The sequence below is a fragment of the Brevinema andersonii genome (genome assembly GCF_900112165.1).
GTDB lineage: Bacteria > Spirochaetota > Brevinematia > Brevinematales > Brevinemataceae > Brevinema > Brevinema andersonii.
This window is the reverse complement of record NZ_FOKY01000005.1, coordinates 1-57671: the sequence shown is the minus strand read 5'-3', so window position 1 is coordinate 57671 and position 57671 is coordinate 1. Positions and strand designations below refer to the sequence as shown.

Here is a 57671-nt window from a genome sequence, read left to right as displayed (position 1 = left end):
TCCTTTGGGTCAAGTAGCTTTGGCGGTATTTACAAATCCTATGGGCCTTGAAAAACAAGGAACTTCTCTTTATGCCGAGTCCAACAATTCCGGAATGGCATCGATTGGAGAAGCGGGTACTATGGGTCGCGGTAAATTGATAGTTGGTGCGCTTGAGATGTCAAATGTTGATCTTTCCGAAACTTTTACTGATATGATTGTAACTGAAAGAGGATTCCAGTCGAATTCACGTGTGATCACTACCAGCGACAATATGCTGCAGGAAGTCCTCAACCTTAAACGTTAATAGGAGTGTCTCATGATAGAGGTTACCAGACTCAACGATACTAAAATCTTTCTCAATCCAGCACTGATCGAAACCATCGAACAAACTCCGGATACCGTTGTTATTTTCAATTCCGGAAAAAAATTTTTGGTTAAAGAAAGTCCCCAAGATTTGGAAAGAAAATTTTCCAATTTTTTAGCCGGTAGCATTTATAAAGCTTTAGTACATGCTGGAGCTAATGTTTCTCTGAATCCTAGGAAGAAGGAGAGTTGACATGGAAAGAGGTTCAATTATTGGATTGGTTGTTTGTGCGATTCTGATGTTCGGTGGAATGTTTTTATCGGCTGGTACTTTAGCTCCGTATTGGGATTTAAACTCTATTCTTATTACTGTGGGCGGTTCTGCGGGCGCTACAATTTTAGCAAATCCTTGGGAGCGTACTAAGAAAATCGGCAAGCTTTTTTCGATTGCAATGAAACAACCTAATACAGAACTAGCCCCTTTGATTGATACGTTGCTGACTTTTGGCGAAAAGGCTCGTAAAGAAGGTGTGCTTTCTTTGGAAGATGATGTTGCCGAAATCCCCGATCCTTTTCTTCAAAAAGCAATTCGATTGGTTGTCGATGGTACCGATCCTGAAGTTGTAAAACGTATTATGTATAATGAATTAGACAAACTCGATGCACGTCATCAAGCTTATGCTCAAATTTTTGCCGATTGGGGAGCTTATGGACCTGCTTTTGGGATGATAGGGACATTAGTCGGACTAATTGCTCTGTTAGGAAATCTTGCCGATACGTCTGCCTTGGGGAAAGGAATGGCTGTGGCTTTGATTACCACTCTTTACGGCTCGATTTTAGCAAACTGGATTTGTATTCCGATTGCCGCAAAACTTAATAATTTCAATGCTGAAGAAGTCATGATGAAAGAAATTATCCTTGAAGGCGTGTTGTCAATTCAAGCGGGTGATAACCCAGCTATCTTACGTGAACGTTTGAACTCATTCTTGTCAGCCAGCGATCGGCGTGCCGAATCAGAAGATTAGGAGACCCATATGGCTGAAGGTGAAAAAAAATGCCCAAAATGTGTTCCCGGTTCTCCGGCTTGGATGAATACTTATGGTGATATGGTTACGTTGCTGCTTACATTTTTTGTTGCTCTCATGGGTATTCAAGCTCCTCCTGGTCAGCAGATTCAATTGATTTTATCGGCGTTTGATGGTTCGTTAAACAAGCTTGAAGGCGGTAGTACCTTAACGCCTGGTGTTTTAGTGGAAATGGGTTCTACAGTTGAAAGTTTGCCATCTAATACGTACGGTAAAGGTCTTGCGAAAGAAATACAAAAAATTTCTGATCTCTTGAAACCAGAAATTAAATCGACAAAAGTCAGAATCGATGAAACCACTAAAGGTTATAAAATTACGCTGGCGAGTGATTTTTTCTTTCGGCCTGCTTCAGCTCAAATCGATTATGAAGAAGGTGTCGAAATTTTGCGGAAGGTTGCATTTGCGCTTCTCGACAGCCCAATAAACAGTCGATTAGAAGTGATCGGACATACCGATAGAGGTGCGATTATTCCAGGTTCGGCACTGGCTCAGAGGTTCCCGAGCAATTGGGAACTTTCTACCGGAAGAGCTTCGACAATCGTCCGTTATTTGATCGATTTTGGCTTGGATCCCAAACGTTTTTATGCTGAAGGTCGTGCCGAATTCGAGCCAATCGAGTCAAACGATACTCCTGAAGGTCGTGCATATAACCGTCGTGTAGAAATTTATGTTTCTGTGGATAGGGATCGTTAATACCGCTTGATTTTATAGCTTGGCATCTATTATAATATAATTTGTATTTTGGAGTATTTTATGGAAAATATAGTAGATTTAGCCGTTATCGGTGCTGGGCCTGCAGGAATGACTGCTGCCATATATTCTGCGAGAGCTGGTTATCGTGTGTGTCTTTTCGAGCAACTTGCAGCAGGTGGACAAGCAGCACTGACTCATATGATTGATAATTATCCTGGATTTCCAGAGGGAATTAATGGTATGGAATTGGCTGATCTTATGCGTAAACAAGTCGAGCGTTTTAATGCTGAATTTGTCTACGATAATGTAGTATGGCTTTCAAAATATGATAATTTATTTGAAATCACAACTGGCACCAACGCTTCGTATCAGGTAAAAAGTATTCTGATTGCGACAGGTACAGCTTCTAAAAGGTTAGGAGTCAAGGGTGAAGATCATTTTTTTGGGCGTGGTGTTGGGACTTGTGCGGTCTGTGATGGTGCTTTCTATAAGGACAAAGTTGTTGCTGTCATTGGGGGTGGTAATTCAGCGTTGGAAGAGTCGATTTTTCTCAGTAAAATTGCTGCTAAGGTTTTTATCATTCATCGGCGTGATGAATTCCGAGCTGAAAAATTTATTCAAAAAGCAGTTCTTGACAATCCGAAAATAGAAATTTTATTTGATACAGTCGTCGAAGAAATTAAAGGCTCCTTAACAGTGGAAACACTTCTTTTGAAAAATGTTAAAAATAATTCGCTTTTTGAAAAAAAAGTAGATGGTGTTTTTCTTTATGTTGGTCTTGATCCTAATACCTCTTGGCTTGATGAATCATATAAAGAAAAAGATGGTTTTATTTCTGTAGATTCTGCCGGACGTATTCCTCATGTTGCCGGCGCTTTTGCTGCGGGAGACTGTTGCCGCAATGCTATCAAACAGGTTGCTGTTGCTGTGGGAGACGGTGCAAAAGTTTCCTATGCAATCACCCACTACCTTGAAACCTTTAACGCTTAAAATTTGCCGAATTGAGTCTTTTTGTAGTAATATCATTTAAAACAAATGAGAGGTTTTCCTTGAAATTTGCAAGGCAATCTAAGAAATTCACGTTTTTTTATATAGTTTTAGTATTGTCTTATGTTGGAGTTGTATTAAGTGCATCAGATGTTTTTCCCGAAGCGGAAGAAAATTTGACTGTTGAATCGGAAATTTGTCTTTTGAATCAGGAAAATCCTGGTATGATAGAAGAATTTTTTGATATTATTCAACTTTATCAAAAACTTCCTTCGAGTCCTGAAGAGCGGATCAATCTTTACCGCCGTTTGCTGTCGCGTTTGAATCGGATGCAGCCTGATACGCCGTTTTTAGAGGGCCAGCAAAAAATTTATCAGGCTGTTATGCGTTATAATCTAGGTATACGGCCTGTTTCTTATTCTAATCTGGAAAATGTTATTCGCGAATCATCATGCAAGGCTATCCGTGATGATGCTATGCGTGTTTTGTTGGACCAAGGTTTTCGTAGTGGCAATCCAGCAGTGGTACGTAAGGTTTTTCAAGAGCATTCTGAAAATTTTTCTCCAAAACTACGTGAATTTGTTTCAGTTGTGTTAAAAAATCCTGAAGAGATATCTCAAGATGAAGCATCTTTTGCTATGCATTATTTGATGGAGAATGGTTTTGTTCAGCTTCGTGATGCATCTACGAGTTTGCGGATTCTTACGATACTGGATAATAAAGTAGAACTCTCAGATATCGACCGTCTTATTGAGCATCTTTTGAATTATAATCAACTTTCTAAGGTGATATCATTCATGAAAATAAGAATTCAGCGGGAAGTTCCTAATTTTGATCTTCTCATGGAATGGAGCCAGCGTTTGAAAGATCAGGAGCATTATTTGGTTCATCTTCTAAAAAATGTTTCTGATAATAATGATGTAGTTGAATATCTTGATTTTTACAGTGCGCGTCATCATTCTCGTACGAGAGGCCGCATGTTTAATAAATCTTTGTATGCTTACCGAGGCTCACAAAAAGCTCCCTACAATGCTGAACATGTTGATCGTTTGTTTGCAGAATACCTTCAAGGAGAGCTTGAAGATAAATATTTGGTGGCGAACTCTGAACGTGCTGTCAGGAATTTTTTAGCCTTTAAGCGTTATGATAAGATTGTTGAACATCTTGAGCCTGCCCGTGCTAAAATGTGGGATGGTTTTTTTTCTTCATATATCAATTTTTGGCTAGCATATGCTCATTTAGAGCAGGGCAATACTAATGCTGGTGTGACTCTGCTTGGCGAAGTCATTGCTCGCGAACCGGAAACATATTTTGGGATTTTATCCTATGAACTGATTAATACAGTTTTTGAAAAATCACCTCCTTCCCGAACAAAATATCTTGTCCGTATGAAAGAAAATATTTATAAAGATAAAAAAAACCGTATTCGTTATGCAACTTTAATGCATCATATTGGTACCTATCTCGAACGGGGGCAGGCAGAAAAAATTCTTATTGCTGAGGGCGTGATTTCCGCATCTTCCAAAAAAGAGCCTAGCAAAACCGTCAAACTTCTCAGTGATGCTTATTTGACATTAGGCTTAGAAGACGGTGCTCGCAGTGTGTTGTTTCATGATGGGATCAATAATCCTTTTGAGCAAGACAGGGTTTTGAGCAGTTTTTATTTGGATAGGCAGCAGCATCCAGGATTTCGAAATCTTTATGCCCAGCGCAGCGATCTTGTGCGTGGCAAATTTAGTGCCAGTATTGGTAGAGATGCTCTTCAGGCTTATTATCCGAAGCCTTATCAGGATGATATTTCCATTGCATTATCGTCGCTGGGGCATAATGTCGATGAAGGGCTTGTTTATGCGATTATCCGTACAGAAAGTTTTTATAAACCTGAAGCACGATCTAAAGTGGGAGCCCGCGGGCTCATGCAGTTGATGCCCACGACAGCTCAATTTGTAGCTAAAAAAGTTCTACCAGATACTAAAAATTATAATATTTATGATCCTAAGATTAATGTAATGTTAGGCACTAGCTATTTGTACGATAATATCCAGAATTTGGGATTGCTGCCGGCGCTTGCTGCATATAATGGAGGACCGACAACAGTCAGCCAGCTGAAAAAATCCTATATGCCTAAAAATCATTGGGAGCTTGTGGAAATTCATCCATTCCGTGAGACTCGGAATTATGTAAAAAAAGTCATTGAAAGTTACCATCGTTATTCGCTTATCTATGAAGGGCGTTCCTTAAATATGTTGCCTACGTTTGGTGTACTGTTTTATTAAAATAATTTTTTTTATTAACCTTGCTATTTTTGAAAAGATTCTTTATAATCTAAATTAGTGTGAGAAGTTTATTAAAGAGGTGCCTGTGTCTGAATTTTCACAAGATGAAAAAAACATTCTTCAGAATTTGAAAGCAGGTCATTGGAGTGAAGCTGAACAAATTGCTTTTGCTATAGACGATAACGCCAAACTTACGTTAATTCTAGACGATGTTCTTAAAACTACGCGGTTTTGGCAGAAGCGGAGTGATTATTTTACTTATACGGATACCAAATCAGGAGCAAAACTTTTTGCAGAATGGGAAGATTTTGTTGAATTTTGTTTGGAATATAAAGTTTATAATCAAAAAGTGTTTTTTGCTGCTAAAAGTTATGTATTTAACAAAATTATTGATTTTCTTAGCCGTGCCAGTCGTGATAGTGAAAATTCTAATAAAGAAGTACTAGTTTTATTGGCTTATGCATTTTATGAGTCTGGTATGATCAGTCGTGCAGTGGAGACATTAGAGTTTATTTTAGGGCGCTTTCCGGATGAAGACGATTTTCGTGTTTATACTTTGTTAGGTGATATTTATTCTGAATCTGTTAATGATCCTCAGAAAATTGAGTTGGCAGAAATCATTTTTAATGAACTGTTTCTTAATTGTATAAATACTTTGGATTTGGATAGTATAGAATCACCTATTATTCTTAAAATTATTGATCTTGTAAAAGGTGATATGTTTCCGGACAGCAAAGTAAAATATTGGGTCCCAGTATATGGATATTTATATGGAGGCCTTACAATAAGGCGAAATCTGCGCTATGACGAATATAAAAAACTTCATGATAAAATATCTTACTTAGAAAATGAGTTAAGGGGTGTAGAATCTACGGAAATTATTATTCCACAATTACTTAACGTGTACTTTTGGGTTTTTGACTATTATATTTACCAGATGAAAACCTCAGGAGGAGCCCAACAAATTTATCGGCGTGTATTAGAACTTTTTGCTATGCTTTACCAGATTCATTCTTATGAAGAGTCTGCAAAAGCACTAGGACTTCAATCTGAAAAAGTTCTAGATAATCTCTTGCAAACAATATAATAAAATCTAAGCTTGCTTTAGGAGGCAATGCTCTATGGCAGAACAATCGATCAAAAAAGAACCATTATTAAATGATCTCCAAGAAAAATTGAATACCGAAAAATGGACAAAAACAGGCTTGGATACTTATAGTGTAAGAAATTTTGTAGAATTAGACGCTTTGATGGAAAGTGCTCGTAATAATGATTGTTTGGATGATGTACGCCAAATATCCCGCGAGCACCTCAAAGATAGTCCGCAAAGCGTAATAGCGTTGTATATTGTAGGTTCTATTTCCCTACAAGAATCAGCAATGGACGATTCTTATCTGCCTCAGCTGATTAAGATGTTTTTAGAACATAATAAAATAAAAGTAGTAGAGTTTTTATGTGAAAAAATTCTTTCATATCGTGAACATAAATATGCTCTTCGTACACTAGAACAGATCTATGTTAATCAGGATGATAAAGAAGCGTTGTTTAATATTAGAAAACGTTTAGTTTTAGTGGATAGTTCTGATGCAGCAAATGCAAAACTATTAGGAGAATTTTACGAAACAGAAGACAAGGATTTAGCGATGTTTTACTATCGTTTAGCGATAGAGCGTTTTATCCGGATGCGAAATCTAAAAATGATCGAAGAGTTATGGAATCGTATTATTATTTTATATCCGGAAGATACCAAACTAGTTATTGCTATTGCTAAAAAAATTCGCGAAGCTGCTAGTGATGAATATGTTGCTGCATTAGCATTTAATACTGTTGCAAAGAATATGATGAGGGAAGGTAAGTTCAAACAAGTATTGCCTTTAGTAAAATTTTGTGTAGCGCTTCACCCTTCTGAGAAACAGTACCGAAAAGCTATTGAAGACTGCTATCGTGAAATTTACAAAGATCATCATCAATTGGAATATTACTTAAAAGCATCTAATGTAGGTCAAAGTTGGAAACCTTATCGTGAAGCGATTCGATTTTTCGAAAGCCATATTGCTTTTGATACAGGTTCGTTTGTCCATCATAAGAATTGGGGCATTGGCGAAGTAAAATTAATAGAAAAAGATAAAGTTATTATTAGTTTTGTTGGTAAAGAAGAGCATGAGATGAGTCTTATGATTGCATTGCGGTCGCTTACTGTTCTCGATGAAGATCATATTCTTCTTTGGAAAAACCAAAAGCCTGAGAAGTTGCGACAATTGTTAGATCAGGATCCATTAAAAGTAATAGAACTAATCATGCGTAGTAATGATGTTGAAGCGATCAATTCAAAAGATCTAAAAGAAATTATTGTGCCTGATTTATTAAGTGATAAAGAATGGGCTCGTTGGTGGCTTAGAGCTAAAAAAATGATGGAATTTTCCAATACTATTGTTCCTAGTTTAGCAAAAAGAAATGTCATTGAATTAAGAGATACGGAACGCTCGGTTGTTGAGGAATTAATCAGTCGATTTAAAAAAACAACCAGTTTTGAAAATAAAGTTGCCGTTTGTTTGAATTTTATTGAAAGAGGCGGTGATATTAATGAAAAATCTGCATCTGCATTAAAAAATTATTTCTTAGAGGTTCTTAATGCTCATAGTGAAAGTTCGGAACGAAAAGTTATCTCTTTATCTCTGTTGAAATTAGCTAAAATTGAAGCCTTAGATGAGAATTTAATTGATATTGGCATATTAAATGGTATTAAAAATTTCTCTGATTTTTATAGTTCTTTAGATGCTGAGCTGCAAAAAATCATTTTACGGCTTCTGCAGAAAAAAGATGACTGGGCTTATCGCTATAAAGATCTGATTTTAGGGACACAGTTAACGAAAAATCATAGTTTTATGTTGCAAGAATTAGTTTCCTATGATAAATGGGAAGATATTAATCATATTTTTTCTTTTGCATTAACGCATTTTCAAGAAAAGCCAGAACTTTTCGTGTGGATTTCACGTCATGCATTAGATGATATGAAGGAAGAATTTGCTCATAATGTTAAAGAAGATGAATTGGTGTTACGTATGGTAACACTGATTGATATTTTAAATTCAGAGATTGGGGTGAAAACAGCGGTTGGACGTAATAAAAAATTGTTGACACAAATTGAAGATTCTCTTTTTAAGAAACAATTGTTAAATAAGGTCATAAATGATGCTGATGAGAGTACTGCACAGTCATTATTTGCATTGATTTCTTCTACAATCACGTTTGATAAGGAACAAAAAGATGTGTTTCTTAAGGCTCTGAATAACAGATATCCTAAATTGGAAGCAGCAAAACCTTCTGCTGCCATGATTACAGCGCGTTATCCTTTCTTAGTAACAAAGCAATCTTATGAAAATAAACGTAAAGATTTAGAACACCTAATTAACGTTGAGATTCCTCAGAATTCCTTAGCGATCGGTGAAGCTATGGAAAAAGGTGATTTAAGAGAAAACTCTGAATATAAGGCTGCGCTCGAAAAACAAGATCAATTAAAAGCCAATCTTGCAAAATTGGAAAATGATTTAGCTCAAGCACGTGTATTAGATCGGAATAAAGTAGATACTTCTTTTGTCGATGTAGGGACGAAAGTAACATTAGAAGAAAAAAATGATGGTATTGTTAGCTTTCAAATTCTTGATCAGTGGGCTGTAAATTTTGATAAAGGTATTATTTCGTATCATTCTCCTTTAGGACATGCTTTGTTAGATAAAAAAGTAGGAGATGTTGTTGTATTTGAATTTAATGGCGAAGTCAAGAATTTTAAGATTCTTGCTATTGAACTTGCAGATTTTGAATAAAATAGATTTAACAAATATTTTTATATTATTAGATAAATAAAAAACTGTCTGTCTAGTGTTTTCTTAGATAGACAGTTTTTTGTTTATATTTAAATGCTATTCTAGTGTTTTTATTAAAGTGGTAAATTCTTGTATTTCTTTTTCTTGAGCTTTAATAATATGTTCAGCAATTTCTTTTATTCGGGAATCTTGTGTATATTTTAGAATTTGTTTTGATGCTGCAACGGCACCTTGATGATGATATATCATACCGGAAAGAAAATCTTTATCAGGGTTTTGTGATAATTTTAATCCCATCATGTTTTTCATCATTAAATTCATATCTTTTTTTGCATCTTTCACAAATTTTTTCAAATTGACATTTATGTTGGGAGCATTTTCTTTTTGTAAAATTTTTATTAAGGCATTAAATGCTTTAATTTCCTGTTCTTGTTCTTTGATGATGCGTTTAGCAGCATTTTTAACAGTGCTATTTGATGAATGTTTGAGAAGTTCTTTAGAGGAATCGATAGCACCTTGATGATGAGGCATCATGTTCGATAAAAAATCGATATCGATATTTCCAGTGTCTGCATAAGGTTGGACCATCATGGGTTTGTGCATGAGATCAAGAATGACTTGACTAGGTGATGATGTTTGTGTTGCATTGTACTGGTGCATGTTATGCTGCGCAAAAGCTGTACCGTGCAGCACCAATAATCCTAAAATATATTTAAAAATAGACATTGTTTCCTCCTAAAATTAAAACAATATGATTTCTCTATTTTATAAGTAATTCTATATTTATAAGGTATAAGGATTCGTTTTTATGAAAAAAGAGTTGTTATTGTTATATTTTTCTAAAATCATGCAGATTTAAATTTTTGTGATATTTTTCAAGTAACGAATTATCAGAGTTTTTGAGTCTCTAGTCTGATGAAATAGCTCAACTAATTTTTAATTAAAGGATATTTTATAATAGTTTATTCCTCATAATTATAATAGAGAGTTAAAAATCAAATGTCAAATCTTACTCCAAAATATCTTGAATATATGACAAAATTTAAACATATAATAATTACTGAATTTTGTAGTTTATTTATATTTTCTCGAAAGATAATTGTTGATTTTTTATTTCAAACATCCTATAATTATTATATTGATTAAATTATGGAGAATTCTTGTGAAAAAACAACAAGTATTGTTCAATATATTGTATCCCAATGCTTATCAGCCCTATGTTTTGCAAAAAATTGATTATGTTTTTGCAGGTGTATTATTTTTTGTGTCACTTTTTATTTATTTCCTTACTTTGACACCATCAGTCACAGCAGGCGATAGCGGCGAGCTTATTACTACTGTATATAACATGGGTGCAAGCCATCCGCCAGGATTTCCACTTTATGGTATTGTCGGCAAATTATTTACTTTTCTTCGTTTTCCCGATATAGGATACAAATTAAATATTTTTTCTGCTGTTTCTGCTGCTTGTGCTGTGCTTTTTTGTTATCTGACATTAGTGAAATTATTAGGATTCAATAGATCAGTAGTTGGTTTTTCACCTGTGGTACATATTCCGGTTGTTGCTGCATCACTTTTGTTTGCATTTTCCAAAGCACACTGGTCTCAAGCCGTAATTGCCGAAGTTTATGCTTTTAATGCTGGTCTTACATCAGCAATGTTTTTCGTGATGACACTCTGGTATGAAGAAATAATTACATACCGTGATGAAGAAAATCTTTGGCTGGCTCCTCGTATAACATTATTGCTTGCATTTGTTATGGGACTTTCTATTACAAATCACCAATTACCTGTTTGGTATATTATTGCTTGGGCTTTTATGCTTGTGCCGATAATTTATCTTATTATTTCTTTTAAAGGTGCTGTCTTTATTAAACAGTTTCAAGAACGTAAATTTCCTCTTATTATGATACTGATAGTAGTGATTATGGTTATTTTTTTATTGGTTATTTCCGCTATTAAGCCTGATATATTATTTCCCGAGTTTGGACCTCCTGGTTATCGTTTGGTTTTTCCTCAGCATGTGCCTTATATTTTGACTGCCATCTTAGGGGGGCCAGTTTGGTTGAGCTTCTATGTTGCTCAAAATTCTTTATATACAGCTTCAATAAGCCGTTCTCGACAGGATGCTCTACATGCTATTTTTTGGATTGTTTTAGCAGCAGTTATAGCAGGAATGGTATTTTTTCTAGGTGGAGCACATGGGATTATTACCAGTATGCCACTTATTATTATGGCAGTTTATCAGCTCATTCAAAAAAATGATCTTGCTAAAGAAACATCGAAAAATTGGGTTGATAATTTTTTGTTTTTACTGACTTGGGCATTATGGTTGTTTGTGTTTGCTTTATCAGTCTATTTGTATTTTTACTTTCGGGCAAAAGCAATCTCCCCTCTTACAGAACCTAAACCTCTCACTTGGGGTGATACCCAAACTCTAGATATTCTTTTCAATCATATGCTTAGAAAACAATATCCTGTAGGTACTGATGATTATTCCAATATTTTAGGGCAAATTTGGGCAGTGATTGAATATCATTTTAGTCAATTCGGCATGATTAATGTATTAATAGGAATTGTTGGTATTTATTATTTTTTCAAAAATGAACCTATTCAATGGACTTATTATATAATAGCATCGTTGGTTTTTTTCTGGAGTATTATCGATTTTATCAACTTTGAAGTTAATCCGCGATCGTTGGAAACTCAAGAAGTATTTTTTATCCAACAGTTTTTAATTTATGCATTTTTTATTGCTTTTGGGTATCAAGCTATTTTAGTTTTATTACAGTCACTCAACAAAGTAAAAGAGGAGTAAATGAAATTTTTTGATTTCTTATTCTCTACCGCTGTTATGGGAGTTTTTGGTGTATGCTTTGGATTTCTTTATGTGAGGATATTTGATAATAAACTTTTTGGTGGCGTGAAAGCAGGGATTATGGTTGGGATGTTGGGCTGTATCCTAGGCGGATTTATTTTTAATATCCTTTTTGAAACTCCACTTCTTCAATGGATGAATAAAATTCCTGTTTTTAGTCATTTGTTGGTCAATATACTAGATATTAATTTTATTGCAGCGGCACTTGGGACATGGATGTTTTTGTTTGTATATAAATCTATTTCGCAGCATACCTAGTTTAAGGAGATTTTATGGCGCGATACTTAGTAACTTCTGCACTACCTTATGCAAATGGGCCTTTACATTTAGGACATTTAGCAGGGGCATATATCCCTGCAGATATTTTTGTGCGATCCCGCAAGTTAAACGGCGATGATGTAATCTATATTTGCGGCACTGACGAGCATGGAGTTCCTATAACAATTCGTGCAGATATCGAAGGTGTTACTCCTCAAGAGGTTGTTGACCGTTATCATCATGAGATTGCTCAGGCATTTAAAGCATTTCGGATCGATTTTGATAATTTTTCTGGAACGGCTCGGCCTTTACACACTGCATTATCTCAGGAATTTTTTCTTAATTTGCTTAATAATAATCATATTCTTATCAAAGAAGAGGAACAGTTTTATGATTATCAAGCAGAACGTTTTCTGCCGGATCGCTATGTTGAAGGAGAATGTCCAAAGTGTCATTATGATAAAGCACGTGGAGATCAGTGCGATAAGTGTGGTGTGCTTTTGACGCCTTTTGAGTTAATTAATCCCCGAAGTACTTTATCAGGTTCAAGGCCTGTAGTGAAAAAAGCTAGGCATTGGTATCTGAAGCTTCAAGATTTTGAGGATAAAATTGTTTCTTGGCTTCAATCTAAAAACGACTGGAAAGATAATGTTACCCACTTTATTTTAGGCTGGATCCGTACAGAAGGGCTTCATGAGCGTGCAATTACACGCAGTTTATCATGGGGTGTACCCGTGCCGTTAGATGATCCTGAAGCTCAAGATAAAGTATTGTATGTTTGGTTTGAAGCTCCAATTGGCTATATTTCATCTACTATTGAATGGGCAGAAAAACTTGGTCAACCTGATTTGTGGAAAAATTATTGGCATAATCCTGAAACGAGAATGATTCATTTTATTGGGAAGGATAATATCCCTTTTCATGCAGTTATTTGGTCTGCTCTCTTAATGGGACAGCATGATGATCGTTGGATTTTGCCATATGATATTCCAGCAAACGAATATTTAAATTTGGAAGGTGAAAAAATTTCAACTTCTCAAAATTGGGCAGTATGGGCCCAAGAAGCTGTCAATGATTTTCCGGCAGACACGTTACGATATGCATTAGCTGCTAATGCCCCTGAATCGAAAGATACTGATTTTTCTTGGAAGTTCTTTCAAAGCCGTAATAATGATGAATTAGCAAATATCTACGGAAATTTGGTTAATCGTACACTGACATTTGTTGACAGAGAAGGCGGTTTGGTACCTGAAGCTTCCTATAATCAGCGTGATAAGGATCATTTTTTGATTTTGGAGGGGTTGTTGACTAAGCTATTTGATGCTTTTGGACATTATCGTGTAAGAGAAGCCTGTAAGTTAATGATGGATATTGCGCGTGAAGGGAATCGTTATTTTGATGAGATGAAACCTTGGGAGCTTCGTGTTTCGAATCCTGAACGTTTGAAAACAGTACTTAATGTATGTTTAAACACGTTGAGAATTTTGGCGTTTGCTTCTTGGAGTATTATTCCTGACAGTGCGGAAAAATTATGGAATATGCTAGGTCAGGCCACAGATTTAGCAAAAGAACGGTTAGATCGTATTGCAACAAATTTTTTGGAGTCTGGACAAAAGTTGAATCCTAGTGAAATTTTGTTTCGTAAGATAGATGATAAAGAAATTGATGCACAAATTAGAAAATTAAATATACAAGCTGGACGAACAATAAAACAAATACCAAAAATTGAAGCAAAACCTGAAATTACTATAGATGATTTTATGAAGTTAGATCTGAGAGTGGCTGAAATAATTCATGCTGAAGTACCTGAAAAATCTAAAAAATTATTAAGATTAAAGGTTAGAGTAGGTATTGAAGAACGTCAAATTATGGCGGGAATTAAAGAATTCTATGCTGTTGAAGAATTAATTGGAAAAAAAATAATTATTGTTTTTAATCTCAAGCCTGCTAAATTAGCCGGTGAAGAGTCTCAAGGAATGCTGTTAGCAGCTTCTAATGATGATAAATCGATTTTATATTTGGTTGATCCGGGAGATGTACCTTCAGGATCCAGAGTATCGTAGTAAATAACTTAAGGAGTATAATATGAAAATTCTAGTTCTTAATGCTGGTAGTTCATCGCTTAAATATCAGTTGCTTGATACGGCTAGTCAATCGATAATGGCTAAAGGAGTTGTGGAAAAAATTGGGCTTAACGATACTTTTTTGGGTTTTACAAATGGTTCCCATCCGAAAGTAGAAAAAAATATTCATGCAGCTAATCATGATGAAGCATTAAAAGAGGTATTTGCTTCTTTAGTGGAAGGTCCAACTGCAGTGATCAAAGATTTGAACGAAATTCATGCAATAGGCCATCGTGTAGTTCATGGTGGAGAAGTTTACAGTCAGCCTACTCTTGTTACTGAAGCAGTTTTAACAGAACTTGATAAATTATCTGATATTGCCCCTCTTCACAATCCTCCGAATATCATGGGTATACGTGCATGTCAAAAAATTGTTCCACAGACACCTCAAGTGGCTGTTTTTGATACGGCATTTCATCAAACAATGGAACCGGTTGCTTATATGTACGGTCTTCCTTATGAATATTATGAGAAGTACGGTATCCGAAGATATGGATTTCATGGTACATCTTATGCTTACGTAACTCAGGAAGCAGCAAAATTTTTGAACAAGTCTCAAGATCAAGTTAATTTGATAGTGTGTCATATTGGCAATGGGGCTAGTATGGCAGCTATAAAAAATGGTAAATCTATTGACACATCGATGGGTTTTACCCCTCTTGAAGGGCTGATGATGGGTACTCGATCAGGTTCTTTGGATCCTGCGGCTGTGCTTTATATTATGGAAAAAGAAAAATTAACACCAGCTCAAGCTTCGGATTTGCTCAACAAACAGAGTGGTTTGAAAGGTGTTTCTGGTGTTTCTAGCGATATGCGTGATGTCGAAGCTGCTGCTGACCAAGGTAATAAGCAAGCAAAACTTGCTAAAGATATGATGGCACATTATATCCGTCGGATGTTGGGAGCTTATTTGGTAGAATTAGATGCACAAGTTGATGCTATTGTATTTACAGCTGGGATGGGAGAATTTGATGTACAACTTCGGGCTCAAGTGACAGCTGGTTTGTCTTCGTTAGGGATTGAGATCGATCAAGCGGTTAATAAAGAGTCAAAATCGAAGTTAAGAGATATTTCGACACCTTCAGCAAAAATTCGGACTCTTGTAGTGCCCACTAATGAAGAATTAATGATAGCTTTAGAAACTCAGGAAGTGGTAAAATAGGATTTAAAATGGGGCATAAATGATTATTTATGGACGTAACTCCATCGAAGAAGCATTACTTGAAAATTTAGATATCTCTGAAATATGGATTGATAAAGCTAAATCGGAAAAATATCCTGGATTAAGAAAAACTTTGAAACAGAAAAATATTCCTGTTCAATTTATTGCATCGAAAGAACTTGATAAAAAAGCAGACACATTAAAGCATCAAGGGATTGCCGGAAAAATAGTTTTACCGAGGAATATTATTACGGAAAATATGACTTTTCATATTGATTATAGCATGTTCAATAGAATTCTTATTTTAGATGGGGTTACTGATACAGGAAATTTAGGAGCTATTATTCGTTCGGCAGTGCTTTTGGGAGCTGATTGGATATTATTGCCTAAGGATAATAGTGCACGTATTACGGCTCAGACGATTAAATCATCTGCTGGTAGTATTTATAAAATAAATTTGGCTTACGTGAATAACATTAAAACAGAGATCGATGCCATGAAAAAAGAGGGATTTTCTGTTGTTGCACTGATAGGTGAAGCACAGCAAGTATTAAGCGGTTTGAAAGTGCAAAAAAGTTGTATTGTTTTGGGATCCGAAAGAGATGGCATTAGAAAAGGTATTAAAGCTTTGTGCACTCATAAAGCTCATCTACCATCAACGAAGCGTATGGATTCGTTTAATGTTTCGGTTGCGGCTGCGTTAGCGATGTATAGTCTTTGGTTGGATATACTTTAAATTTGAATTAGGTGGTCAATTATGGATGCTATTTTTGCTCCTCAATTATTAATGAATATTTTTGGAATTATTGTTGCTGTTTTTGTATTGGGAATTTTGATTGCAGTTCACGAATTAGGACATTTGCTGATGGCTAAGATGTGTAATATTCGTGTTGATACGTTTTCGATTGGGATGGGCAAGCCTATTATGGGATTTCAGTGGGGTGAAACTTATTATCAGTTGGGCTGGCTGCCGTTTGGCGGATTTTGTGCGTTTGGTGATGAAAATTCCAAAAAAAAAGATACTGACCCTAGAGCATTAGTTAATAGTCCGCTTTGGGGAAAAATTCTTACCGTTATTGGCGGTAGTCTTTTTAATATTATTTTTGCATTGCTTGTATTAATTATTTTGTTCAGTGTAGGTTTTCAAGAAAAAAATCTTTCCAATAAAGTTTATGTTACTCCTAATATTACGATGAATGGAAATGTTGTAGAATCGCCGGCTTGGGTTGCAGGGCTTCGTAGTGGTGATGTTATTATTAATATTTCCGGTCAGACGATTTCTCATTTTATGGATATTCCTACAGCGTTAGCCTATTCAAAACAAACAAATCAAACAATTACTTATATTCGGGGGATGATTACGAATACGGTTTTGTTTGTTCCTATCAATAATAAAGATACAGGTCTTGAAATTATTGGTGTACGTCCGGTTCAAGAAGCGGTTGTTGGTGATATTTTAAGCGACGGTCCTGCTGTTAAGGCTGGATTACGTCTGGGTGATAGAATCAAAATGGTCAATCAACAGCCTATTGTTTATTTTTATGAATTAGAAGAAATTCTTGCTACTAATCAAAGTAAGCCTTTGCGTTTAGAGGTGGAAAGGGCGGCGGATATTTTGTATCTTAATGTTTTGCCGTCACAAGAGGAAAATGTATGGCAGATAGGAGTTCTTGCAGAAAAGCCACAAGAGATTTTGGTTTTCCAAAAAGCAAAAAATTTTCCTGAAGCAGTTAGTATGAGTATGAGAGAATTGAAAACTACTATTGACCAGATTTTAGTTTCATTAAGCAAATTGTTTAGCGGCAAAATTGATATTCAAAAAAATCTTTCTGGACCAGTTCGTATTGTAAGCATTACAGGAAGTATTGCGCAAACTCAGAATATCGTGCTTTTGATACGGTTTATGGTGATGCTTAGTATAGCATTGGCTGTATTCAATATGCTGCCGATTCCTGGTTTAGATGGTGGTGCTTTAGTTTTGAATGTTTTAAGAGCTATGTTTGGACGTTTTCCTCTGGCGGAAGAAATTATTTCGAAAATAGAAGTTTTTGGTATAATATTATTATTAGTGCTTGCTGCATTAGTTTTTGTTAATGATATCCGTAATATTATTGAAACTAAGAAAAATCAGACAGAAATGAGAAATGAGTAATTATGCCTTAAGAAATTGATAAATATTATAGAAAAAATGTTCATCAATAGAACGAGCAATCAATAATTGCCAAGTTTGATTGCCTCTGCTGATAAACATTTTTTTTTCATTGAAATAAATATCAAAAGGATTTAAAATTTCACCTATTTTTTTACCGTAGATATTTTCTGGAAATAATTCAGAAGCGGCTTTGTTATTATATAATAATGTTTTAAATCGATTTACTATAAAAAGAGGGTGTTCATAATTTTGAAAAATATCTAACAAAGAAAGTCGCGTAATGAAATCTTCGGGAAAAAATTCTGATACGAATTCTTGATAAAAAATAGTACCTAATACTTCTCCAGAGTGAGAAAAATAGGGTATTTTCGTACGCGATTTAGGGATATCCGTAAAAAGAAATTCTTCTAATTTAGAAGTAGGAATAAAGACAATTTTATCAATAATGAAATTGTCTTTTTCATTAAGCAATAATTCTATATCTTTTTTGAAAAGTACGCCAATAAAAGTCCCCTCATCAAATACTAATCCACCGTTAACTTGAGGGCATTCCAAAAAAATACGATAAATATCTTGAATATTAGGCATTTATTTTTGCCGTATCTTAAAATCATTGCTGTCAATATTGAAAACAGTATCGGCAATGTCAATAGGAATAGCTGCTAAGATATTTAATGTCGGGATATAAACTGCGTAACCATTCTCTTGCTTATTGCCTAAGAACACGGAAGAAATTTTGTCTTCAAAAATCAAAGTTAAGTAAGGAGCTGTATTTGTGTTTATTCCTGCTTCTTGCAGTTGTTGATGATTGGCAGAAAAAATAATTGATTGAGGATAGAAATATAAATTTTTTGCATGAAGGATAAACCGTCTTAATCCCCAGTCTTTTTCTGTATTATTTTCTGGATATATTTGCACCCAAAAATTATCCCTTTTGATGAAAAAAATTTCTTTGCCTTGAAAGTTTCGGAATTTTATCCCTTGTACTGAATCACTAGGTTCTGTAAAAATATTATTGTTGATCAATGCAGAAGCTCCTGCTAAAAACGGTTCCAGACTGTTTCCACTAATCGCATAAGCGGTATTTGTTTGGTTTAGTAGCATAATGTAAAAATTATTACCTACTCGAGTTTCTGTGCCGACAATGAATCCTTGATTAGTGTCGTTTTTGATTATAGCTTGCACTTCAAGACGCGGCTCAGAAAATCCATAAGCTTTATAATCTTCAGCAGAGATATCAGAGATTTTTTCAAGAGGCTGCATTGTTAAGAAACTGTTAGCCAATAAAATTGCTTTTTCCGGAAGCGCTTCTATTTGAAGAGGCTCTTCAAGATGCCATGTATTTTGTTCTCGAAGGATTTTATATTGAAATTTTTTATTTTTTTGATACAATACAGACTCTATTCCTAATAAATGATCTTTTCGTATTTCCGACCAGGGAAATTCTAATGGGTCTGTCTTAGGCTTGTTTTTCAAGCGCGTTCCTATTAAAAATACTGTTCCTGTAATGCAAAGAATTCCAATAAATATCCAACTTTTGTAACGCATAAATTTCTCCTATGGGATTCTAATAATTAAACTGTTGAGAATAATCCATAATGCCAACAAAATACCACTAATATTAAGCCATGTTTTAAATTTTTCTTCGTAAAGTACGCGGCGTTTCACGGAAATTTCACTTTTTTCAAGTTTGTCGATGGCATCATACACCTGCTGCAGTGAATCTTCATTTTGAGCTTCAAAATACTTCCCACCGGTAATGTCGGCAATTTCTTGAAGAGTTTCAGGATCAAATTCCACACTGTTCACTAGTTCGTAAGAAGTGCGTTCGTAATCAAGAGGCCGCAAATACCCATGCGGGTTTCCGATTCCTATGGTATATATTTTAACTCCCAATTCCCGTGCTGCGTTAGCAGCGGTAATCGGATCGACAATTCCCGCATTATTAGCACCATCTGTCAATAGAATAATAACCTTGCTTTTAGCTGTGGAATAACGTAAACGATTAAGTGCTGTTAATAATCCGGTACCAATTGCTGTTGCCCCCTCATCGAAGAAATCGATTTCTTCGGTAATTTTTTTTAGCAGCTCTTTGTCCGAACTAAGGGGTGCTTTTGTCAGCGCGTAACTTGAAAACAAAACCAATCCTAGTCGGTTATATTCTTGTTTGTTGATATAATTTTTAAGTACACGTTTGGCTACTTCAATGCGTGCATTATTGCGGATGTCTCCATTTCTGTCAATGAAACGTTCCTGTCCGAAATATAAAATTCGTTTCGCGTCGGCAGGAGGTTCGTCTACGTAAGTCATAGAGCTGGAAACATCTGTGGTGAGGATGATATCAACTCCTAAATTTGTTTCAGAACTGATTGCTGAGCCACCTCTAGGTCGAGCCAAAGCTATACTTAGCGTTGCAACTAATCCTAAAAGAAAAATATCATTCATTGTCGTGCTAAATACTGCCAGTGTATCTTTTTGCAGTTTCAGTAACGGCATCCATGGAAACGGAAATCCCGGTCGTTTTCCATGGTTTTTGTAGTATTTTGTGTATTTTAGAATTATATATGAAGGAATAAAAATCAAAAAAAACAGATAACGCGGATTTTCAAAGTTCATGGTATTCTCCAGATTGAGGTACCAGCGCAGCTAATCGAAATGCTTCCTGCATAACATGGTCAATACGGTCCTGGTTAAAGATATGTTTGGCGTATTTTGCACGGTCCGTGCTTTTCATAATAAATCCGACAGTTTCGATAATTTCTTTATTGGTTTTGTGTTGTTTTAGGGTATCAAGAATTTCTTTGGTGGGGCTTTCAAGGGCCAGTGGTATAATCGTCAGCGACAAAAATTCGCGTACTGTTTCCGATAGCTCAACAAAAAATTCTTTATAACTTTCTTCCGTGAGATTATTTTTCCGAGCATCGAGTTCTTGGAGTTTTTGTGTCATTTGTCGGAAAGGATCGATGATTTCTTTGGGGGCTTCCGGAACAATCTGTTGTTTTTTGCGCCCAGATAAGAAAATAATAAGTCCTATAACTAAGACAATAAAACATAGCAGAATTGTCAACAGCGGATCCCAGACAAAATAAGGTTTTTCAATATCTGCTAACTGAATGTTAGTAGGAGCTTCGTTAGAAATAGGAATAATAAATCCCGGCGTATAAAATATATTAGTATCTCCATTGGTGTCAAGAGCAGTGATTAAAAGGGATGCCATTGTGTATGGGGTGAAAGAAAACGGAGTTACATAAGCAGTAAAGCTATTACTGTTCATATTGCTGATTAAAATATCAGTATCTGCTTGAACTGAGATATTGCTGTCGATGTCTAGAATTTGCTGAATGGCGGGAGGCATTGTATACTGGACAGTAAAGCTTTTCCCAAACTGCAAGTTGGAGAAATTGGCGGAGTGTTGCACTTGGGTGTTGGTGGGAGGCGCTTGTGCCAATAGTGTTGCGTTTATGGCAAGCGCGGCCAGTAGAAGATATTGTCTCATGTAGACTCCTATTTTTAGAAACGCAATTTATAATATAATAACTCAAAAAAAATACTATGTCAAATCAGCTTGTTTCTTTTTGTGAAGATTTTTTAAGGAAAGAGTTTGAATTTCTTGTCTAAATATTTTATAATATTAGGAAGATTTGGGAGAAAAATATGCGGATTCTCAGCAAAGGATCAGCTCCGAAAGTTCATCGTAAAGCGATCGAAGCGTTTGTTCAAGGTCATTACAAAACAGCTAGCCAGGAATGGTCGCAGCTTCTGGAAAAAAATACTTACGATTTTATGGCACTTAAGGGGCAGGGTTTTTTATATTTTCTGGAAGGTCAGTACGGTGAAGCTCGTTCTTATCTTTCGGATGCCGTTGGGATTAATGCCAATGATCCAGAAATTTATAATGCTCTTGCTTTGATTGCTATTCATGAGGGACAAGTTGATTATGGGATCGATATTTTATTAGATGCCCTAGATAGGGTTGATTCTCCGTTGCTTAAAAATACTCTGGAAAAGGTCCGCAAAATAGGAAATCCCGATTTAGCGAAAAATATTCCTTTAATCCCTTTGCTACAGATTACATTACCAAATTCGGGTTTTTCGTTGAAAAAGTGGTTGAGCAGTACAACAGATCAGCTGGGAGTCCATTTAATATGGATTGGCGCAGGTTTGATGATAAGCTTAGGTATTTTATTTTATCCGGAAATCCGCAACGCAGCTTTATCTTCCAATCTTATTAACCGTGCCAATGCTTTATCACCTGCCACGCAGGTCAGTATTAAAGGAATCACCGATATTGTTAATGCGCGTGAAAATTTCCGTATTGTGCTGAACGAACAAATTATTATTAGAAAATTTGAAGACTTAAAGACAGCAATTTCTGCAAAACGCTACAATAAAGCGCGCATATTGGCAAATGAACTTCTTGCATCTAATGCAGCATTGGCTGTTAAGGAACGAGTTGGCATTTTAGAAAGCTTTATTCCTGATCCTGACCCTGACAGTGTTGATTATGTGCCGAGTTATGCAGAAATTGCGGTAGCTCCTGCTGTTTATGAGGGAGTCATGCTGAGATGGCAAGGGACAGTTGCGAACCTTCATCATCAGGGCCGTAAAAAAACAACATTTGATCTCTTAGTCAATTTCCTAGATCAAGGTTTGGTGGAAGGCATTGCATTGGTCGAGGCTTCTGGATTTCATGAGCTTAACAACGGTATGAAAATCACAGTAATTGGTCCATTGCAGGGGTTGACTAAGGATAACCGAGTTATCATCAAGGCGGAACGGTTACTGCCGTATTGAATTTTATATAAGGATTAGTTATGGCGAATATATATTTCGAAACCTATGGATGCCAAATGAATTTATCAGAAGCATCATCATTGTCGGACAAGGCCAAAGCTCGTGGGCATAAAATAGTGGATAATCCAGAAAATGCTCATTTTGTTATTATCAATACGTGTTCTGTACGCTTGACGGCTGAGGAGCGTATCGAAGGACGTTTAGGTTTTTACCGTGCTTTGAATCGTTCACTGGATCATGATTTGAAAGTTATTCTTATGGGTTGTATGAGCGAAAATATCGGGCTTGATGTTCAGAAACGTTTTGCTGATATTGTCAGTATTGTATGGGGTACATACAATAAAGATGCGGTGATTGACTACCTTGACGATCTTGATGCAAGGACGGAAAGTTTGGGCTTTGGAGCAGCCTATTCTTTTATGCCAGCTACTCCATCAAAAGAGTTTCCCTTCAAAGCATTTCTACCTGTTTCTCATGGTTGCAACAAGCATTGTTCCTACTGTATTGTACCGCATGTGCGCGGGCTCGAGCAGAATCGGCCATTTCAAGATATTGTCGACAACGCGAAAAAATTGGCGGCTGATGGTGTGATCGAATTGTGCCTTTTGGGACAGACGATAGATACTTACTGCTATGAAAATAAACGTTTACCAGATCTTTTGGAAGCTGTTGCATCGCAAGCGGGTATTCAAAGGATTACATTCCTGACGGCTCATCCCAAAGAATTTCTCTATGAAACTGTTGAATTAATGAATGCTTATCCTAATATTATGCCTTATTTGCATCTGCCGTTTCAAGCAGGTAGTAATCGAGTGCTTCGTTTAATGAAGCGAGGTTATACTCGTGAACTTTATCTTGAGAAAATTGCAAGAATCCGCGAAATACGTCCGGATATTATTTTGTCTACGGATATTATTGTTGGATTCCCGAGCGAAACAGAACAAGAATTCGAAGAAACAATGGATTTGTTTACGGAGATTCGTTTCAACGAAGCGTTCATGTACCGCTACAATACCAGACCCAATACTCCTGCAGAGCATTTTGAAGGTCAGGTTCCTGAAAAAGAAAAATTACGGCGGTTGGATATTTTGGTGAAAAAACATCGTCAAATCTTAGCTGAAGAACTGTTAAAGCACCAAGGGTGCGAATATACCATTTTATTTGACCGTGAATCCAAATATAGTCTTAAGAGCGAATCCGGAATCAAACAATATGTGGGGCGGACGCATAATAATTTGATGTGTGCAACACTATCAGCTTGGGATTTGATCGGTAAGCTAGCAAGAGTTAGAATTCAAGAAACGCGCGGAGCAATCACGATTGGAGAGCTCGTTTAAGAAGAGATAATGCGTAAACATATTAAAAATATTATCCATTCTACTGCTGCAGATTCTATCGAAGCTCGGTATGCCAATACATATGGATCTTCTGTTGTGATATCCAAAGGAGAAGTCGAAAAGGCGGTTAATACTTTATGTTCGGCGGGTTCGGTGCGGATTTCCTATAAAGGGGCTCTTGGATTTTGTGCGTTCAATGATGAAAATTGGTCCGGTGCTATTGAAAGAGCTTTAGAAAGCTGTCAAGTTGTGGGAGATCAGAACACTTTTTTAGCGGATACTTCTGTTATTTGTGACGATATCGAAAATCAAACATTTGAAAGTCCTGATAATCTGACCCTAGAGGAAAAATACCATTTTACACGCAGTATTCACGATTTGCTTTGGGATGATGTGTTTGATTCGACACGCGTCGAATTTAAAAATTATACGGTAGAAAAATTATATATTAACTCTCAGGGATCGGATATTCTTCAAAAGAAGCATTTTACTGGTATGAGTATATCAGCGGCTATTAAACAAGGTTTGACACTACAGCATGCGTATTTTTCTGAAGGTACATACGGTGGCATGGAAGTTGTTAAAAACTGTGAGGAAAAAATAGATGCTGTCAAAAAACGTGTGCGAGATCTTGTTAAGGCACCTAAAGTAGAATCGGGGACTTATCGTGTTTTGCTGAATCCTAATTTAGCAGGGGTATTTGCTCATGAAGCTTTTGGTCATATGAGTGAAGCTGATTTCCTTGCCGACAATCCCGAACTTTTAGAAAAAATCCAGCTAGGCACAATATTAGGAACAGAAGAATTAACTATTGTTGATGACGGTCGTCAGAGTCATTTGGCAGGCTGGTGTCCTTATGATGATGAAGGGGTACCAGCTGCCCGTCGAGAACTTCTTAAAAACGGTAAAATTTCCTGTTATTTACAGTCGCGGCTGACTGCTAAAGAAATGAATACTATACCTACTGGCAATGGTCGGGCACTTTCCCCTTTTTATGTGCCCATTCCGCGAATGACTAACACTTATATAGAGAACGGTTCTCGATCGTTTGAGGAGCTGTTGGAAGAGCTTTGGGATGGAATTTATGCATGCGATATGATAGGAGGAATGACTAATTTGGAAATGTTTACATTTTCGGCTGCGTATGCATATAAGGTAGAAAAAGGAAAAATCACGGGATTGATCCGTGATGTTGTGTTGTCGGGTAATCTATTTACTACGATGAAAAATATTATCGGTATTGGTTCTGATCTTGAACATCATGGCGGTTTGGGCGGTTGTGGAAAAGCTGGTCAAAATGGCTTACCCGTTTCTACAGGCAGTCCGCATCTCTTGATTGATAATGTTTTGATCGGCTAAAGATTATTTGATTGCAATTTTGTAAAAAATTATGTTATACTTTGAAATATGGAGAGATTATGTTTTTACGATTGATAAAAAGTACCGTAAGTGCGATGTTTTTTGGTTTTGGTTTTCTGCTAATTTTTTTTCTTAATTTATTAAATAATCAAAGTATACAAGTTATACTGAAACGCTCTTTATTAGGTGGGATTTTGTTTTTATTAGTGTGGGCTGTTCTTATTAAAATGCTTCAAGCTCTCTTTTCAGAACAGGAGTTAAAAAGTATTTTTTTCCCAAAGGAAACAGCAGAACGTACAGAGTATATTATACCAAAAGATGATGAAGATTTGACTATTGATGAACTGTATAAAAAATTTCCGGTTAATGAGGAAGATCTGAATTTTGAAGATTCTAGCAGTAAAGAATTTATTGACCTAGTTTCTACAGTACCGGTTTTGGAAACGGATTTTTCTTCTGATGCCGAAGAGATTCTAGATAATCAAAGTAATTCTATGAGGATTGGAGCTGATGGTATGTTCAATTTTGAAGCTGGGAACAGAACTGTCAGAGTTACCCCTAAAGAAGGTGCCATGGCGGCCCGAAAAGTTCTTATGGACGAAAAAGAATAATTATTTGCTAAAAATTAAGAAATAATATAGAATATAAAAACCTATCTTTAGGTTAAAATTGTCGGAAGGCTTATTGAGTGAAAGGATATGAACATTTAGCCGGATTTACGGAAGAACAGCTTTGGGAACAATATAGTAGCACGAAAGACCGGACAATCCGAAATTATTTTATTGAAAAATATGCTCCGCTAGTTAAATATGTTGCTGGACGTGTTATGGTGAATATTCCATCTTCGGTTGATTTTCAAGATCTTGTTAGCTTTGGAGTGATTGGTTTAATAGATGCTATTGATAAATTTGATCTCAATCGTGATATTAAATTTAAAACATATGCTGTTACAAGGATTCGTGGTGCTATTTTTGATGAGTTGAGAAATATTGATTGGCTTCCACGCTCGGTACGTCAAAAAGCTAAAGAAATCGAACGTACGATTTCACAGTTAGAGTTGAAGTTAGGTCGATCTGCAAAAGATGATGAAATTGCTGCCGCGATGGGAATTTCAGTAGAAGAATTTCATCAGCAACTTTTGAGGGTTGGTACTAATGCACTAGTGTCCATGGATGAAAATTGGCTTATGAATGACGGTAATGACAATTCTCCTATGTCTATGGAAGAAACTTTGGAAAGTGTTAGTGTTTCAAATCCCAATGCGTTGGCGGAACGCACAGAATTGAAAAAAATAATTGCCCATGCTATTACAGAACTGCCAGATCGCGAAAAACAAGTATTAATTCTCTATTATTATGAAGAATTGACCTTAAAAGAAATTGGTAGTATCTTAGCTGTAACAGAATCTCGAGTATCGCAACTACATACGAAGGCGATCATGCGATTGAGAGGACGTTTGGATAAAATCCAAAAAGAAACTAAGTGAGGTAATTATGAATATAATCATCGCAGGACACCAATTTGAGATGACTCCAGAATTAAGACAATTTATTGAACAAAAAGCAGAACAAAAATTAGTTCATTTTGCCGATAGAATTCATCATATTTATGTGAATGTACACAAGGAACATGTGAAATTTAAAACAGAGTGTGATGTTACCAGCGATTTAGGGGAATTTTTTGCTTCTGCTCATGCCGAAGTAGTTGAAACATCTATTGATCAGACCTTAGATAAAGTTTTAGCAGAAATACGAAAAAAGCATAGTAAAATCACAGATCATCATAAACATTGATTATTCATCAAAACGACGTACCTCGATAAGATCAATAAGAGCTTTTAAGGCACTTGTTTCATCAGGTCCGTTAATATGTACCGTGATTTTAGAATTGGGTTCTATAGACAATAGAATTAAGTTCATAATGTTTCGTGCATTAGCTGTTTTACCATCTTTTTCAAAAATAATAGTACTTTGAAAATTTTCTGCAAGATCTGCTATCATCGATGATGGACGAGCATGAATTCCGTAACGATTGAGTATGTTTATCTCTTGACTAATCACAAATACCTCAAACAGGGATAAATTTATATATTTTATCGGTAAAAAATAGAAAATTATAAGTATTTATATTTTATTCAAAAATTTGTGAGTTATTATGAATTGGTTTTGGATTTCTTTATTTGTTTTAAGTGTACTTTTTAGTGTTTTTATAACGCGTGCATATTATCAAGGTATGCAAAAAGTTGTTAAGCGTTTGGCTCTTTTATTATTATCCTTAGTTCTTGCAGGGACAGCAATAAGGTTAGGCTATGTGCTTCTACCTCAATCAACTCAAATTAGTTATTATATTGCATGTATTGGCACAATACTGTTTTATATTATTCTTACACCTATTTTCAAACGTCAAAGTTATGACCGTTATCAACGTATTTCTAAAGCATCTCGTATATTTGCTTGTTTTGTAGCGTTGATAGAAGCTTGGTTTTTTATTTCTTATGTAGTGTTTTTCTGGGATCTTTTTTATCCTATTGATAATTCTCCCGCATTGGACAAGTTAGTGGATGTTTTTTTGTTGCCGATTCGTTTTATTTGGTTTTTCCCCCGCATTTAACGCGTAAGGCATAACGTGGGGTTGACACCTTATTGCTGAGCGGCTTTATCTATAATAAAGATGCTTCTCCTATTTGGAGAATCGCGAGTTATAGTGCGGTGCTCGAACTTATTTTAAGGACCCACACAACTGCCTTACGCTTTATTTTTGACAAGATATTTCTGCAATTTTGTTATGATGCTTGTTAACACAGAAATATCAAAATTTTCTGTGCATTTTTCATATTTTTTAGCGCTACGCAGCGATGATTCTAAATAGTAAAGTAGTTTTTTTTCCTCTGTTGTTAATAAAATATCCATTAACTCCATAAGTTTCAAGCTGTTATGAATAATAGACTCTCCGAAAATAAATACATAGCTATCTTTGATCGTTTGTATTGCCAATTCAGGAATTAATTTTTGGGTAGCAGGATTTTTACTGAAAATAAAAAATAAATTCAGTCTATGTTCTAAATTTTGATAGATATTTTTACTGTTTGGCATTATAACTCCGCTTCTTTTTCCATATCTGTTCGAATGATATGATCTTTTTCAGCATTTTCTTCTACTAAATTGGGGATAGGATCTAATTTTTCTTTAAATCGCATCAGGAATTTTGTTTTGCCGGAGGACGGGTTGATATCGGCAATTAATCCCGTCGCTATCAATGGACCTTTTGTAGCAGGATGCATGCGGTTGGGTTCGCCGTAAATCATTTTCTTGAGTGCTGGCTCGATTTCAAATCCTAAAACAGATTCCAATGCTCCAGTCATGCCAAGATCAGTCAAATAGCCAGTACCTTTGGGGAGTATATGGTCGTCTGCGGTTTGTACATGGGTATGTGTGCCCCAGACAATACTGGCTTTTCCATCCAAAAAGTAGCCCATAATTTGCTTTTCTGCTGAGGCTTCTGCGTGAATGTCTACAGCAATCATTTTTATGCCCTGTTTATGTAGATCTTTTATCATATCAAAAACCGCATGAAATGGACAATTTGCTGGATTCATAAAAAAACGTCCTACCAAGGAAATAACAGCAAAATTACCAAACTTCGTAGCATGTATGGCATATCCTTGACCGGGTGTTTCTCTGGTCTGATTAAGTGGGCGTGCAATATACCGAAATTTTTTAATAGTGTACCACAAAATATGCTTATCCCAAGTGTGATTTCCCATAGTCATCAGATCAATACCGAAATTATGAAGTTCTATGGCATGTTTGGGGGTGAGTCCGTATCCGTGTGAAGCATTTTCTACATTAGCGATAATAATATCAGGCTGCCAATGCTGCTTGATTTCAGGTACTAATTGCTTAATAATAGCTCGGCCAGCCGATCCGACAATGTCTCCAAATGCAACAATTCTAAGATTTTTTGCATTTTTTTGAGGGATTTTTTGCATAAATTTTCCTTAGAAATTTTTTTGTGTTGAAAAAATAAAACAGTTATTCTATAATATTATAGGCTGTTTTTGTAAAAAATGAAAATATTTGGAGAAAAAATGAAAACCGCATTAGTGCACGATTGGCTGGTAACCATGGGAGGTGCCGAATGCGTCCTCGAGCAAATGTATATGCTATATCCTCAGGCACCAATTTATACCTTGTTCAGCGATCCTAAAAGCATTTCTCGTACTGTTTTGAAGGATGCAAAAATTATTAACAGCTCATTGCAGCATTGTCCTTTTATCCGGAAGATTTACCGTAAGATACCTCAATTATTTCCGCTTGCTATAGAAGAATTCGACATGCGGGGCTATAATGTTGTATTATCATCGTCTCACGCAGTAGCAAAGGGGGTGTTAACTGATGCTAAAACTTGTCATATCTCTTACGTACATACGCCGATGCGTTATATTTGGGATTTGACCCATGAATATCTGAAACAAGCTAAATTTCCATGGCTTTTAGAGCAGTATACGAAACATATTTTTCATGGACTGCGGCAGTGGGATATAGTGTCAAGTTTTCGACCGGATTATTATATTGCGAATTCTCATTTTATTAAAAACCGAATCCATAAAATCTACCGTCGTGATGCAGAAGTAATTTATCCTCCTGTTAATTTGAGTGAAAAAGTATATACAGATAAAGAAAATTATTTTGTAGCGGCTTCGCGCCATGTTCCTTACAAAAATATTCTGCTCATTACAGAGAGTTTTGCCCGAATGCCTGATAAAAAACTGATTATTTTAGGCGATGGTCCTGATTCTGAAAAAGTACGCCGTATTGCCAATAAGGCTGAAAATATCTCATATTTAGGGTATCAGCCGCATTCTGAGTTGATGAGTATTATCGGTAAAGCAAAAGCATTTATTTTTGCTGCAGAAGAAGATTTTGGCTTGATGCCCGTTGAAGCTCAAAGTTTAGGTACACCTGTAATTGCTTACGGTGTGGGGGGTGCTTGCGAAACAATTCAAAACGGTGTTACAGGAATATTTTTTTATTCGCAGACTGCTGAAGCGATTACTCAAGCAGTACAAGAATTTGAACATAATGAAGACCGATTTGATCCGCAAAAAGTAGCGGAATATAGTAAAAAATTTTCTATCTGCCGTTTTCAGGAAGAAATGAAAGCATTCATTGACAAAAAATTTAAAGAATTTCATAGCAAGGATTATTTATGAAAGAACAAGATATATTAGCAGTTTTGAGTAGCATCATTGATCCTAAAAGTCAAAAATCTCTAGATCAAGTTGCATCTGTTGAAGGGGTAGCTGTTGAAAATAATACTATGAAGTTCAGACTTGTTATACCTCAAGCTTCTCCCGAAGAGAAAAAAAATCTACGCAGCCTTGTTGAAGAAGCATTTCGTGAGGAGCATATCGAAGTATTTGTCAGTGTTACGGACAGATCTATGGGCGAACTTTCAAAAGCACCTCCTCCTCAAAAAACGCTACAAAATTTTATTCGGGAAGACATCTTAAAAAAATTTAAAAAAATTATTGCTGTTTATTCAACAAAAGGAGGGGTAGGAAAATCAACGATTGCTGTTGAATTAGCACGTAGGCTTGCAGATAAAAATCTTAAAACTGCATTGATTGATTTGGATGTTTATGGCCCAAGCGTTCCTAGAATTTTAGGTCTGCGTGATAAAGTCAGTGTATTTGGTGAGAAGTTTGTTCCTGCTGAAAAAGACGGCATTTCTATGATGAGTGTCGGCATTTTGGTCCCGGATATTGATGCTCCTTTAGTATGGAGGGCACCTATTGCTAATGGTGTTATGAAGCAGGTTTTTGAAGATACGCTTTGGGAAGAGTATGATGTTTTAGTGCTTGATATGCCACCAGGAACCGGCGATATTCCTATTGCAGTTGGTCAAAGTTTGCCGTTGGATGGGCTGTTGGCTGTATCTTCACCGCAAGGGGTTGCACTTGAAGATGCAGTTAAAGGTATCTCTATGTTTGAAAAATTTCATGTTCCTATTTTAGGGATGATCAGCAATATGGGAATGGTTGTTTGTCCGAAATGCGGAGAACAAATCGAACTTTATCCAAAAAATGTTGAATTTGATATGTTTTTAATGAAGCATGGAATTGAAAAAATAGCATCACTTCCGTTGGATCCACGAGTTGCAGAGTATGCTGATAAAGGGATGTTAGAAGCAATTGGTACCGAATCACTTTGGTCAAAAGAATTTATAAAAATAATTGATAAAGTAGCTAATGAACTAAAATTATAAAGATTTTTTATAAAATCTTGACATTTTTTTAGAGTGATGTTATAATGTTTGACTATATGTGCCGAAATAGCTCAGTAGGTAGAGCAGAGGACTGAAAATCCTCGTGTCGGTGGTTCGATTCCGCCTTTCGGCAAGTTATTTTTAGTGGAGTAAATCATGAAACGCACTTGGCATCCATCCAAAATTAAACGTGCAAGAAAACACGGTTTTAGGGCAAAAATGGCTGATCGCCATGGTAGAGCTATATTATCCCGTCGTCGTGCAAAAGGTCGTGTTCGTTTAACTGTTTAATATTTTAGCATAGTGAAAAATTGTATTTATAGTAAAAACTATCGAATTTGCTCTCAAAAAGAATTTCAAGAATTTTTCAATAAAGGTTTCTGTTTCGATGGAAGCTTTTTTGTTTTGAAGATAATAGTATATGATTATCCAAAATTAGGGATCATAGTATCTAGAAAATTTGGTAATGCTGTTTATCGTAATTATATAAAACGAATTATTAGAGAAACTTTCCGTTGCCAAACAAAAATATGTTCTGTTAAAGTTTTAATTAGGCAAATACGACCTTTTCAGTGCAAAAAAGACCTTTATTTTGAATTGAAACAGTTTTTTTATTTCTTGAGCGATTATTATTTTCTTTTAATGCACAAAACAGGCAGACTATCTCTTAAAGAAGCAATTCCAAGTATCAAAATGTCTTTCATCACTAGAGTTATCTTTTTTATTATTTTATTCTATCAGGAATATCTATCAAAGTTTTTACCTAATGCTTGTCGTTTTCGACCTAGTTGTTCTGGATATGCTTTAGATGCATTGCGTGTGCATGGATTTTTTAAAGGATTATATTTAATTACAGGACGTTTATTACGATGCCATCCTTTTGGTAGTTTTGGGTATAATCCTATTCCAAAACCTAAAAATAAGCAACAAAGATAAAAATTAAATATCTTTTTAAAATATTTTCTGAAGATTTCGTTGAAATTCCAAATGTTGCTATGCTGTATTATTCTTATATAAAAGAAATTAAAAACTGAAAAATAACCAAACTATAGGTGCCGCAAAAATAGGACTATCAATAGTATCAAATAAGCCCCCCATCCCGGGTAATAATGTTCCTGAATCTTTAACGGAAGTCCATCTTTTAATTAATGATTCAGTAAGATCCCCAAAATTTGATCCAAAGCTCATTAATAATCCGAAACTTAGCCATTTTAATATAGACCAGTGGAATGGAAAAGATAATAATCCTTGAACATAAAAACACAGAACACTCAACAGCAAATTGATGATAAAGGATCCTATAAATCCTTCTAAAGTTTTATTTTTACTGGGAAGCATAGTAAGTTTGTGCTTGCCGAACAAAATACCTGTAAATAAACCAGCAGCATCGCTAACCCAACAAAATGTAAATAATAAAATCAATGCAATAGCATGAGGAGCAATTGTTTTAAGAATAATGAAGAGAGGTAGCATAAAAATCAGTACAGTATAGGCAATAAAATTGAACCCTAGTGTTTCAAAAGCTGCTGAATAGTTATTGGTATTGCTAAGATTTTTGCTGATCGTGGCATAAAATAGAAAAAAGAATATAAATATTTGTCCTACAGCCCATTGTGTGAAATTAATGGCATTAATAGCTTTTAAGTATGATAAAACATGTGCTATAGGAATAATCATATTGATTAGCCAAAAAGAATAGGTATGTTTTTTATTTTTTGCCATTGATGCGATCTCAATGTTGATCAGTAATGCTGTAAGTAATACAGTAATAAATAGTGGAAATCCATTTCCGATGTCTGTCATAATGACCCAAAGTGTGACAGGAATACCAATAAGAGCTGTCAACCATCGTTTTATCATAAAAAATCCTTTTTATAAAATTAAATGTTATGTGCCAAACCGTCGATTTCTATTTTTGAATTCTATGAGGGCATTTTGGAAGTCTTCCGGCGTAAAATCTGGCCATAATTTGGATGAAAATAAAAATTCACTATAAGCACATTGCCATAGTAGAAAGTTACTGATTCTATATTCACCGGATGTACGAATAAGTAAGTCAACAGGTGGCAAGTTATGAGGGTTAATGAAAGTTTCAAATAATTCTTTAGTAATATCTTCTGGCTGTAAGGTATCGTTTGAACATTGTTGAGCAACTTGTTGTACTGCATGAACTATTTCTTGTTGACTCCCATAATTAACATAAATATTAAGAATAAATTTACCTGTTGAGCATTCCTGGCATGCCTGATGAAGTTTTTTGGTAAGTGTGGATGGCAGCTCTTTGCGAGATCCGGTAATGATTAATTTGATATTTTGTTGTTGTAGTTCTTGTACGAAATTTTTTAATACTTTATCTAAGAGGCTAAATAGATTTTTAATTTCTAATTCGCTTCGTTTAAAATTTTCGACAGAAAAGGCATAAAAACTTAAAATTTCGGGTCCGGAATCGCGGCATTCTTCAAGAATTTTTTTTAGAGCAAGAAAACCAGCTTCATGACCTTGGGCTGATGTTAAGTTATGCGCTTTAGCCCATCGGCGGTTCCCATCAGGAATAATTGCTATATGTCGAGGAACAGTTTGATCCATCTAAATAGCCATAATATCTTTTTCTTTTTGTTTCATTGTTTCTTCAATTAAAGCAATATGATTATCTGTTTCTTTTTGAATTTTATCTAATTCCTTACGAATATCATCTTCGCTGATTTCTTTGGAATGTTCTTTTAATTTATTGTTGATATCTCGGCGCATATTACGAATGACTATTTTTGCGTCTTCTGCGATGCCTTTCGCATATTTGACAAGTTCTTTTTTTCTGTCTTCTGTAAGTGGAGGGATATTAATACGGAGAATTTTTCCGTCGTTTGTTACCGAAAAATCAAGTCCCGTATTATGGATGCCTTTTTCGATGTCTTTGAGAAGTGATTTATCCCATGGTTCGATCACAATTTGATGAGTGTCCGGGACTGATAGAGCTGCAGCTTGTTTAATCGTCATGTGCTGACCGTAAGCTTCAAATGTAATATCTTCTACCATGACAATATTGGCTCGGCCAGCTTTGAGTCTGTTGAATTCGTCTTTTAGAAATAAAATTGCTTTATCCATGCTTTCTTGAGCGTTTTTTTTAAAAGCCTGATATTCTGGGGTCATAGCCACTCTCCTTTTTCTTAAATAAGCTCTTATTATTGTACTTTGAAAAAAAACTTTGGTCAAGTTTATTATAAAAAACAGTCTCTTTAACTAAAGAGACTGTTTTTTATAATAAATAATAAAGTCCTAATTGAAATACAGTATCATTTGGCTTTCTTGAGCAATTGTTTTTATTTGCTCAAGCGCATGCTTTTCTAATTGACGCACACGTTCTTTGGTGAGTCCCAATAATTCTCCGATTTTGGATAACGATAAACAATCGCCTCCATCCAAACCAAAACGCTTCATTAAAATAAATCGTTCTCGTTCAGATAGGACATCCAGTAAACTGTGGATATTGTTTGAAAGAGATAATTGGATAATATTGTGCTCTGGACTCTGAAATTCCGGGATATTAATATGGAATGAATCAAACTCCCCGTCATCTGTTACTAATCCTTCTAAAGCTGTATGACCACTGGCTAAATCCAAAATTCTTTTAATTTCGGTTTTATTGATGCCTAGTTCTTTTTCTATCAATGCTTCACAAGGTTTGGTTCCGAATTCTTTGGAGTATTTATCGATAAATTTGGCGATCCGGAATAATTCGTTAGTTCTGTTCATCGGTAGACGAATCATACGCGACTTTTCCGAAATTGCTTTCATTATCGACTGCTTAATCCACCACACAGCATATGAAATGAAGTGATATCCTAATGTGTGGTCGAATTTGTCAACAGCCATCAGTAATCCGAGATTCCCTTCGTTGATTAAGTCCGCAAGCGATAAGTTGTTGCCTTGATATTTCTTTGCTACGGATACAACAAAACGCAAATTGGAAATAATCAGTTTTTCTTTGATAGCTGTACAGGTGCTGCATAATTGATGAGCAGGATTTTCTCTCAAGTAAACCTGGCAGCAAGTGCCGAAACTACTGGTTAATTCTTGTTCTTCTTCACGGCTTAGCAGTGGAATAGCATCTATCTCCTTTAAATATGTTGACATACTATTCGGTGCATAGTATTTTTGTTCTGAAGATTTAGCAGCTCCTTTGTAATTCATGGTCTTTCCTTCTGATATTAATTGATTGTCCCAATTCCTATCATGCTCTTTGATTTTGATTTTTTGTCCTCCTTGTTGAATATATTAAAGAGCAGACCCTTATGTCAAATATTTCGGGATTTTTCTTGCTAAAATTTAACAAAATGGAAAATTATTTTTTATTTGACAGGACCTAATAGATGCTTTATTATATAAGTCTATATGGCAGGAAAAAATATGATCATAGGAATAGGTACGGATATTGTTGATGTTGCTCGTATAAAAAAATTATTTAGTAGCCACTCTAGGCAAAAATTACTGCGAATTTTCACTCAAGAAGAATTAGATTATTCTTTTCAATCCAAAAATGTTTGGGAAAGGTTGGCTGTACGGTTTTGTGTGAAAGAAGCTACCTATAAAGCTTTGAGAAGTGGAGTTTTGCGGTTGAATGAAATTGAAGTGACTCATGATACATCAGGAAAACCAAATGTCCAGTTACATGGTGTTACCCACGAATTTTGGTGTAATTTAGGAATGCCAGATATTTTTATTAGTTTTGCTCACACTCGAGAATATGCTTCGGCAGTGATTGTGTTAGAAAAAATCTAATAACTCGGCAGGAGAACTAATGAAATAAGAAGCACCTGCCTTTTTTAACTGTTCTTGCGATCGAAATCCCCACAAAACCGCTACAGGTGTGATGCCTGCAGCAATAGCAGTTTGAATATCCGTATCACCATCGCCGACAAAAACAATATCAGTACCGATATTTTGGTCTATTTGATTGAAATAGCAGATGATATTCTGCGCCGTCAAAGGATTGGGTTTGAGCGGAAAGCCATCTCTACCTCCTGATATATACACAAAATCCCATTTTTTTAATAACAAACTGCACATTTCTTGTGTAAAGCGTTCTGGCTTGTTTGATAGAATAGCCATTGGTATTTTTTTCAACATCAGTTGATCCAGAAGATGCACAATTCCCGGATATAAACATGAATGCAGCATCCAACGACGTGAATAAGCTTCTGCCGTAAGTTCGAGGGCTTGTCCTAATATTTTTGTATTTTTTTGCTGTTTGGTTGGAAGACATGATATCATGAGTTCTGTGATACCATATCCTATTTTTTTTTGGATTTCTTCGTAGGAGTGTTGAGGTAAGTTTAACTGTTGCAAAGCTTCATTGACGGAATCGGCCAAATCCTGCAAAGTATCAACCAATGTGCCGTCCAAATCGAAAATAACAGCTTTAAATTTCATAAGAACCTCACATTTTTTCTGCAATAATAATCAAACGTCTGTTGTTAGGGGAGAATTTTAATCCTTCATCTAGCCACTTTTTCGCAGATTTTTTATTGTTATTTTCAAGGGCATTGAGAGCAAGTTTTTCATAAAGGATTGCTATATTTCCTGATACTTGCGGATTATTTTTGAAGTAGGTGGCTTTTTGGTAGAACTTCAAAGCTTCTTCGTACACTTCACGATCTAGAAAATGCTGTGCAGCATTGACTGCATAGAAAAATCCGTTTTCTATGATCAGTTTGTGGGCTCCTAATTGGTTGTGGCCTTGTTCCATCGTAGCAACGGCTTCGGTAAAATTTTGACGCGAAAACAACTTTCGTGCGACCTCCGAATAATATCCACTTAAATATTCTTGAGTCAACTTTGCAGGAAACGGTGCTAAAGCCGATAAGACAGCACTATCAATCCGGCCGGATTGATTTTTCTTCAAATCTGCCTGCACAAGTGTATAGCTAAATTCTTGAATTAAACTTTTTACATCCGTTGCGTCTGGATTTTGTTGCCACATATTCAGGAGTGCTTTTTGAGCATTAGTCAGGTCTTTTTTAGTGCGGAGATAATATAAAACTTCACGCAAATAGCGGTTGTAGTTAAATTTTTCAAAATCTTTTGCCGAAAGGTGCTGCTGTGACCTTGCCATAAAAATGTCAATTTGATCAGGGGTCAAGTTATTCATAATCATGCGCTGCAAAACGAGGTTAGCTCCTTGAAAATAATTGCCTTTAAGCACATTATAACGCGGATAGCGACTGATGCCTTCCTCGAGAACCTCCAATGCATACAAATAATCCTGCAGCGGGCGGTCTTCTTGTTTGAAGACATAATAAGAATAATTCAAATAGCCAGCTGTCAGATTGCTTTCTTCGCTGGGTGCGCTGGCAAGCAGGACTTGGGCTTTCATCATATTTTGAAACGCTTGTTTGAATCGTGATTTTTGAGCATCGAAGTAAGAACGGTTGGAGTATAAAAGTCCTGTCGTTTCCGACCAGGAAATTACAATTTTTCTCTTGTTGTTTTCGTAGCTGAAGCCTGTCAGGCCGTTAAACTGATCCTGCAATTTTTTATCCTGAGCAATGAGCAATCCTTGTTTGATGGTACTTTCGATTTCGGTGTTTTTTCCATCGAGCACGGCAAAAATATAAACATGCGTTGGCAGCACAATACCTTTTGTTTCGATGCCGAAATGCTGTAGTAGAATACCGGTTAAAATTGTTGCGGAAAGGCAGTTGAATTCACCGGACTCAAATACTTCCTGAAGAGTGGTGGATGATAAGCGGTAACGCTTAAAAACATGGTCATGTAAATAAGCTAATATAGTTTCGGCAATTTTGTATTCGCTGGCTCCGGGTAATAAGCGCGATCGAATATCGTTTTCCCAGCGATTGATTTCTGCACTGTATGTTTGATACAAATCAGCATCGATTCCGCTGGCAACAAGTGCTGCTTCAGTGATTGAAAGACTGTCAAAGTTATTGAGAAGCGCATCTTCAAGTTCGTTGAACGGTACAATAAAACGCGACCGAAATGCATAACTCGGATGAAGAGTCAATAAAAAACTGACGAGGACTAAACTAGTCCATATTTTCTTGATTTTCGGGTGCTGGAATAACAAAATCCGCCTCCTCTTCATTAGTTGTCGTTTCTGGAATAACCATTTCGGCATTATCATAATCAATAAGTGGCTGTTCTGACAGTTTACTTGAATATTTGTCTAAAAAAAATAAAAAGCTCAAAAAAATATAACTTGCTGTATGCAGCACTGGCGAAAAAATCATGCCGACAGAGCAAATAAATCCGGCTGCAATCAAAATTTGAAATTTCACAAACCGTGTAGAGAGAAATATATAACATGTAATTGCAAAATATGCTTGAAAAACTATATAAATTTGCGGCTGGTAAGTAACAATACATAAAACCATTCCCAACCATAAAAAAAATTCAATTACGGATTCGATAGTCCATAATTTTTCTATAATCAGAGTCATAATAAATAACGTAAGTCCCAGTATGGAATAGGGAAAGAAAATATCATCGGTGGCGATCACAACTGGAGATGCGGTTAGCAGTAATCCCAAAATCTTGTAAATGCGCACATGAGCTCCTTGAGACTATTTCTAATAATATAGCATAGTTCAAGTTCTTTTGCAAAGGTTTGAGCGTTTTTTTATTTTATGTTATAATTTTGGTAAAAATGGGAGAAAATAATGAATATAAAACTGCTGTTTATTTCCCCGAATGCTGAATTTACCTGCGAGACTAGTGCGCGAGTTTGCTATGATTCGCATGACAAACAGACAGATGAATCTTATATAAAAATGCTGCCTACTTTACTTAAAGCGGGGCATTTGTCGGTTTTCGAGCATGGTTTGGCAAGTTTTTTAATAGAGGGAATCAGTCGAGCAGCGTCGCATCAGTTGGTACGGCATCGGATGAGTTCTTTCAGCCAACGTTCGCAGCGCTATGTCAACGAAGCTGAATTTCCGTATGTTGTTCCTCCTTCAATTGCCAACAATCACGAAGCTTTCGACTTATATCAAAAATTAATGCAGAGGATTAATGAAGATTATGCGCATTTGGTTGCTTTGGGCGTTAAAAAAGAGGATGCGCGTTTTGTGCTGCCGAACGCTGTGGAAACAACATTGGTTATGACGACTAATTTTCGGCAATGGCTGCATGTGATCGATATGCGTGTATCAAAATCGGCGCAGTGGGAGATCCGTGAACTCATGATTCTCATTTGGAAAGAACTTTACTCCTATGCTCCGCATATATTCGGATTGCAATATTTTGAATCTTGGAGCAAAGATGCGCCCTTTAAGAGGGCAATTTTTGAGGAACGAATACAATGAGCCTTTTCAGTGAAAATCCTCTTCTAACCCCCCTGGCTTTAAGGATGGCTCCGCGCAATTTTACCGAGTATATGGGGCAGGAAGCACTAACAGGTAAAGGAGGTATTATTCGGTCCATGGTTGAGGAGGGAACGGTACAGTCGATGGTGTTTTATGGTCCGCCAGCATCGGGGAAGACAGGGTTAGCACGCATTATTGCCAGTAATCTTGATGCTGAATTCGTGTCAGTTAATGCTTTAACACTGAACAGTGATGATATCCGTAAAGTTCTAGCTCAAGCAGGGGCGGTTCGCAGAACTGGGGGTCGTACAGTGCTTTTTGTTGATGAAATTCATCGCTTTACTCGGCCCAAACAAGATGCATTTTTGTCGTCTCTGGAGACAGGAACAATTATTTTAATCGGCGCAACAACCGAAAATCCCTATTTTTCGCTGCAAGCAGCACTTAGATCTCGGTTACTGATTTTTGAATTTTTTCCTCTTTCTGATAACGATATGAAAAAAATTTTATCCCGTGCTCTCCATGAAGATATCATCCTGAAAGAACTCAACTTAACAATCGAGCCTGATGCTGAAGAATTTTTAATTCAGCAATCTTCGGACCCTAGAAGAATGCTAGGCATTTTGGATGCGGTTGCATCTTATAAGAAAACAGACGCTTCGGCAGTTACCAAAAAAGATATCGAAACCATACTCCAGAAAACCGATACCGTATACGGCAGTGCTGATGCTCATTATGATGTGATTTCGGCTTTCATCAAAAGCATCCGCGGTAGTGATCCTGATGCTGCACTTTATTATTTGGGTGTAATGATCGAATCGGGTGAGGATCCACGTTTTATTTTCCGTCGGCTGTTAATTTCAGCAGTTGAAGATGTCGGCATGGCTTATCCTGAAGCTGTCAGTGTCGTGCATGCTTGTGCGGAGAGCTTCGAATATGTTGGCTATCCTGAAGGAGTTCTCCATTTATCACATGCTACGCTTTTTTTGGCAGGGCTTCCCAAAAGTAATACGGTATTGTCAATTTACAAAGTCCAAAGCGATATCCGGGCCGGAAAAATGATGAAAATTCCGGAATATCTGCGCAGTGCGAGGTGTTTTATGAAGTCTTCCATTTCGGCAAATGAGCGTAAAATATCCGAGATTGCTGGTACCAACAACCAAGAAAAACATAATTATTTATATCCTCATAATTTTCCTGGACATTTTGTGCGTCAAAATTACACAGAAAAGAATGTATCCTACTATGTGCCGTCTGATCAAGGATTTGAGAAGAAAATCAAAGAGCGTTTGGAGAATCTTTGGGGTCAGTGTTTTACTTCGAAAAAACCTTATGATCCAAACAATTTTTGTTAGATGAAAATTTGAAAGAAGAGTAAAGTTTTTTTTCAACCCGCCGATGCTATAGATATCTTTTAATTTAGAAAAGGATTTCGTCATGGGCAAAATAAAATTTTTATGCATACTTTTAGTTGTGTCATCGTGTGGCCCTTCTCCCACAAAACTCTGGTTGAACGAATATGAAGCGCTTCTTAAAGAGGCGGTTCAAGTGATTACTTCCGATTCATCGTCGTCGCATGCCGAAAGAATGCGCGTCCGCATTGCCGAAAAAGAAGCAGAAATTAATGAAATTCTTCGTTCAGCCAGTATGCAGGAACAAATGTCATTTCTTTCGGACTATTATGATATGCGTGTACGATTTTTTTATGCGCTCCAGGACAACTAATATTTTAATGAACTACATTTTAAGTTAATGGTTTGATATGCCAGATTTCATCAGCATATTCCTGAATGGTCCGATCAGAAGAAAATTTTCCGCAGCTGGCAATGTTGATTAGCATCATTTTTGCCCAAAGATTCCGGTCGCGGTATAAGAGATCTATAGTTCCTTGGGCTTTGCGGTAAGCGTCAAAATCTTTCAATAAATAATAGGTATCTGCTGGATTACCGTCTACTCCATACAATAACGAATCATATAAATTACGGAATAAATTTTCATCTTCACCGATTGTAAATGTACCATTGATCAAACTGTCAAGTGTGTCTTTCAGCAGAGGGTCAGAATGATAATAATCCAACGGTTGATAATTTTGGTTGATGTTTAATTCGTGAATTTCTTCTGTAGTTGCCCCGAAAATAACACAATTTTCAGCTCCTACTTCCTCCAGAATTTCAACATTTGCCCCATCTAAAGTGCCTATTGTAATTGCGCCGTTGGCCATAAACTTCATATTTCCTGTGCCGGAAGCTTCTTTACCAGCGGTCGAAATTTGTTCACTCACATCAGCGCCAGGGAAAATCTTTTCCGCAACCGATACTCTGTAGTTCGGTACAAATACAACTTTCAATTTGCCTTGGATGCGGTTGTCCTGATTAATAACGTTTGCGATGTTGTTGATGAGCTTGATAATTGTTTTCGCTCGCCAGTAACCTGATGCTGCCTTTCCTCCGAAAATAAAAGCCCGCGGATAAATATCCATTGCCGGATTTTCCCGTAGTTGCAGATACATTGCAATAATTTGCAGAGCATTTAGAAGCTGGCGTTTGTATTCATGCATACGTTTGACCTGAACGTCAAAAATAGCATGTGGATTTAATTCAATATCAGTCCAATATTTAATGTAATTTGTTAACGTAATTTTGTTTTCCTGTTTGACACGCATCAGCTCTTCCAAAAAGGATTGATCATCAATGAATTGTTTAAGTTTTTGTAGTTCGTCAAGATTAGTTTTCCATGACTCTCCAATCTTACTGTCGATTAGTGTTGTTAATTTAGGGTTTGCTTTCACAAGCCAGCGCCGTGGCGTAATGCCGTTAGTTTTGTTTTGGAATTTTTCAGGATACAATTCGTACCAGTCTTTCAGAACTTCTCGTTCTAGAATTTGCGTGTGCAGTTTCGCAACACCGTTAACGCTGTGTGACCCGACAATCGCCAAGTGTGCCATTTTTATCTGCCCATGGTCGAGAATGCTCATGCGGCTTTGTCTGTGATGGTCGTTCGGATATTTTGTGCGCAGTTCGTCCATAAACCGGCGGTTGATTTCTTCGACAATCTGATAAATCCGAGGCAATAAGCCACGGAACAAGTTCAAATCCCAAACTTCGAGTGCTTCCGCAAGCACCGTATGATTCGTATAGGCAAAAGTTTGAGTTGTGAGCTGCCATGCAAAATCCCAGTCCAATCCTTTCCAATCCATGAATAAACGCATTAATTCCGGAATTGCTACTACTGGATGTGTGTCGTTCAGCTGAATCGCGACTTTTTCTGGGAACTTTTCCCATCCATGGTCTCCGTATTTATGGACAAATTTCGTAATAATATCCTGCAGCGATGCCGAAGTGAAAAAATACTGCTGGCGTAAACGTAATTCTTTGCCTTGATAAGAATAGTCATTAGGGTACAAAACCCGTGAAATATTTTCAGCATTATTTTGAGCAACAACAGCTTGTTCGAATTCGCCATTGTTAAAAGCAGTTAAATCAAATGGTTCCGGAGCTTGTGCTTGCCACAACCGTAGTGTATTGATGCATCCGTTTTTATAACCGATAATAGGCATATCGTACGGCACAGCAATAATGGTTTCGGCGTTATTGCGACGGAAGCCTATCCGTCCTGAATCTTCCATTACATTGTCGACACGGCCACCAAATTTTACGTAAACGGCGTCCGAATCGCGCCGTACTTCCCAAGGATCACCTTTTTTCAGCCAGTTGTCGGGAGCTTCTACTTGATAGCCGTTTTGAATTTTCTGCTCGAACATGCCGTATTTATAGCGAATGCCGTAACCATGACCTGCATAACCCATTGTTGCCAGCGAATCCAGAAAACACGCCGCAAGACGACCTAAACCTCCGTTGCCTAAAGCTGCATCGGGTTCCTGATCTTCGATAAGGTTCAAATCCAAATGCAAATCTTCTAGCATCTCAATAATACCATGCTGCAACCCAAAATTAATAATATTATTATCAAATGCCCGTCCCATTAAAAATTCTGCTGAAAAATAAAAGGCTTGTTTTGCTTCGGAAGCAGCAATTTTATTTTTTGTATTGGTCCAATCAACCGCTATGTAGGCCATTATGGCTTCACTGACAGCTTGATAAATATCTTCAGATGTGGCTTCTTCAGGTGTTTTGCCAGTACGTTCTTTTATGTTAGTGAGCACGGCTTCTTTGAATACGTTTTTGTCGAAAGGAATGTGCATATTTTTCTCCTTCTTCACCCGAACTGGGGACTATCTTAGTTTAGTATAATCTTTAATGAGCCATTTGTCAAAAACGGAAGCCTTTTTTGGGCAAAAACCAAAACTTTATCTGAATAATGCCGATAATTTCGATGGGAATAATTTTAGATCATGAGGCGTTATTGTGAGAATTAACCGTTTATTGATTCGGGAAAGCGGACCGTTGCGGAATGTCGATATTTATTTCAAGCCGGTGACTCTAATCATCGGCGACAACGACAGAGGCAAAACGACAATCATTAACTGGTTGGGGCATGGCTTGTTCGAAAAACCTCATCCTCTGCCAAATGGAGAAACATGGTCGGATAACATCGGAACGGATAGTTTGGTGCAAATGCAAGTTAGCCGTTTTGATAATATTTATGATCCGAGGCGTTTGAAGAATCTTCTTTTTGTAAGGGAAGGGGAATTGTCCCCAAAACAGCACAATCCTGAGCAAGCTCTTAAGTTTTGGGACAACGAGGTTAGAGCTTTGATTTATGGTCAAGACGACATTTCTGGACAGTTGCAACATAATTTTCTCAAAGCAATGGGCGTAGGTCGTTCTGGTAAGCACGCTTGGTTGAACGCATTTCATGACAAGCTGCTGAGGTTTAAGGATGCGCTCGAAGACATTCTTCCCGAAACTCAGGAACTTTATCACAAGGAAAATCAAATCAATCAACTGAATGCTTCTTTGGGCGCCGTAGATGAACAAGAAAATTATATGCGTTCTCAGGAAGATGTTTATTATTTAATGGACAAGCTGGATCTCGGGAAAAAATATATTGATTTGATGAATCAAAAAAAAGAGTTGGAGCAGCACCAGGATGATGCGTTTTCAGATAAATCTTTAGGTGAGCTTATGATTCAAAAGAGTGCTCGGCTTGAGAAGACTGAAGATGCATTAAAAGCACTTAAACGCGAAATAAATCGACTCAAAAACAAAGAACAACATTTCGAACATGAACAGTTGAGCAAATATGGTTATAGTTTAGCGCGGAACCTTATAAATTTAATGATTGGTGTTATTCTTGTGGTCGCGGGCTTGTATCTGGCGTTCAAGTCTATTCGTCATATAGGAATGACACCTATGAAAATTAGTGCACTTGTTGTTTTTATATCGGGATTGTTTTTTGTTCTTAAAACATTTTATTTTGAGATGATGAATGCTTGGGGTATAGAGTTCTTGGCCGATGACACACGCCTCCGCAAGTTTGAAAAGCTGCTTGGTAAAAAGCAGTGTGAATACGAAAAACTAGAGCAGAAATACTTCGAGCAGCGTGATGAATACCGAGATATTATGGCAGAAGTCCGCCGCAGTAAAGGCAAGCAATTATTTGAGACGCGTGAGAATCAGAGAACAAGAATTGTCCGGACATTGGAAAATGTGCGTGATACGGTGTTTAAGGTATTTGGTTTCGATCAACCGCGTGATGTTCTGGCTGAAATTAACAATATCCGCGATTATCTAAACAACAATAATGTTGATTTTGATTATATGGATCTTTACCGAGTTCGCCGCCAAAAAAATGATATTGTTCATCAAAAATCTCAGCAAGCCAAAGATTATGAAAAAATGAAGAATAATATTTTCGGTACGTTGAAACCGATTCTTGATGAGCTCAAAGATAGCGGATATCCGGATGCTGTCAAACGTTTCTATCCAGAAGTTTCGGAATGGCATATCCGCGAGATCCAAGATATTTTTGATCTACGGGAGAAAATAGATCCTGTTGTTGATCGGGTCGCGAAAGATCGGCATTATGCTGAAATATTGGTTGATTTATGTGGTGATTTGAGTAAAAAAACGGAAACTCTTCTTGAAAAAACCCTACAAAATCCATTTTTTGAATATATTGTTCAATATACATTTGGCGGAAAATATAAAACCTTTGTTGCAGCATTGGAAGATAAGCATATTCGAATTTTTGCTGTGGATGGGCACGGAAATACATTTTCTCTCGAAACCTTAGGTGCAGGTGCAAGTATGCAGTTTTGGATGATTTTGAAGTGGTCTCTAGCAAAAGAACTTCTTGGCAGAGAGGATGGAATTATTGTGTTGGATGATCCATTTTCTTATTTCGACGCGCTACGAAGTAAAAATCTTATCGATGTATTGAAAGCCTTTGTTCAAGAGGGCTGGCAAGTTGTCTGCACCATGCAGGATAATAAACTCCTATATGACTATTTTGAAAGCTTGTTCGGGCCATATTTGGAAGCTACTAACTTAAATCGTGACTATTATTAAAGGCTATGTTATAATGAAAAAAACCGTGCAAGGAGCATGTATGAAAAATTTTTTATCCGCGCTGCTGCTTTTATGGGCGGGTATTTTGCATTCTCAGGAGAAATCGGTGCTTTCTCAGCAAGAGATAGAAGATATCTATTCCCAAGCTGTCAATTATTATTACGATAATGATATTGCTCAAGCCAGGTTTTTGTTAGAAACGCTCGTTTTGGAAGGCGCCGATAACGAATATTTAGCATTATTTTTGATGCAGATTTATCAGGCTTACATCCAGATTCTTAGTTATAATTCAAATCCTGAAAATCAGGAAGTAGTCCTTAATTCTTACAAAGGAATCCGCGATAATATTTTGATTTTGGCCGAGAAATATCCCGACTCCGCACAGATCACAGATACTGGCCTTTCTATCGCTTGGCAAGTGAGGGATGCTGAATTGGGTATGAAGTTGGCCGAGAATACATTGAAATACAATCCCAATCACACAATGGCTAATTATATTTTGGGATATCTTGCGCTTTCTGCTGCAAATTATGAAGAAGCAATTCCTTATTTCGAAAAATTGTCACTTATCAATGGGCCTTCACGAAATGAAACTTATATCTATCAGAGTTTGATCCATCTTGGCGACATTTATTCGGCACAGAACAGTTCCTCTTCGAAGCAAAAAGCATTACGTTATTTTACTTTAGCATATAATTTAAGCCAAGAATTTATTGAAATTCCTTACGATATGCTTCTAAACGCGAAAATCGGTATTTTGCACGCATATTTTCTTAATTTTTCGAAAGCATTGACGTTTTTTGAAAAAATCCCAGTCGAGCTGATGCAACAGGATTTATTGGATATCTATTTGGGATCGTTACTGATGTCGGGAGATAAAAATTCCGTAAAAACTTTGGATCTTTATCTTTCGCAAAATACGGATCTTTCACCTTATGCATATCTGCTTCGTGACTTCCGACGCGGTAAAACCCAGCATGCACTCCAAAGTATCACTAACAATTCAGATTTTAGTGTTAGCAGTGATTTTCCCTGGATGTTGGACAGCCTTCACTACGAACTGTTACATCGTTTTCAGATGCGGGACGCTATGAAATCCGTAGCTCTTAAAGCAGGTACGGATGCCTATTGTGTCGGCAAAAAAGGACTGGCAAAACACTACCTTAAGCTTGATGATTTTCCCTATACCAATGGTGTACTGCTGTATATGCTGGGTGACATCGAAGATTCCCTAAATAATCAAACATCGGCTCTTAAGTACTACGAACAGGGATTGAAGTATGATGATTTTCGGGAGGGGTTGTTGTATGCTGTGGTTCAACTTGAGTTTGGCAGAAGAAATTTCTCTGAAGCCCGACGTCTGTTGACGCAGTATAAACTTTATCCGCAAGAAATTTTTACTCTAAAAAAAGATCAAATTGCTCAGCTGAGCGATGAAGAAAAACAACAAATAAAAATTATGAGTATTCTCTATGCCCAACTTTTGCTTGCTGAGGACTCCAATAACGACATGCAGGCACAGCAATATATTGCTGTGCTGCGGCAGCTTGAAAGCGATCCTATCCGTTTTGCTAATATTACGGCGGGCTTGTATGTTGATGCAATACATATATCACAAGGAAATTGCCGTGAATATCTTGCAAAAGCGCGACAATATTTGGAATCTGTTTTGGAGACACATCCTGACAGCCTTGATACACAAAATTTTCTTGCATATACGTATGCACTTCAAAAAGAATTCGTCCCGCAAACCGATGCCGATCTTGATAAAGCCTTGTCTCTGATCGAAAATACAGTAGCTGAAAAGGATAATATTGCTTATCTTGATACGTGGGCATGGGTGCATTTTATGAAAGGAGATGCCGGCGAAGCCCAAGGTATTTTTACGCTTGTTGAAAACGAGCTTGATATGATGCCTTTTCAAACAAAAGAATTAACAGAAATTTACGCTCATCTTGCCAAGTTTTACCTTGATCAAGGCAATATCAAAAAAGCGAAACAATTTCTCCGGATTGGAATGAAACTTAATCGGAATAATAGGGCTCTATTGGAGTTAGAGGCTGCTGTAAAACGCAGGTAGCAGATATGCGTTCATCGAGTGTGGAGGAATGTTCTGAAAAACGCCACAAAAAAAACTTGGTTTCTCTGGATTTTTCGGTTGTTTATGTTCTATATTTTTGTGTTAGGTGCGTTAAATATTGCATTCACGGTATTTCGACCTCAGATTGAACGCGCTGTCAAGCAAGCTCTTGATGCAGAATATGTTTCTTTGGGTCATATTTCCAATTTTCCGTTTATTTTTGCTAGCATTGGGCATATTCGTATTATTGTTAATGATGAAATTTCTCTGAATGTTAAAGGAATTTATTTTCGTTACCGGTTATGGAGTTTATTCACGGGCGATTTTGATCAGTTTGTTGCGAGTTTTGTGGTTGATACGCTTGATTTTCAATTTCATAACAAAGCTTTTGACGAATATCTCGAACATCTTCAGCAGCGTTACAATAAAAACAAAACTAAAGAAAATTTTGCCAACTCTTTCTATAAAAAAATAAATTTCGATATCAAAAAAATGTACTTCCACTTGCATGTGAAGCAGTTAGGTATGACAGTGAGGATGTTGCAGCAATTCCGGCATTTTGTGGATGCCAATGAAGTCAATATTCTTTTCGAACGCAATGCAGTCAATTGGAAAGCTGATTTGGGTGTACGTTCGGTATGGAGCAATCAAGTACATTTGGCGACGCTTGCTTTCAAAGCAAAGGGTCAATTGAGTAACTTTAATGCTCCTCAAGGCGGTTTGGATGTAGCTCTGCATAGCTTGAACGCTGGTGGAATTCCTATCATCACTGATACAATAGGGCTTGCGTTCACGATCAATGGTAGAGATGTGCTTTTTGATACTATTTCCCAAAGCAGCAATTCTTTGGGTTTTGTTTTGGAGGGGAATCAGGATCAATTTGAGCTGGCGATCAACCGCAGTTTCCGGATCAATTATGCTGATTATGAAGAATATGAAATGCTCGATTATGCATTTAAGCCGGGTATTTGGAATTTTGGGTTAACTGTTAAAAAAAACCATAACTGGTATACAGCTGTGAAATTTTGGTCGGAGCAGCATCCTAATTACGGTCTGGATTTGGAAATTCTACCTTTGGGCAGCGAGAAATATCATGCTTTAGTTAATCTTAATACTCATTTTTTTGGCGGCATTCTCGGCGATTTGTTACTTGAAAATAGACGTGGATTGCTTCCTCTTCCTACAGGGACTTTGCAGTTGGATAATGTGCGTTTTATTCTTCCGGGGCTGGTGTTTTCTGCTGATGCAAAAACAGTCGCTTTACCTGGCCAGAATGTTCTGGATATTACAGCATACAATGTCCGCATGAACAACGGTCTGATCGGCAATACCAGAGCACGTTTTCATATTGATGGCTCAAGACTGAAAATAGAACCGCTTCGTTTTTCGAATGATGTGGATGTTCATGTTGATCTTGATGAGTATGTGTATGTCTATCTCAAAGCCTATTCCGTAAATGGAGATTTTTTGAAGGAAAATACAAAATTAGCTATTTTTGGGCTGGATAAATCAATGTATCGCGGTGAAGTTTTCATCGACAAAAAAGATCGTTATTCAAATCCCGAAGTCCGCGGGCAAATGACAGGTTTTTTAGATGGAGAAAGGCAAATCGATGTGTCGCTTACGTTTAAAGATAATAAGATAGATGTTCCGCGTTTGTATTTTGTTTCGCAAAACCTCCTGCTTAATGGTGCTGTTAACATTAGAAGTGATCGTACCAATACATACATAGATATAGCAGCTGCAGGCGAGTTCGGTATGAAAGGCAAAATTCCTATCAGTGTTGATGTGCTGGTGAATAAATATAAGACTTCTGTTTCTGGTTTGGCGGACGGACAAGTTCCGATTATATCGGATACAGAAGGAAATTTGACTACATTGGTTTTGGATTTCAAAAAATATCCTCTGCGTAAATTGGGTGTTAATGGCAATGCTTCAGGAATTTTGGAGTTTAATTTCACACCGCAAGGATGGGAAAAATTTGCATTTCATTCGGGAAGTTGGGAATTGGGCGGACGTGTTGTTGTTTTGGATTTTGATGCACAGGGAACAAATGGAATTTTGAATTTCAGCCGTTTTAGTTTAGGTTTGGATTCCGAAATCCTTAAGGGGCATGGTTATTTTAAGGTTGCCGAAAATGGCGGCTTAGGGGCTGCTGTTCGTTTTGAACGGGGTGGTAGTTTGCAATTTATGACTGGTTCATATACTTTCAAAGCCCGCTTTGACGTACGCAAATTTCTTATTGAAGATCTTTTGACAATTCCTGTACTTCAACCATTGTCTGGACTTCAAAATCGCAATACTGAATTGATATGGGCTGATCTCAAATTAAATATAGGTGGTGTATGGAATAATCCTGATTTTTGTGGTTCTGTCAATCTCGAAAGCACTCAAGAAAGGGAAGCATTTCAGTTTGTTGTGCAGAATTTCTCGAAAAAAGAAAATTTTCTTTCTGTAACAAATCTTCGTTTACGGCATGCAGTGCTTAATCTTGACAGTGATATTTCTTTCCGCAAGGAAACTCAAGGGTTTAATTTAGATATTGTCGGAGCTCTGGCGGTCGGAAATGCCATTAAAACGGAACTTAAAATAGCTTATCAAAAAAATTATGCTAATTCAATACTAGTTTATAAGATACCTAATTTGTACTTTTTATCGCGCGCTCCTATTGAGGTTTCTGGGAAAGTGTTGGAACACAATAATCAATATATTTTTATTTCCGACCACCATAAATATGGGCTTTCTGGGGTGTTGGGGCTTGATGCTGGGCAGATTTTTTGGAATGCTAGCTTTCTGACAGATGCCATAAAACTTCAATCCGAAGGCCGTGAAGCCAATAATGCTATTACTGCTGTTTTAGACGGTGCCGTGCAGCTTGATAAATTAAAGCTGAGTGGCGATATTCGGCGTTTGAAAGGAAATGCTGGGTTTCATATTTTGACCCGTGGCTCATCGGACAATCCTATTTTTGACGGGAATTTGTCGTTCTCCAACATAGAAATGCAACTTCGTTCACTGCGGAATCGGGTACTGATTCCAAATAATCATAAAATTCTGATTGAAAGCAATAAAGTATTGTTTCCGAGGATTCCCATTATTTCTCGGAATTCGGGACAATTTGTGTTGGATGGTTTTTTTGATATCCGTGATAAAGCTATCGAAAGTATCGACTTGAAATTCTTTGCTGATCCCTTGGTAGAAAACAACTTAAGTATGCTTGTCTGGAAACTTAATGTTCCATTTATTACGTTTAACGGGCGTACTATTATTGATCATATCAATATCAGCGGTCCTGCTAATGAGTTATTATTATCTTCACGGCTTACCACAGAAAATGTCAATATGCGATTGGAGTTGGGAGATATACTTTCTGAACGATCGTCAAGTGGCATACAATTTTCTCCGTTCGTTGAGCTTATGGAAAGCTTGAATATCGATATTGACTTTACTCTCGGAAAAGGTACGCGATTTCTCAATCAGCTGTTTGACTTATACTTCGAGCCTGATAAATTGATAAAAATTCAAGGAAATGTCAGCGATAATACAATAGCCGTGCATGGTGATGTGGATATTATCCGCGGTACGATCAACTACCTCAATAAAGAATTAAAAATCGATAAAGGAAATCTTGCATTTTCCGGAGAGCCAGGTGATGTATTTCCTATGCTGCGCGTAAGTGCTATGTCTTCCGAACGTGATGCTCAAAACAATCAGATCGATATTTATGTCGATTTTGATGGTAAACTTCCTAATTTGGAATTAGCTAATATTAGTTCGGTACCGTCGCGTTCACGTTCGGAATTATTTGGGCTTTTAGGATTAGGGAGTGTTCAAGCTCGTGATGCGGCTAGTGTGCGTATTAGTGATTCTGGTAATATTGTTGCTAGCGGAGTGGGGGTTGCGGAAAATGCGTTCTTTACATCTCCTCTTTCGCGGCGGATTCGACAGGTTGTGCCTATCGACAATTTGCAAGTGAAAACCGATGTGCTTGGAAATTTAACACGTTCGTTTGCGTTGGGGCAACCTGCTACAGGAATTAGCGTATTCCACGGCTCGGAACTAGAATTGGGACAATATTTACCATCGATTTCTGGGCTCCAGCTGAAGTATAATCTTCGTTTTGAATCTCCTGAAAATTCTAGCCTTGATACTAGTCAGATTCTCAATCAAATCCACAAAATCGGCTTAGGTTGGGATTATCCCGTCCGAAATGTCGGTCAGTTCGGGCTTGGTGTTAACGCTGCTGTTAATGCTAAGCAAGAAGGTACTGAAACCGAAGCTATTTTTGAAGGTTCTTTCCGACGCAGATTTTAAGAAAGATTGCTATTTCTCTGCAGATTTTGTATACTATATTCTGTTAAATTACTCTAATAATTTATACTCGAAGTTGTTTTTTCGAAATAAACAGATTACGGAGTATTATGTTGTCTATTATGAAATTAAAAAAGAAATTGCTATTAATTCTAACCTTTTTTACAACGGCGGTTTATTCTCAAAGTCTTAATAATATTATCTCGGAAATTCGTTTTCAAGGGTTAAAAGTTACTTCGCAGAACGATGCGTTATCTGTTGTTGAGCTGCGTCCTGGTGATACATTTACTCAACGCGATATTAACTTTGCTATTAAAAATCTTAACGCAATGCAGCGATTTCAGTCGGTTCAAGCCAGCTTGTCTAATACACCTACCGGAGTTATTGTTACGTTTACCGTCGTAGAGGAAGCACTTGTAGATCGGATAATATATCAAGGGGTATCTGGGCTTAAAGCAGACAAGCTCAAAAAGGAAATTGATTTCAAAGAAGGTACGGCCTTCCGTGAAGCAAAAGCTCGAGCAGCTGTATACCGTATTAAAGAATATTATCGAAAAGAAGGTTTTCTTGAAGCCCAAGTAAGTTATCGTCTAGTGCCTATTAAGCAATTGCCTGGTCAGTTTGATCTTATTTTCGAGATTTCAGAAGGTCTGAAAATAGTAGTACGCGATATTATTTTTGTTGGTGCGAACAAAATCAAACCCAAAAAACTTGAAGGTGTCATGCAAACTAAGAAAAAAATGTGGATTTTTCGGAATGGTGTCATTAAAGAAGATGAATTTCTTGCTGACCGCGATCGGATTATCGGCTATTACAAAAAATTTGGTTATCTAGATGCTCAGATTACAAATTTTTCTTGGGATATTGAAGATATTGTTTCTACCAACAAACAAGGTCAGGTTTCTAAGGTTACACGAGGTATTGTTTTGCGTATTCATATTTCCGAAGGTTCTCAGTATAAAGTAGGGACTTTTGCATTTGAAGGGCATAATATTTTTGGGATCAATGAGTTCAGAGATTTTGTTGCTCTCAAACACGGAGATATTTACGACCAGGAAAAAGTCGAAAAAATCCGCTCTGATATCTATAAAAAATATTCTGACCGTGGGTATCTTTTTGCGAATATTTCGGCAGTCCAAGAAAAAAGAGCTGATAATGTTGTTGATACGATTTTTGTTATCTATGAAGGATCACGTGCACATATCCAGAATATTAATGTACGTGGCAACACTAAAACATTACCTGGTGTTATCAAACGTTATATACAGGTGAAAGAAGGTGAACTTTATGTTAATCGTAAGTTGGAACAAAGTTATAACCGATTAATGCAGACTCAATTTTTCTCAGATGTTCGTATTCAGCCATCGCCAGGCACGGTGGACGGTTTGGTGGACATTGATTTTGTTGTTACAGAGGCTCAAACTGGAATGATAGAGTTTCTTCTTGGCTACGGAACCGTCAGTGGTTTCAGTGGTGGTATCAAATTGTCTGAAAAAAATCTTGGAGGGCGTGGATTTCAATTAGCATTGCGTGCTGAATATGGTCAATATCGCCAGTTAGGAGAGGTCACGTTTACAGAGCCAGCTCTTTTGAATTCTCCTGTATCATTGAGTGTGATATTAGGGGTGTTTAATAATATTTACATTGATATGCCTACCGATGAAGATAGAAACGGTATAATTGACGGTACAGACTTGAATTGGCAGAAAAATCCTGATAAAACTTTAGTAAGTTTCAGTTCTTCAAAACAATACACTAGGCTTAGTTTCCGTGCTGGATTGGCTTTTGGGATCCAATTTGGAGTCTACTGGAACGCTAATTTAGGTTATGAGCTGAATATCTTCAAAGATTATAATGCTAATTTCTCTAATCCTTTGAAATATGATGGTCAGTGGAAAATTGATAACAACTTGATTGATTCACTTGCTTTTGGGTGGACAATTCAGAATAGTATCTATACAACACTACGTTTTAACAATACAGATGGTGGTCTTTGGCCGACACGTGGCTTAAATACAGCATTATTTTTCTCATTTTCCGGCGGAGCTTTGGGAGGAGATATCGACTTTATTAACATGACCTTTAGTGCCGACTACTATTGGCGTCCATTTTGGCAGATGACATTTGCATTCCATTATGATATGGGCTTTTTGTTCCCTCAGATCGGGCAGAAATTTTCTTATAGAGATGCCAATTTAATGAGTTTCGATGGCGTATATAGAATGCGTGGCTGGCTCAATTATGTTGCACGCGGTGAAGCAACATCCTACTTTTCCATAGAAGCCCGTATTCCTATCTGGAATTTTATCGGTGCTGTAGTATTTTGGGATTATGGTGCTATTTTTGCTAATTATACAGATTTTACTTGGAATCAATCACCTTATATTATGAGTTTTGGTTTAGGTTTGGCATTGAATATTCCTATTTTACCGGTTCGTTTGTATGTTGCGCGTCCTGTAGAATGGGATAAAAATCAAGGTGGTTTCCAACTTGCAGGCTCTCGTGATTTTTGGAAATCTTGGGAATTCGTTTTCTCAATTCAGGGATTATTTTAGAGTTAATAGAAAAGAGCCTTTTAAAAGGCTCTTTTCTATTAACGAAGTAATGATAAAACTAATTGTGGTTGTTGATTGGCTTGTGCGAGCATTGCATTGGCGGCTTGCATCATTACCTGATTTCGAGCGTGAGCACTTGATTCTCTTGCCATGTCTGTGTCGCGAATGCGTGACTCAGATGCTTGCAGATTTTCATATCCTGTCATGATAGAACGTGAAGCCGACTCAAGTCGATTTTGATAAGCACCAAGATCAGCACGTTGAGCATTTACTTTTCTTAATGCTTGATCCAACAACCCGATAACCGAGTTAGCTGAGTTCTGCGTGCTCAAAGAAATAAAAGATGCTGTTTCCGGTGCTCCTACAGGAGACTTCAAACCTAATGCTTGAGAGTTCATTGTACCAATATAAGCTCTTTCACGTTCATCCATATTAGCACCCATATGGAACCACATGGAAGCTTGAGGTTCTGCTTCAGCGGTTGGCTTCGCAAAAAGCCCTGAAAGTATTTTCATACCATTGAACTGAGCTTGTGATGCGATTCTATCCAATTCGTCGACCATTTGTGAAACCTCTACTTGGATGTATCCCCTGTCTTCATCGGTGTAAATACCGTTAGCTGACTGAATTGCTAATTCCCGGATACGCTGTAAAATATTAGTGGTTTCTGCAAGATATCCTTCTGTAGTTTGAATGAATGAAATACCGTCTAAAACGTTTTGATTAGCCCGGTTCAAACCGCGGATCTGAGTGCGCATTTTCTCGGAAACCGCTAATCCTGATGCATCATCTCCAGCGCGATTAATCCGCATGCCAGAAGATAATTTTTCCATCGTTTTGGCGTTTTCTACGCCTTGATTAAACAACTGGCGATTACCAAAAATCGCGTTTATGTTGTGATTGATAATCATACACATCCTCCGTGATGTAATAATTTATTTAATATGATACTTCCGTGTATCTAAATTTATTTTCGGTTGTCTCTTTAGAAAGTTTAGTTTTTTTTTAAAAAGAATTTGTTTATATTGTGAATGCCTGATATTTTGTAAGAAAAATAACTTTCGATTTGGTGTTTATGTAAGAAACTGTTGAAGAAGAACTGGATGTTAGGATTTCAGATATTTTTGAAACTTCTCTTGTTGTAATTTTGAGAGAATGAATGTTAATAAAATTGTATATCCAATCAGGATTAGTTTTGCTGTATTCTCTTAAAATCCATCCTATAGCTTTTTGAACGAAGAATTCGTTATAATTTTTATTGTCTAAGATCACATGTGATAATAAATTAGTATTTGTATTCTCTTTCCAGCGCAATTGCACAATAATTGCTATTCTCTTATACCAAAATAGTTCCTCATGATTCCAATATAAGAGTGTTCCTTCCAAAAATTCCTGATGTATTCTCGTCCATAATGAAAAAGGTTTTTGTATTTTATCTACGCTGTCCCACCATGGAGATATTTCTATTAATCCGGATAATTCTTTTATTTCTTCGTATGAAAATTTCCGATAATTATGAATTATTAGATCGATAGCTGTATATAGTTCTTCTCAATATTCTCCATAGGCTGGTTCAAATATAATCGAAATCAATGTATTTGTAGTTATTGTTTTACTTTCTTTGAAAATAGGTTTTAAAATCTCATTTCGTATGATTGGAACTCCATAAAACTTAAACTGCTGTCTCATATAGTTATAATTCCATAATACTGTTTCTGGATCTTCATGTTTTATTAATAACTCTTTGATTTTTTACCATTATTAGTCTTTCTAAGACAGTTTAACTTTCAATAGTTTTTTCATTAACTCATTATTTATATGGGTTATACAGTTTTTTATAAGTGTTTATCTCAGTTTTATTGTATACCGTAAACAAAATAAATTCAAGATCAGCTGTTTTATTCTATTGTAAGAATGAAGAATTAGGGATTGGATTTGGGTAGAGAATACTGCTAGTTTGAGTCTCATCAATATTGGGGACGGTGCGGTATAGGTATAATATTTAATGTAGAGGTGTTTTGTGCATTGGTTATTTCTGTGCAGTGGGATTCGTTTTATATTCGGCTTCTATTAGTTTTTATTGGAAGCTGTCAAGGTTACTCCGTAATGATGAGGCATTTTTAACTCACAGCAAGGTTTCGAATTCTGTCAGTACGGAATATATAGTGTAGACTCTATTTGTTACTCTCACATAAAAGAGCCGCCGGAATTAATAACGAAATTTGTATCAGTAACTTGACTTCTACAAATATGATGGAGTCCTGGTGTTTTTTGGAAAAAGCGTGGGGATGTATTTGGAACAGTCAATCAAGAAATTTAAAATAGATGCAGAATCTTAAAATGAGTGGAGGAGATATCATTGTTGCGGATATCTTTGTTATTCAAGAGTTTGGTAAAGAGCAGAATGCTCAGTTAGACAAAAATATGAGTTGATAAAAATACTTCAAGAGAAAATCA

General features: G+C 36.7%; 50 protein-coding genes, 1 tRNA gene and 1 pseudogene (1 of these 52 running past the window's edge). 34 read left to right on the top strand and 18 right to left on the bottom strand.

What is annotated here, in order from left to right:
• The 8 genes from flgE to greA all read left to right on the top strand — a co-directional run.
• Window positions 1-286, top strand: the final stretch of a protein-coding gene (gene flgE / locus BM018_RS04365; protein ID WP_092319014.1) for a flagellar hook protein FlgE. Its footprint begins 1088 nt before the window's first position; the window shows 286 of its 1374 coding nt (coding positions 1089-1374); its start codon lies beyond the left edge, outside the window; its stop codon occupies window positions 284-286.
• A gap of 12 nt (window positions 287-298) precedes the next feature.
• On the top strand, window positions 299-538 hold the full coding sequence (locus tag BM018_RS04360; protein WP_092319012.1) for a flagellar FlbD family protein: 240 nt from the start codon (window positions 299-301) through the stop codon (window positions 536-538).
• Between the two features lies 1 nt (window position 539).
• Window positions 540-1310 (top strand): motility protein A, encoded by a 771-nt coding sequence (locus BM018_RS04355; protein ID WP_092319010.1) that lies wholly within the window; start codon window positions 540-542, stop codon window positions 1308-1310.
• A 9-nt stretch (window positions 1311-1319) separates the two neighbouring features.
• Window positions 1320-2063 (top strand): OmpA family protein, encoded by a 744-nt coding sequence (locus BM018_RS04350; RefSeq protein WP_092319008.1) that lies wholly within the window; start codon window positions 1320-1322, stop codon window positions 2061-2063.
• Window positions 2064-2123: 60 nt separating this feature from the next.
• On the top strand, window positions 2124-3053 hold the full coding sequence (trxB, locus tag BM018_RS04345) for a thioredoxin-disulfide reductase (protein WP_092319006.1): 930 nt from the start codon (window positions 2124-2126) through the stop codon (window positions 3051-3053).
• Window positions 3054-3112: 59 nt separating this feature from the next.
• Window positions 3113-5326, top strand: a complete 2214-nt coding sequence (locus tag BM018_RS04340; RefSeq protein ID WP_092319004.1) for a lytic transglycosylase domain-containing protein — start codon at window positions 3113-3115, stop codon at window positions 5324-5326.
• 85 nt (window positions 5327-5411) lie between these two features.
• Complete coding sequence (locus tag BM018_RS04335) at window positions 5412-6413, top strand: hypothetical protein (RefSeq protein WP_092319002.1); 1002 nt, start codon at window positions 5412-5414, stop codon at window positions 6411-6413.
• Window positions 6414-6447: 34 nt separating this feature from the next.
• Window positions 6448-9150 carry a transcription elongation factor GreA gene (gene greA / locus BM018_RS04330; RefSeq protein WP_092319000.1) on the top strand — a complete coding sequence of 901 codons (2703 nt, stop codon included), beginning with the start codon at window positions 6448-6450 and terminating at the stop codon, window positions 9148-9150.
• Between the two features lie 96 nt (window positions 9151-9246).
• On the opposite strand, the gene BM018_RS04325 is transcribed toward greA, so the two are convergent.
• Window positions 9247-9876, bottom strand: coding sequence for a DUF305 domain-containing protein (locus BM018_RS04325; protein ID WP_092318998.1), 630 nt, complete (start codon window positions 9874-9876; stop codon window positions 9247-9249).
• Between the two features lie 436 nt (window positions 9877-10312).
• Here BM018_RS04325 and BM018_RS04320 point away from each other — a divergent pair, with 436 nt between their 5' ends.
• The 6 genes from BM018_RS04320 to rseP are packed head-to-tail and all read left to right on the top strand — an operon-like array spanning window position 10313 to window position 17723.
• The gene (locus BM018_RS04320; protein ID WP_092318996.1) at window positions 10313-11968 is read left to right on the top strand and encodes a glycosyltransferase family 117 protein; all 1656 of its coding nucleotides are present in this window, start codon (window positions 10313-10315) and stop codon (window positions 11966-11968) included.
• The gene (locus tag BM018_RS04315) at window positions 11969-12286 is read left to right on the top strand and encodes a hypothetical protein (RefSeq protein ID WP_092318994.1); all 318 of its coding nucleotides are present in this window, start codon (window positions 11969-11971) and stop codon (window positions 12284-12286) included.
• A 14-nt stretch (window positions 12287-12300) separates the two neighbouring features.
• Entirely contained in the window at window positions 12301-14349 is a 2049-nt protein-coding gene (gene metG / locus BM018_RS04310; protein WP_092318992.1) for a methionine--tRNA ligase, read from the top strand.
• 22 nt (window positions 14350-14371) lie between these two features.
• Window positions 14372-15571 (top strand): acetate kinase, encoded by a 1200-nt coding sequence (locus tag BM018_RS04305; RefSeq protein WP_092318990.1) that lies wholly within the window; start codon window positions 14372-14374, stop codon window positions 15569-15571.
• A 19-nt stretch (window positions 15572-15590) separates the two neighbouring features.
• The gene (rlmB, locus tag BM018_RS04300) at window positions 15591-16307 is read left to right on the top strand and encodes a 23S rRNA (guanosine(2251)-2'-O)-methyltransferase RlmB (RefSeq protein WP_092318988.1); all 717 of its coding nucleotides are present in this window, start codon (window positions 15591-15593) and stop codon (window positions 16305-16307) included.
• Between the two features lie 21 nt (window positions 16308-16328).
• Window positions 16329-17723, top strand: coding sequence for an RIP metalloprotease RseP (gene rseP, locus BM018_RS04295; RefSeq protein ID WP_092318986.1), 1395 nt, complete (start codon window positions 16329-16331; stop codon window positions 17721-17723).
• On the opposite strand, the gene BM018_RS04290 is transcribed toward rseP, so the two are convergent.
• The 4 genes from BM018_RS04290 to BM018_RS04275 are packed head-to-tail and all read right to left on the bottom strand — an operon-like array spanning window position 17724 to window position 21219.
• On the bottom strand, window positions 17724-18311 hold the full coding sequence (locus tag BM018_RS04290) for a hypothetical protein (protein ID WP_092318984.1): 588 nt from the start codon (window positions 18309-18311) through the stop codon (window positions 17724-17726).
• Complete coding sequence (locus tag BM018_RS04285; RefSeq protein ID WP_092318982.1) at window positions 18312-19271, bottom strand: DUF4340 domain-containing protein; 960 nt, start codon at window positions 19269-19271, stop codon at window positions 18312-18314.
• A 9-nt stretch (window positions 19272-19280) separates the two neighbouring features.
• On the bottom strand, window positions 19281-20339 hold the full coding sequence (locus BM018_RS04280) for a vWA domain-containing protein (protein ID WP_092318980.1): 1059 nt from the start codon (window positions 20337-20339) through the stop codon (window positions 19281-19283).
• Entirely contained in the window at window positions 20329-21219 is an 891-nt protein-coding gene (locus BM018_RS04275; protein ID WP_092318978.1) for a hypothetical protein, read from the bottom strand. The genes BM018_RS04280 and BM018_RS04275 overlap by 11 nt, the downstream gene beginning before the upstream one ends.
• 158 nt (window positions 21220-21377) lie before the next feature.
• Here BM018_RS04275 and BM018_RS04270 point away from each other — a divergent pair, with 158 nt between their 5' ends.
• The 6 genes from BM018_RS04270 (at window position 21378) to hpf (ending at window position 27006) form a co-directional block, all read left to right on the top strand.
• A complete protein-coding gene (locus BM018_RS04270; RefSeq protein ID WP_092318976.1) occupies window positions 21378-22517 on the top strand; it encodes a tetratricopeptide repeat protein in 1140 nt (379 codons plus the stop codon).
• A 20-nt stretch (window positions 22518-22537) separates the two neighbouring features.
• Window positions 22538-23854 (top strand): tRNA (N6-isopentenyl adenosine(37)-C2)-methylthiotransferase MiaB, encoded by a 1317-nt coding sequence (miaB, locus tag BM018_RS04265; protein ID WP_092318974.1) that lies wholly within the window; start codon window positions 22538-22540, stop codon window positions 23852-23854.
• Between the two features lie 9 nt (window positions 23855-23863).
• The gene (locus BM018_RS04260) at window positions 23864-25213 is read left to right on the top strand and encodes a TldD/PmbA family protein (RefSeq protein WP_092318972.1); all 1350 of its coding nucleotides are present in this window, start codon (window positions 23864-23866) and stop codon (window positions 25211-25213) included.
• A 59-nt stretch (window positions 25214-25272) separates the two neighbouring features.
• Window positions 25273-25824: a hypothetical protein gene (locus BM018_RS04255; RefSeq protein WP_092318970.1), complete on the top strand. Its 552-nt coding sequence runs from the start codon at window positions 25273-25275 to the stop codon at window positions 25822-25824.
• A 77-nt stretch (window positions 25825-25901) separates the two neighbouring features.
• Window positions 25902-26699, top strand: a complete 798-nt coding sequence (gene whiG / locus BM018_RS04250; RefSeq protein ID WP_092318968.1) for an RNA polymerase sigma factor WhiG — start codon at window positions 25902-25904, stop codon at window positions 26697-26699.
• Window positions 26700-26706: 7 nt separating this feature from the next.
• The gene (gene hpf, locus BM018_RS04245; protein ID WP_092318966.1) at window positions 26707-27006 is read left to right on the top strand and encodes a ribosome hibernation-promoting factor, HPF/YfiA family; all 300 of its coding nucleotides are present in this window, start codon (window positions 26707-26709) and stop codon (window positions 27004-27006) included.
• Here hpf and BM018_RS04240 read toward each other — a convergent pair whose 3' ends face one another.
• Entirely contained in the window at window positions 27007-27273 is a 267-nt protein-coding gene (locus tag BM018_RS04240) for an HPr family phosphocarrier protein (RefSeq protein WP_159428173.1), read from the bottom strand.
• Window positions 27274-27367: 94 nt separating this feature from the next.
• Here BM018_RS04240 and BM018_RS04235 point away from each other — a divergent pair, with 94 nt between their 5' ends.
• Window positions 27368-27823, top strand: coding sequence for a hypothetical protein (locus BM018_RS04235; protein WP_092318962.1), 456 nt, complete (start codon window positions 27368-27370; stop codon window positions 27821-27823).
• A gap of 134 nt (window positions 27824-27957) precedes the next feature.
• Here the strand turns inward: BM018_RS04235 and BM018_RS04230 are convergent, their stop codons facing one another.
• Window positions 27958-28305: a hypothetical protein gene (locus tag BM018_RS04230; protein WP_092318960.1), complete on the bottom strand. Its 348-nt coding sequence runs from the start codon at window positions 28303-28305 to the stop codon at window positions 27958-27960.
• Window positions 28305-29201 (bottom strand): TIGR00282 family metallophosphoesterase, encoded by an 897-nt coding sequence (locus BM018_RS04225; RefSeq protein WP_092318958.1) that lies wholly within the window; start codon window positions 29199-29201, stop codon window positions 28305-28307. The genes BM018_RS04230 and BM018_RS04225 overlap by 1 nt, the downstream gene beginning before the upstream one ends.
• 99 nt (window positions 29202-29300) lie before the next feature.
• Between BM018_RS04225 and BM018_RS04220 the strand changes: the two genes are divergently transcribed.
• From BM018_RS04220 to yidD, 5 genes are all read left to right on the top strand, one after another.
• Complete coding sequence (locus BM018_RS04220; RefSeq protein WP_092318956.1) at window positions 29301-30425, top strand: glycosyltransferase; 1125 nt, start codon at window positions 29301-29303, stop codon at window positions 30423-30425.
• On the top strand, window positions 30422-31480 hold the full coding sequence (locus tag BM018_RS04215; protein WP_092318955.1) for an Mrp/NBP35 family ATP-binding protein: 1059 nt from the start codon (window positions 30422-30424) through the stop codon (window positions 31478-31480). Before BM018_RS04220 ends, BM018_RS04215 begins: the two co-directional genes overlap by 4 nt.
• Before the next feature lie 60 nt (window positions 31481-31540).
• Window positions 31541-31613: transfer RNA gene (locus BM018_RS04210), tRNA-Phe, on the top strand.
• A gap of 23 nt (window positions 31614-31636) precedes the next feature.
• Window positions 31637-31771 (top strand): 50S ribosomal protein L34, encoded by a 135-nt coding sequence (gene rpmH / locus BM018_RS04205; protein ID WP_092318953.1) that lies wholly within the window; start codon window positions 31637-31639, stop codon window positions 31769-31771.
• Window positions 31772-31783: 12 nt separating this feature from the next.
• On the top strand, window positions 31784-32416 hold the full coding sequence (gene yidD / locus BM018_RS08150; protein ID WP_092318951.1) for a membrane protein insertion efficiency factor YidD: 633 nt from the start codon (window positions 31784-31786) through the stop codon (window positions 32414-32416).
• Between the two features lie 87 nt (window positions 32417-32503).
• Here the strand turns inward: yidD and BM018_RS04195 are convergent, their stop codons facing one another.
• From BM018_RS04195 to BM018_RS04180, 4 genes are all read right to left on the bottom strand, one after another.
• Window positions 32504-33340, bottom strand: coding sequence for a phosphatidate cytidylyltransferase (locus BM018_RS04195; protein ID WP_092318949.1), 837 nt, complete (start codon window positions 33338-33340; stop codon window positions 32504-32506).
• Between the two features lie 27 nt (window positions 33341-33367).
• Window positions 33368-34066 (bottom strand): polyprenyl diphosphate synthase, encoded by a 699-nt coding sequence (gene uppS / locus BM018_RS04190; protein WP_092318947.1) that lies wholly within the window; start codon window positions 34064-34066, stop codon window positions 33368-33370.
• Complete coding sequence (gene frr, locus BM018_RS04185; RefSeq protein ID WP_092318945.1) at window positions 34067-34627, bottom strand: ribosome recycling factor; 561 nt, start codon at window positions 34625-34627, stop codon at window positions 34067-34069. It lies immediately after the preceding gene.
• A 126-nt stretch (window positions 34628-34753) separates the two neighbouring features.
• Window positions 34754-35668, bottom strand: coding sequence for a sigma-70 family RNA polymerase sigma factor (locus BM018_RS04180; protein ID WP_092318943.1), 915 nt, complete (start codon window positions 35666-35668; stop codon window positions 34754-34756).
• Window positions 35669-35884: 216 nt separating this feature from the next.
• Here BM018_RS04180 and acpS point away from each other — a divergent pair, with 216 nt between their 5' ends.
• Window positions 35885-36256, top strand: coding sequence for a holo-ACP synthase (gene acpS / locus BM018_RS04175; protein ID WP_159428172.1), 372 nt, complete (start codon window positions 35885-35887; stop codon window positions 36254-36256).
• Here the strand turns inward: acpS and BM018_RS04170 are convergent.
• The 3 genes from BM018_RS04170 to BM018_RS04160 are packed head-to-tail and all read right to left on the bottom strand — an operon-like array spanning window position 36242 to window position 39042.
• Window positions 36242-36907: an HAD family hydrolase gene (locus BM018_RS04170; protein ID WP_092318939.1), complete on the bottom strand. Its 666-nt coding sequence runs from the start codon at window positions 36905-36907 to the stop codon at window positions 36242-36244. The genes acpS and BM018_RS04170 overlap by 15 nt on opposite strands.
• A gap of 7 nt (window positions 36908-36914) precedes the next feature.
• Window positions 36915-38561 (bottom strand): hypothetical protein, encoded by a 1647-nt coding sequence (locus BM018_RS04165; RefSeq protein WP_092318937.1) that lies wholly within the window; start codon window positions 38559-38561, stop codon window positions 36915-36917.
• Window positions 38521-39042, bottom strand: coding sequence for a hypothetical protein (locus tag BM018_RS04160; protein WP_092318935.1), 522 nt, complete (start codon window positions 39040-39042; stop codon window positions 38521-38523). Before BM018_RS04160 ends, BM018_RS04165 begins: the two co-directional genes overlap by 41 nt.
• Window positions 39043-39153: 111 nt before the next feature.
• Between BM018_RS04160 and thyX the strand changes: the two genes are divergently transcribed.
• The 3 genes from thyX (at window position 39154) to BM018_RS04145 (ending at window position 41523) form a co-directional block, all read left to right on the top strand.
• Window positions 39154-39798, top strand: a complete 645-nt coding sequence (gene thyX / locus BM018_RS04155) for an FAD-dependent thymidylate synthase (RefSeq protein ID WP_092318933.1) — start codon at window positions 39154-39156, stop codon at window positions 39796-39798.
• Window positions 39795-41153, top strand: a complete 1359-nt coding sequence (locus tag BM018_RS04150; protein ID WP_092318931.1) for a replication-associated recombination protein A — start codon at window positions 39795-39797, stop codon at window positions 41151-41153. The genes thyX and BM018_RS04150 overlap by 4 nt, the downstream gene beginning before the upstream one ends.
• 82 nt (window positions 41154-41235) lie before the next feature.
• A complete protein-coding gene (locus BM018_RS04145) occupies window positions 41236-41523 on the top strand; it encodes a hypothetical protein (RefSeq protein WP_092318929.1) in 288 nt (95 codons plus the stop codon).
• Window positions 41524-41542: 19 nt separating this feature from the next.
• Here BM018_RS04145 and BM018_RS04140 read toward each other — a convergent pair whose 3' ends face one another.
• A complete protein-coding gene (locus tag BM018_RS04140) occupies window positions 41543-43999 on the bottom strand; it encodes a glycogen/starch/alpha-glucan phosphorylase (protein ID WP_092318927.1) in 2457 nt (818 codons plus the stop codon).
• Between the two features lie 163 nt (window positions 44000-44162).
• Between BM018_RS04140 and BM018_RS04135 the strand changes: the two genes are divergently transcribed.
• The 4 genes from BM018_RS04135 (at window position 44163) to bamA (ending at window position 55214) form a co-directional block, all read left to right on the top strand.
• Entirely contained in the window at window positions 44163-46268 is a 2106-nt protein-coding gene (locus tag BM018_RS04135) for an ATP-binding protein (RefSeq protein WP_092318925.1), read from the top strand.
• Between the two features lie 40 nt (window positions 46269-46308).
• Window positions 46309-48348 (top strand): tetratricopeptide repeat protein, encoded by a 2040-nt coding sequence (locus tag BM018_RS04130; RefSeq protein WP_159428171.1) that lies wholly within the window; start codon window positions 46309-46311, stop codon window positions 48346-48348.
• Window positions 48349-48432: 84 nt separating this feature from the next.
• A complete protein-coding gene (locus BM018_RS04125) occupies window positions 48433-52662 on the top strand; it encodes a translocation/assembly module TamB domain-containing protein (protein WP_143280410.1) in 4230 nt (1409 codons plus the stop codon).
• 107 nt (window positions 52663-52769) lie between these two features.
• Entirely contained in the window at window positions 52770-55214 is a 2445-nt protein-coding gene (gene bamA / locus BM018_RS04120; protein ID WP_092318919.1) for an outer membrane protein assembly factor BamA, read from the top strand.
• Window positions 55215-55252: 38 nt separating this feature from the next.
• Here the strand turns inward: bamA and BM018_RS04115 are convergent, their stop codons facing one another.
• Window positions 55253-56125, bottom strand: coding sequence for a flagellin N-terminal helical domain-containing protein (locus BM018_RS04115; RefSeq protein ID WP_092318917.1), 873 nt, complete (start codon window positions 56123-56125; stop codon window positions 55253-55255).
• A 109-nt stretch (window positions 56126-56234) separates the two neighbouring features.
• Window positions 56235-56753, bottom strand: a pseudogene (locus tag BM018_RS04110) (DNA alkylation repair protein); the annotation flags it as partial.
• Between the last annotated feature and the right edge of the window lie 918 nt (window positions 56754-57671).

Bases quoted from the DNA above. Each gene is read 5' to 3' on its own strand.
- BM018_RS04280 (WP_092318980.1), bottom strand. From the start codon at position 20,339: ATGAACTTTGAAAATCCGCGTTATCTGTTTTTTTTGATTTTTATTCCT.
- BM018_RS04140 (WP_092318927.1), bottom strand. From the start codon at position 43,999: ATGCACATTCCTTTCGACAAAAACGTATTCAAAGAAGCCGTGCTCACT.
- BM018_RS04355 (WP_092319010.1), top strand. From the start codon at position 540: ATGGAAAGAGGTTCAATTATTGGATTGGTTGTTTGTGCGATTCTGATG.
- BM018_RS04145 (WP_092318929.1), top strand. From the start codon at position 41,236: ATGGGCAAAATAAAATTTTTATGCATACTTTTAGTTGTGTCATCGTGT.
- BM018_RS04305 (WP_092318990.1), top strand. From the start codon at position 14,372: ATGAAAATTCTAGTTCTTAATGCTGGTAGTTCATCGCTTAAATATCAG.
- BM018_RS04230 (WP_092318960.1), bottom strand. From the start codon at position 28,305: ATGCCAAACAGTAAAAATATCTATCAAAATTTAGAACATAGACTGAAT.
- uppS (WP_092318947.1), bottom strand. From the start codon at position 34,066: ATGGATCAAACTGTTCCTCGACATATAGCAATTATTCCTGATGGGAAC.
- bamA (WP_092318919.1), top strand. From the start codon at position 52,770: ATGTTGTCTATTATGAAATTAAAAAAGAAATTGCTATTAATTCTAACC.
- BM018_RS04290 (WP_092318984.1), bottom strand. From the start codon at position 18,311: ATGCCTAATATTCAAGATATTTATCGTATTTTTTTGGAATGCCCTCAA.
- BM018_RS04270 (WP_092318976.1), top strand. From the start codon at position 21,378: ATGCGGATTCTCAGCAAAGGATCAGCTCCGAAAGTTCATCGTAAAGCG.
- BM018_RS04180 (WP_092318943.1), bottom strand. From the start codon at position 35,668: ATGAATTACAAAGGAGCTGCTAAATCTTCAGAACAAAAATACTATGCA.
- BM018_RS04220 (WP_092318956.1), top strand. From the start codon at position 29,301: ATGAAAACCGCATTAGTGCACGATTGGCTGGTAACCATGGGAGGTGCC.
- thyX (WP_092318933.1), top strand. From the start codon at position 39,154: ATGAATATAAAACTGCTGTTTATTTCCCCGAATGCTGAATTTACCTGC.
- frr (WP_092318945.1), bottom strand. From the start codon at position 34,627: ATGACCCCAGAATATCAGGCTTTTAAAAAAAACGCTCAAGAAAGCATG.
- BM018_RS04170 (WP_092318939.1), bottom strand. From the start codon at position 36,907: ATGAAATTTAAAGCTGTTATTTTCGATTTGGACGGCACATTGGTTGAT.
- BM018_RS04235 (WP_092318962.1), top strand. From the start codon at position 27,368: ATGAATTGGTTTTGGATTTCTTTATTTGTTTTAAGTGTACTTTTTAGT.
- BM018_RS04260 (WP_092318972.1), top strand. From the start codon at position 23,864: ATGCGTAAACATATTAAAAATATTATCCATTCTACTGCTGCAGATTCT.
- BM018_RS04315 (WP_092318994.1), top strand. From the start codon at position 11,969: ATGAAATTTTTTGATTTCTTATTCTCTACCGCTGTTATGGGAGTTTTT.
- BM018_RS04255 (WP_092318970.1), top strand. From the start codon at position 25,273: ATGTTTTTACGATTGATAAAAAGTACCGTAAGTGCGATGTTTTTTGGT.
- BM018_RS04150 (WP_092318931.1), top strand. From the start codon at position 39,795: ATGAGCCTTTTCAGTGAAAATCCTCTTCTAACCCCCCTGGCTTTAAGG.
- rseP (WP_092318986.1), top strand. From the start codon at position 16,329: ATGGATGCTATTTTTGCTCCTCAATTATTAATGAATATTTTTGGAATT.
- BM018_RS04215 (WP_092318955.1), top strand. From the start codon at position 30,422: ATGAAAGAACAAGATATATTAGCAGTTTTGAGTAGCATCATTGATCCT.
- BM018_RS04350 (WP_092319008.1), top strand. From the start codon at position 1,320: ATGGCTGAAGGTGAAAAAAAATGCCCAAAATGTGTTCCCGGTTCTCCG.
- hpf (WP_092318966.1), top strand. From the start codon at position 26,707: ATGAATATAATCATCGCAGGACACCAATTTGAGATGACTCCAGAATTA.
- rlmB (WP_092318988.1), top strand. From the start codon at position 15,591: ATGATTATTTATGGACGTAACTCCATCGAAGAAGCATTACTTGAAAAT.
- BM018_RS04125 (WP_143280410.1), top strand. From the start codon at position 48,433: ATGTTCTATATTTTTGTGTTAGGTGCGTTAAATATTGCATTCACGGTA.
- BM018_RS04285 (WP_092318982.1), bottom strand. From the start codon at position 19,271: ATGCGTTACAAAAGTTGGATATTTATTGGAATTCTTTGCATTACAGGA.
- BM018_RS04275 (WP_092318978.1), bottom strand. From the start codon at position 21,219: ATGAGACAATATCTTCTACTGGCCGCGCTTGCCATAAACGCAACACTA.
- BM018_RS04360 (WP_092319012.1), top strand. From the start codon at position 299: ATGATAGAGGTTACCAGACTCAACGATACTAAAATCTTTCTCAATCCA.
- miaB (WP_092318974.1), top strand. From the start codon at position 22,538: ATGGCGAATATATATTTCGAAACCTATGGATGCCAAATGAATTTATCA.
- rpmH (WP_092318953.1), top strand. From the start codon at position 31,637: ATGAAACGCACTTGGCATCCATCCAAAATTAAACGTGCAAGAAAACAC.
- BM018_RS04225 (WP_092318958.1), bottom strand. From the start codon at position 29,201: ATGCAAAAAATCCCTCAAAAAAATGCAAAAAATCTTAGAATTGTTGCA.
- BM018_RS04195 (WP_092318949.1), bottom strand. From the start codon at position 33,340: ATGATAAAACGATGGTTGACAGCTCTTATTGGTATTCCTGTCACACTT.
- acpS (WP_159428172.1), top strand. From the start codon at position 35,885: ATGATCATAGGAATAGGTACGGATATTGTTGATGTTGCTCGTATAAAA.
- trxB (WP_092319006.1), top strand. From the start codon at position 2,124: ATGGAAAATATAGTAGATTTAGCCGTTATCGGTGCTGGGCCTGCAGGA.
- BM018_RS04325 (WP_092318998.1), bottom strand. From the start codon at position 9,876: ATGTCTATTTTTAAATATATTTTAGGATTATTGGTGCTGCACGGTACA.
- BM018_RS04115 (WP_092318917.1), bottom strand. From the start codon at position 56,125: ATGATTATCAATCACAACATAAACGCGATTTTTGGTAATCGCCAGTTG.
- greA (WP_092319000.1), top strand. From the start codon at position 6,448: ATGGCAGAACAATCGATCAAAAAAGAACCATTATTAAATGATCTCCAA.
- BM018_RS04130 (WP_159428171.1), top strand. From the start codon at position 46,309: ATGAAAAATTTTTTATCCGCGCTGCTGCTTTTATGGGCGGGTATTTTG.
- metG (WP_092318992.1), top strand. From the start codon at position 12,301: ATGGCGCGATACTTAGTAACTTCTGCACTACCTTATGCAAATGGGCCT.